Below are 57671 nucleotides of genomic sequence, written 5' to 3' on the forward strand. Positions count from 1 at the left end.
CATGCATACCGGTGTCGACTGGTCGGCGCCCCGCGGCACGCCGATCATCGCCGCCGGCAACGGCACGGTCGAGAAGGCCGGATGGGATTCCGGCGGATACGGCAACCAGACCCTGATCCGCCATGCGAACGGCTACGTTTCCTCCTACAATCACCAGAGCGCCATCGCCAAGGGCATCAAGCCGGGCGCGAAGGTACGTCAGGGCCAGGTGATCGGCTTCGTCGGCACGACCGGCCTTTCGACCGGACCGCACCTGCACTACGAGCTGATCGTCAACGGCAACAAGGTGGATGCGCTGAAAATCCGCCTGCCCGGCGGCAAGTCGCTGGAGGGCAAGGCCCTCGCCCAGTTCGAGATCGAGCGCAAGCGCATCGACGACCTGCTCGGCCGCGGCGACGGTTCGACGGAAGTCGCCGAAACGCACTGAACGAAAAAGCGCGGGCCGAGACCCGCGCTTCGTTTTTCTTTGATCCTGTCCGCCTCAGGCGGCCTTGTTCACCGTCCCGTTGCGCGGCGAGAAGAGCAGCCGGTCGGAACCGGCCGTCACCTTGACGGTCACGCCATCCGGGATATCGCCGGCAAGGATCTTCTCCGCCAACGGGTCCTGAAGGTGCTTCTGGATCGCCCGCTTCAGGGGACGTGCACCATAGACCGGATCGTATCCCTTTTCGGCCAGCCAGTGCACGGCTTCCTCGTCCAGATCGAGAACGATCTTGCGGTCGACCAGCAGCCTGCGCAGACGCTCAAGCTGGATATCGACGATCGCGCCCATTTCCGACCGCTTGAGGCGGTGGAACAGGATGATCTCGTCGACGCGGTTCAGGAACTCCGGCCGGAACGCCATCTTGACGACATCCATGACCTGGTCGCGGACCGTATCGCTGTCCTCGTTCTCGCCGAGAGCCGTCAGGTATTCGGCCCCGAGATTAGAGGTCATGATGATCATCGTGTTGCGGAAGTCCACGGTGCGGCCCTGGCCATCGGTCAGGCGGCCATCGTCGAGGACCTGCAAGAGCACGTTGAAGACATCCGGATGCGCCTTCTCGATCTCGTCGAACAGCACGACCTGGTAGGGCCGGCGGCGGACGGATTCGGTGAGCGCACCGCCCTCCTCATAGCCGACATAGCCGGGAGGGGCGCCGATCAGCCGGGCCACGGAGTGCTTCTCCATGTATTCCGACATGTCCATGCGCTGGATCGCCGTCTCGTCGTCGAACAGGAAGCGGGCGAGCGCCTTGGTCAGTTCCGTCTTGCCGACGCCGGTGGGCCCGAGGAAGATGAACGAGCCGATCGGCCGGTTCGGATCCTGAAGGCCGGCGCGGGCGCGGCGGACGGCGCGGGAAACAGCCTGAACGGCATCCCCCTGACCGACGACCCATTTGCCAAGCTCGTCTTCCATGCGCAGCAACTTGTCGCGTTCGCCTTCCAGCATCTTGTCCACGGGAATGCCCGTCCAGCGGGAGACCACATGGGCGATGTTGTCAGGGGTGACGACTTCCTGCACCATCGGATCGACGTCGCCGATATCGCGGCCTTCAGCCTCCTCGAGTTCCTTCTCGAGCTTCGGGATGATGCCGTAGGCAAGCTCGCCGGCGCGCTGGAACTCACCCTTGCGCTGGGCAATGGCCAGTTCGTTGCGCAACTCGTCGAGCTGGCGCTTGAGGTCGGCGGCGCGGCCGAGCTTGGACTTTTCCGCCTGCCAGCGCGCGGTGAGCGCGGCGGCTTCCTCTTCCAGCGCGGCAAGGTCGATCTCGAGCTTTTCCAGCCGGTCCTGCGATGAGCGGTCGGTTTCCTTCTTCAGGGCCTCGCGCTCGATCTTCAGCTGGATGATGCGGCGGTCGAGTTCGTCGAGCTCTTCCGGCTTGGAATCGACCTGCATGCGCAGCCGAGAGGCGGCTTCGTCCATCAGGTCGATCGCCTTGTCCGGCAGGAAGCGGTCCGTGATGTAGCGGTTGGAGAGCGTCGCGGCGGCAACGAGGGCCGAATCGGAAATCCGGACCTTGTGGTGCTGCTCGTATTTCTCCTTCAGGCCGCGCAGGATCGAGATCGTGTCCTCGACGGTCGGCTCGTCCACCATGACGGGCTGGAACCGGCGCGCGAGGGCAGCGTCCTTCTCGACATGCTTGCGGTATTCGTCGAGCGTGGTGGCGCCGACGCAATGCAGTTCGCCGCGGGCAAGCGCAGGCTTCAGGAGGTTGGAGGCGTCCATCGCCCCATCCGCCTTGCCGGCGCCGACCAGCGTGTGCATCTCGTCGATGAACAGGATGATCTCGCCGTCTTCGGCCTGCACCTCTGCAAGCACGGCCTTCAGGCGCTCCTCGAACTCGCCGCGATATTTCGCACCGGCGATCAGCGCGCCCATGTCGAGCGCCATCAGCTTCTTGTCCTTTAGGCTCTCCGGCACGTCGCCATTGACGATACGCAACGCAAGGCCTTCGGCGATCGCCGTCTTGCCGACGCCGGGCTCGCCGATGAGGACCGGGTTGTTCTTCGTGCGGCGCGACAGGACCTGGATCGTCCGGCGGATTTCGTCGTCGCGGCCGATCACCGGATCGAGCCGGCCTTCGCGCGCATCGGCCGTGAGATCGCGGGCGAACTTCTTTAACGAATCGAAGCCCTGTTCCGCACTTGCCGTATCGGCGGTGCGGCCCTTGCGGATGTCGTTGATCGCCTGGTTGAGCGAGGCAGGCGTGACGCCGGCCTTGGCCAGGATGTCTGCGGTCGCGGCGGATTTTTCGATTGTCAGCGCCAACAGCAGACGCTCGACGGTCACGAAGCTGTCGCCGGCCTTCTTGGCGGCTTCCTCTGCGGTGGAGAAGACCTTCGCCAGCGGCTGGGAAAGATACACCTGCCCGTTGCCGCCAGAAACCTTCGGCAGCTTGGCGAGGGCGGCATCGTTGGCGATCCGCGCATCACGCGCATTGCCGCCGGCACGCTCGATCAGCGATGCGGCCATGCCCTGCTCGTCATCCAGCAGCACCTTCAGAACGTGCTCCGGCGTGAACTGAGGATTGCCGTCCGCAAGCGCCTTCGTCTGGGCGGATTGCAGGAACCCGCGAACGCGTTCGGAGTATTTTTCGATATTCATCATCTGCCTCCATAACTCGGCCGGCCCTTCGAGGCACCGGTCGACGATTCAGGATAAGGCTCCCGTCAAGGCAAGCCTTTCATGCTCGCGGTCCATCGGCCTTGCGACCGGTCAACCGCCTGAAGCGAATATGGTGGAGGCATTTCCGAAATTAAAGGGAACCAAGGGGGCGATGCAGGACATTTTTCCGGCGCTCCAAACGCAAGAACCCGGCACGAGGGCCGGGTTCTTCGAGATATGGCAGGCGCCGTTATTCCGATGCTTCAAGCGCCGGGGCGTCGCCACCGGCCGGCTGGGCTTCCTCGCCGGCAGCCTGGCCTTCGCCACGACGCGGACGGCGCGGACGGGCAGCAGCGCGGCGGCGCGGCTGGCCGCGGCCAGCGGTCGGAGCGGCAGCTTCCTCTTCGAGCGCGACCTCGGCAGGCGTGCCTTCGATCACCGGCTGAGGGCCGGAACCATCGACGATGGGCTGCTCGACGGCGACCGGAGCCGGCGTGGGTGCCTGAGCGGCAACGGGTGCCGGCTCGTCGACGGGCGTCGAATCGATTTCGTCGTTGTCCCGGTCGAAACCGTCGCGGTCGTTGTAGTCGTTGCGGTCGCTATTGTCGGAGCGTTCCTCACGCGGCATGCGATCCTGCATCTGCGCCTGTGCGGCGGCAATGATGCGGTTGTAGTGCTCGGCGTGCTGGAGATAGTTTTCCGCCATGACGCGGTCGCCGGCGCTCTGGGCGTCACGGGCAAGCGCTGAATACTTCTCGGCAATGTGCTGGGCCGTGCCCCTGATCTTCACGTCCGGACCCGAGCTGTCGTAGGTCCGCGTCAGGGGATTGCCACCCTTGCGGTGGTTATTGTTGTTGTTATTGTTATTATTATTGTTGTTGTTATTACGCCCGCGGCCGCGCTTGTTTTGCTGTCCTGGCCTCATATGTCACTCACCTAACGTATCGTGGTATGATGATTCATGTGTCTGCACGCCTGATCGGGACACGCCAGATCAGGCATTCCTTACCCGCGGGAAACCACGCCGGTCGGTGGTCCTGTCGCCGTAAGACGTCAAATTAACAGGTACCCGCACAGGGCAGTCTTCAACCCTAGCAACTCTTCGGAGAGAGCAATCCTCGCGATCGGGTCAGACAGGAGCAAAGCCTTATGTCATGACCTCTTGCCCAGTGCGTGGCTGCAAACTATCCCGCTTCCTTCACAATTCCAAGCCTTTTCTTTGCGGCTGCGGAATTTGCTGCGCTCGTGCAGCAAAATCTAGATCGCCATTGCTTTGGAAAAGACGAGAACACGGTCATTGCCGCCGAGGTCCCGGGCCGCCTCGACACAGGCAAAACCGTTTTCGCGCATGATCGCGGTGACCTGATCCTTCTGGTCGTAACCGATCTCGTAAGCCACTAGGCCGTTTTCCCTGATATGAGCGCCCGCCCCTGCCGCGATGGCCCGATAGGCATCGAGCCCGTCGTCCCCGCCATCCAGCGCAAGAATCGGATCGTGGAGCCGGACGTCCTCGTCCAGCGTTCCGACCACGGAGCGGACGATATAGGGCGGATTTGACACGATGATGTCGAACACGCCGGTCACGGCTGAAAACCAGTCGCTTTCGACCGCCTCGAAGCGGTCGGCGACGCCGTTTAGCTGGGCATTGCGCTTTGCCGTTTCAAGGGCGCCGGCCGAAAGATCGGCGCCGACGCCCGTCGTGCCGGGCACGAGATCGAGAAGGGCGAGACAGATCGCTCCCGTTCCCGTACCGAGGTCGAGGATGCGGCAGGCACCACGTTCCGCGACGATCGTCCTGGCGTGGGGCACGAGCGTATCGACAAGGATTTCCGTATCCGGCCGGGGCTCCAGCGTGTCGGGAGAAAGTATAAGGTCTAGCCGCGAGAAGGCCCGTCGCCCGAGGATGCGGTGCACCGGTTCGCGGGCGGCGCGGCGCGCAAGCGCCTTGTCGATCGACGCCAGCTGCGCGTCATCCAACGGGCGCCCGCCGTCCGTGACGAAAGCGGTCGAGGGCAGGTCGAGAATACCCGCAATCAGCATCCGCGCATCCTGCGCGGCGTCCGCGATGCCCGCCTCGGAAAGACGGCGGCGCGCGCCGGCCAGCACCTCGGCGAGCGTCGTGCCGGCGCTCATCGGCCCTGTTCGCCGAGCTGCGCCAGAAGACCCGCCTGATAATCGGCCAGCAACGCATCGACCACTTCATCGATCTCGCCGACCATCATGCGGTCGAGCTTATAGAGCGTCAGGTTGATGCGGTGGTCCGTGACGCGGCCCTGCGGGAAATTGTAGGTGCGGATGCGCTCGGAGCGGTCGCCCGAGCCGACCTGGCTCTTGCGGTCGGCAGAACGCTCGCTGTCCGCGCGCTGGCGTTCCATGTCGTAGAGGCGCGAGCGCAGAATCTGCATCGCCTTCGCACGGTTCTGGTGCTGCGACTTTTCCGAGCTGGTCACGACGATGCCGGTCGGCAGGTGGGTGATGCGCACGGCCGAGTCGGTCGTGTTGACGTGCTGGCCACCCGCGCCCGACGAACGCATCGTGTCGATGCGGATATCCTCGGCGCGAACCTCGATGTCGATCTCCTCGGCCTCCGGCAGCACGGCAACGGTCGCCGCCGACGTGTGGATGCGCCCGCTCGCCTCCGTTTCCGGCACGCGCTGGACGCGGTGCACGCCCGATTCGAACTTCAGCTTGGCGAAGACGCCGCGGCCGGTGATCGTCGCGATGATTTCCTTGAAGCCGCCGGCCTCCCCCTCGCTGGATGAGATGATCTCCACCTTCCAGCCGTGGGCGGCCGCATAGCGCTCATACATGCGGAAAAGATCGCCCGCGAAGAGCGCGGCTTCAGAGCCGCCCGTGCCGGCGCGGATTTCGAGGATCGCGCTCTTCTCGTCGGCGGCATCCTTCGGGAGAAGCAGGATCTGCATCTCCTTTTCCAGCCCCTCCAGCCGCTCCTTCAGCTCCGGAAGCTCCATTTCCGCAAGGTCGCGCATCTCGCGATCCGTCGCCTTGTCGGCAAGCAGGGCTTCGAGGTCGGCGATCTCGCCGGTGACCTTCTCGTATTCGCGAACCTTGGTCACGACCGGCTGCAACTCGGAATATTCCGAGGCGAGGCGCACATAGGTCTCCGAATCCGGCCCCGCCGACATGCGCGCCTCGATCTCGCCGAAACGGCGTTCGAGTTCGCGCATCTTTTCAACGGGAAGCTTCGCCACCGTTCAAACTCCAGTCTGGTCTTTAAAGCGGAACGCCGGTCTCGGCCGCAAAATCGGTGAGAAGCTGGCGGATCGAAACGGTCGGCTTCGTGTCGTCCAGCGCCGGCATCAAGATGGCTTCCAGCTTTGCGGCATCGAGCGACAACAGCATGGACTTCACCGGGCCGATCGCCGCCGGCGACATGGAGACGGAGCGGAAACCGATGCCGAGTAGGGCCATGGCGGAAATCGGCTTGCTCGCCATCTCGCCGCAGAGCGTCACGGACGTCTCGTTGCGCTCCCCGGCGCGCACGATATCGCGCAGGATGCGCAGGAACGGACGGCCGAGCGTGTCGAAGCGGTCGGAAACGCGGGCATTGCCGCGGTCGACGGCCATCGCGAACTGGAAGAGATCGTTCGAGCCGACGGAAACGAAATCCACCTCGGCCATCAGCTCGTCGAGCTGCCAGAGCAGCGCCGGCACTTCCAGCATCGCGCCGAATTGCAGCTTCTTCGGCAATTGCTCCCCGAGTTTCGACTGGCGCTGGATTTCCTTCTGGAGGAGGTCGCGGACCTCCCTCAGCTCCGAAACCTCCGTCACCATCGGCAGCATCAGCCGGAGATCGGCCCCGGCCGCGGCGCGCAGCATGGCGCGGAGCTGGGTGCGCAGAAGGCCCGGTCGGTCGAGCGACAAGCGGATGGCGCGCCAACCGAGGGCCGGGTTCTCTTCCTCGGCCGCGCGGAAATAGGGCACCACCTTGTCGCCGCCGATATCGAGCGTGCGGAAGGTCACCGGCCGGCCGCCGGCATGTTTCAGCACGTTGCGGTAAAAGGCTTCCTGCTCCTCCGCCTTCGGCATGGTCGAGGCGATCATGAACTGGAGTTCGGTTCGGAACAGGCCGATGCCGGATGCGCCTGATTCGTTGAGATGCGGCAGATCGACGAGAAGGCCGGCATTCATCTGCAAATTGATCTCGCGGCCGTCCCTGGTCAAAGGCTCGACGGCCCGCAGCGCCCTGTACTGCTCCTGCCGGCGCGCGCGGAAGCGCACCTTTTCCTCATAGGAGCGCTGGAGATCCGGCAGCGGCCTCAGATGCACGCGCGCATCGTCGCCGTCGACGATGATCGGATCGCCGTTTTCGGCAAGCGCCACCGCGCCCGCCGCCTGGCCGACCACGGAAATGCCCATGGCGCGGGCGACGATCACCACATGGCTCGTGACGGCGCCCTCTTCCAGCACGAGGCCGCGCACGTTCTGGCGCGGATAGTCGAGCAGCTCGGCCGCACCCATGGCACGCGCCACAATGATCGCATCGTTCGGGAAGCTGCTGGCCGACAGCTTCGCGCCATAGCCGGTAAGCTGGCGCAGGAGCCGGTTCGCGAGATCGTCGAAATCGTGCATGCGCTCGCGCAGATACGGATCCGTCATGCGGATCATGCGCGCCTTGGTCTCGCTCTGCACCCGCTCGACGGCCGCTTCCGCCGTCAGGCCGTTGCGGATCGCTTCCTCGAGCTTCCTCACCCAGCCGCGGTCATGCGCGAACATGCGGTAGGTTTCCAGCACCTCGCGATGCTCGCCCTCCATCGACACCTCGCGGCGCGACAGCATGTCGTCGATCGAGATGCGCAGGGAGCCAAGCGCTTCGGCAAGCCGGCCGAGCTCGTGTTCCGAATCCTCGTTGAGGAGATTGGTAACGACGATGCGCGGCTCGTGCAGCACGACATAGCCGAGGCCGATGCCCTCGCCGAAGCTCGCCCCCTCGATCGCGACGGGGCGGGAAAGGTCGAGCTCGAGGCCCGGCTTGGTGAGCTTCTTCAGCTCGCCCGTCGCCACCATTTCCGCAATCACCATCGCCGTCGTTTCGAGCGCCTCCACCTCGTCTTCGCGGTAGGTGCGGCTCGCCTTGTTCTGCACGACAAGCACGCCGAGCGCCCTGCCGGTGCGCAGGATAGGAACGCCGAGGAAGGAGTGGTAGATCTCCTCACCCGTTTCCGGCAGATAGGTGAAGGCGGGGTGCGACTGGGCGTCGGAGAGATTCAGCGGCCGGGCGGAGGCCGCGATGGTGCCGACGAGGCCCTGGCCCATCTTGAGCTGGGCAAGGTGAACGGCGCCGGGATTGAGACCTTCGGTCGCGTAGAGTTCGAGAACGCCGTCGGAGCGCAGCACGTAGACGGAACACACCTCCGCGACCATGTTCTGCGCGATCTGGCGCACGATCTGGTCTAGGCGCTCCTGCGGCTCGAGCGGCTCCGCCATGAGTTCGCGCAGCCGCTTGAGAAGAACGCGCGGACCCGCGGAGAGATCTCTCATCGCGTGGCGTCTCCCGAAAATGACGTTACTCCGCCGGCTCACCCGAACCGGCGATCATGAGATCGGCGCCGAGTCGGCCGGTCCTTACTTCTTATCGAGACCGTAGACGGAATGCAAAGTCCGAACGGCGAGTTCGGCATAGGGGCCGTCGATCAGGATGGAAATCTTGATCTCGGAAGTGGTGATGGCCTTGATGTTGATGCCCTTCTCGGCGAGCGCGCGGAAGGCCGAGGCGGCGACGCCCGCATGGCTGCGCATGCCGATGCCGATGACCGAGACCTTCACGAGGCCCGTCTCGTGCTGGATCACGTCGAAGCCGACCTGTTCCTTGGCGCCTTCGAGCACCTTGATCGCCTTCTCCATGTCGCCGGAGGGCACGGTGAAGGTCATGTCGGTCTTCGAGCCGTCCTCGGAAATGTTCTGGACGATCATGTCGACATTGATATGGGCCTCGGCCAGCGGGCCGAAGATCGCGGCCGAAACGCCCGGCCGGTCTGCGACGCGGCGGAGCGAGATCTGCGCTTCATCCTTGGCATAGGCAATGCCGGTTACGACTTCCTGTTCCACGATCTCATCCTCATCACAAATCAGCGTACCGGGCGGGTTCAGAAGATCGCCCATGCCCGGCGCATCGGGATCCTCGAAAGACGACCGCACGAAGGTGCGCACCTTGTGCACCATGGCAAGCTCCACCGAGCGCACCTGCAGCACCTTGGCGCCGAGCGAGGCCATTTCGAGCATTTCCTCGAAGGCGATCTTCTTCAGGCGGCGGGCCTTCGGCTCGATGCGCGGGTCGGTCGTGTAGACGCCGTCGACGTCCGTGTAGATGTCGCAGCGGTCGGCCTTGACGGCGGCGGCGATGGCGACGGCGGACGTGTCGGAACCGCCGCGGCCGAGCGTCGCGACGCGGTTGTCCGGGCCGAGGCCCTGGAAGCCGGCGACGACGGCGACCTGGCCCTCGCCCATGCGGCGGATGATATCAGAGCCCTCGATCTCGAGGATGCGGGCAGCGCCGTGCGCGTTGTCGGTCTTGATCGGGATCTGCCAGCCCTGCCAGGAGCGGGCATCGACGCCCATCGACTGGAGCGCGATGGCTAGAAGGCCGGCCGTCACGAGTTCGCCCGAGGCGACGATGGCGTCATATTCGCGCGCATCGTAGAAAGGCGAGTTGGCGCCCGTCACCTTCGGCATGTTCTGCACCCAGGCGACGAGTTCGTTCGTCTTGCCGGACATGGCCGAGACGACGACGGCGACCTCGTGGCCGTTGTCGACCTCGCGTTTCACATGACGGGCCACATTGTGGATACGGTCGAGGTCAGCGACGGACGTTCCGCCGAATTTCATCACGATGCGTGCCATGAGTGTGTACCGCTATTCCAGATATTCGCGCGAGCGCGCGGGAGAAACCGCGGGGTCTCTTAGCGGAAGACCCCGCACTGTGCAATGCATGGAATCCGGCAAACGGTACGCGGGGCGCCTGCTGAGACAAAAGGCCCGCGCACCTTCCGGTACGCGGGCAAAGGGGATCGGATGATGTGACCGCGGGCGAAAACCGCCCGCGGTCCTGCCGGATTACTTCTGCCAGCTCTTGACCAGCTCGTCATAGTTGACGGTAAGCGGCTTTTCCTTCTCGTTCTCGATCTTGAGCTGCGGAGCGAGGTTGCCCTTCTCGACGGCATCCTTGTTCCAGTATTCAAGATCGTGCTCTTCGGCGAGCTTCGGCCCCATGTCGCCCATGACGCCGGCGCGTTCCAGGCGTTCCAGAACCTTTTCCTGCTCGGCGCAGAGCGAGTCCATGGCTTCCTGCGCGGACTTGGCGCCCGACGAGGCATCGCCGATGGCCTGCCACCAGAGCTGAGCCAGCTTCGGATAGTCCGGGATGTTCGTACCGGTCGGCGACCACTGGACGCGGGCCGGCGAACGGTAGAACTCGATGAGGCCGCCAAGCTTCGGAGCGCGCTCCGTGAAGGACTGGTGGGCGATCGAGGACTCGCGGATGAGCGTCAGGCCGACATGGCTCTTCTTGACGTCGACCGTCTTGGAGACGACGAACTGCGCGTAGAGCCATGCGGCCTTGGCGCGATCGTCAGGCGTGGACTTCAAGAGCGTCCAGGAACCCACGTCCTGGTAGCCGAGCTTCATGCCGTCCTTCCAGTAGACGCCATGCGGCGACGGCGCGAAACGCCATTTCGGCGTGCCGTCCTCGTTGACGACAGGCAGGCCGGGCTTCACGAAGTCGGCGGTGAACGCCGTATAGGTGAACATCTGCTGGGCGACTTCGCCCTGCGAGGGAACCGGGCCGGATTCGGAGAAGGTCATGCCCTGGGCGGCGGCCGGCGCGTAGGCCTTCAGCCACTGCAGGTACTTCTCGATCGAGTAGACCGCAGCCGGGCCGTTCGTGTCGCCGCCGCGGGCGACGCACGAGCCGACCGGACGGGAATTCTCGTCGACCTTGATGCCCCATTCGTCAACCGGCTTGCCGTTCGGAATGCCCTTGTCGCCGTTGCCTGCCATCGAGAGCCAGGCGTCGGTGAAGCGCCAGCCGAGCGACGGGTCCTTCTTGCCGTAGTCCATGTGGCCATAGACCTTCTTGCCGTCGATCTCGCGGCCGGTGAAGAATTCGGCAATATCCTCGTAAGCGGACCAGTTGACGGGAACGCCGAGGTCGTAGCCGTACTTCGCCTTGAAGTCCGCCTTGTTCTTCTCGTCGTTGAACCAGTCGTAGCGGAACCAGTAGAGGTTCGCGAACTGCTGGTCGGGCAGCTGGTAGAGCTTGCCGTCCGGCGCGGTCGTGAAGGACTTGCCGATGAAGTCGTCGAGGTCGAGACCCGGATTGGTGACGTCCTTGCCTTCATTGGCCATGAAGTCGGTCAGCGAGCGGGCCTGCTGGTAGCGCCAGTGCGTGCCGATGAGGTCCGAGTCGTTGACATAGGCGTCATAGATGTTCTCGCCCGACTGCATCTGCGTCTGGAGCTTCTCGATGACGTCGCCTTCGCCGATCAGGTCATGCGTGATCTTGATGCCGGTGATGGCGGTGAAAGCCGGTGCCAGAACCTTGGATTCGTATTCATGCGTGGTGATCGTTTCGGAGACGACCTTGATTTCCATGCCGGCGAACGGCTTGGCGGCATCGATGAACCACTGCATTTCCGCTTCCTGTCCGGCGCGGTCGAGCGTGGACATGTCGCCGATTTCCGCATCCAGGAACTTCTTGGCAGCATCCATGTCCGCAAATGCGGAACCGGTAAACGCCAGCAGCATGGCCGCCGTCGTCGTCAGAAGTTGCTTTCGCATTTTGATCCTCCCTTGGGGTTTTGCGATTGCAAGTGAGAAGGCCCCTGTTCTCCCCGGAGCCCCCATTCGATTGCCTAGACGAAGCGGAAAACGCCAACGGCGTAGACCACGGACAAGGCAAGAGCCCACCACAGGTTGGGGCCGACGAGCCCCAGCCATGCGAGATGAATGAACGCCGAGCCGAGCAGCGACACGAACAGCCGGTCGCCGCGGGTCGTCTCGAAGCGCAGGATGCCGACGCGCGGGGAACCGCCCGGACGGGCATATTCCCAGACCGCCATCAGCGCGATCAGGAAAAAGATCGTCAGGAAGAACATGGCCGTCGGGAACGACCAGGCCATCCAGCCGCCCGGAACGAGCGGGGCGAACCAATCGCGCGCGCCGTCCTTGAGCGGAAGCGCCATGACGATCAGCCCGGCGGCGACGGCATAGACGACGACCACGCCGGCAAGCGCCACGGGCCAGCTTTTGTTTCGGTTGGCGACGGCAGCCATCAGACCCTCCCCAGGGCAAAGCCCTTGGCGATGTAGTTACGGACGAAGTAGATCACGAGCGCGCCGGGAATGATGGTCAGCACCCCGGCGGCGGCAAGCACGCCCCAGTCCATGCCCGATGCGGAAACCGTGCGCGTCATCGTGGCGGCGATCGGCTTGGCGTCCGTCGTCGTCAGCGTGCGGGCGATCAGCAGTTCGACCCAGGAGAACATGAAGCAGAAGAAGGCGGCGACACCGATGCCCGAGGCGATCAGCGGCACGAAGATCTTGGCGAAGAATTTCGGGAACGAGTAGCCGTCGATATAGGCGGTCTCGTCGATCTCCTTCGGCACGCCCGACATGAAGCCTTCGAGGATCCAGACGGCGAGCGGCACGTTGAACAGGCAGTGGGCGATCGCCACCGCAATATGCGTGTCGATCAGGCCGAAGGCCGAATAGAGCTGGAAGAACGGCAGCGCGAAAACGGCCGGCGGCGCCATGCGGTTGGTGAGCAGCCAGAAGAACAGGTGCTTGTCGCCGAGGAAGCGGTAGCGCGAGAAGGCGTAGGCCGCCGGCAGCGCCACGGAAACCGAGAGCAGCGTGTTCAGCACCACGTAGATGATCGAGTTGATGTAACCGCGATACCACGCCGGATCGGTGAAGATCACCGTGTAGTTGCGCAGCGTCGGCGATTGCGGCCACAGCGAAAAGGCGCCGGTGATTTCCGCGTTCGTCTTGAAGCTCATGTTGACGAGCCAGTAGATCGGCAGCATCAGGAAGAGGATGTAGAGCGCGGGCACGAGCCAGGAGAGGCTGCGTTTGCTGCCGGCCCCGGCTTTCGTGCCGGCATGGCTCGAAACGGCTGCCGAAACCGGATTTGCGGTGCTTGCGTGCGAAGTCATGGTTTCCTCCCTCACGCCTGTTCGTCGCTGCTGGTCATGACCGTATAGAAGATCCACGACAGCAGAAGGATGATCAGGAAGTAGATGATGGACATGGCCGCGGCCGGGCCGAGGTCGAACTGGCCGATCGCCATCTTGACGAGGTCGATCGACAGGAATGTCGTCGAGTTGCCGGGGCCGCCGCCGGTGACGACGAAGGGCTCGGTGTAGATCATGAAGCTGTCCATGAAGCGCAGCAGGAAGGCGATGAGCAGCACGCGCTTCATCTTCGGAAGCTGGATGTAGCGGAACACGGCCCAGCGAGACGCGCCGTCGATCTTGGCCGCCTGGTAATAGGCCTCCGGGATCGAGACGAGGCCGGCATAGCAGAGCAGCACGACAAGGCTCGTCCAGTGCCAGACATCCATGATGATGAGCGTCATCCAGGCGTCGAAGACGTTGTTGACGTAGTTGTAGCTGATGCCGAGCGCATCGAGCGTGCGGCCGAGCAGGCCGATATCGACACGGCCGAAGACCTGCCAGATCGTGCCGACGACGTTCCACGGAATGAGCAGCGGCAGCGCCATCAGGACGAGGCAGACCGGCACGCCGAGACCCTTCTTCGGCATGTTGAGCGCGATCAGGATGCCGAGCGGTATCTCGATGGCGAGGATGATGCCGGAAAAGAGCAGGTTGCGCCCGAGCGCCTGCCAGAAGCGGTCGGATTCAAGGACGTCGGAGAACCAGCCGACGCCATTCCAGAAGAACTGGTTGTTGCCGAACGTATCCTGCACCGAATAGTTCACCACCGTCATCAGCGGGATCACCGCCGAGAAGGCGACGAGCAGCAGGACGGGCAGGACCATGAACCAGGCCTTGTTGTTCCAGGTCTTGTTCATCGTCAGCCCTCCCTGCCGACACGCCAGCTGTCGGCGTAGATGTTGATGGCGGTGGGATCGAAGGTCACGCGCGCATCGGCCGGGATCTCCCCGTCCTCCGGCACGACGATGGCGATCGGCTTGCCGGCGAATTCGGCGCGCACGATCTTCTGCCGGCCGATATCCTCGACCTTGCTGATCGAGACGGGCATGCCCTCGCGCGACAGCGTGATGAATTCCGGGCGGATGCCGAGCTCGGTTCTGGCGCCGATGGCGATCTGAGGCTTGTAGTCGAGCGTCAGCGTCTCTTCGCCGACCTTGATGCTGCTGCCATCGATGGCGGCGGGCAGCACGTTCATGCCGGGCGAGCCGATGAAATAGCCGACGAAGGTGTGGCTCGGCTTCTCGAAGAGTTCGGCCGGCGTGCCGATCTGCACGATCTGGCCGTCATACATGACGACGACCTTGTCGGCAAAGGTCAGCGCCTCGGTCTGGTCGTGCGTGACATAGACCATGGTGAAGCCGAACTGGCGGTGCAGCTTCTTGAGCTGCGAGCGCAGCACCCATTTCATGTGCGGGTCGATGACGGTCAGCGGCTCGTCGAAGAGGATCGCGTTGACGTCGTTGCGCACGAGGCCGCGGCCGAGCGAGATCTTCTGCTTCTGGTCGGCGGTGAGGCCGCGCGCGGTCTTCTTCGCCCAGTCCGAAAGGTCGATCATCTCGAGGATATCACGCACGCGCCGGTCGACTTCGGGCTCGGCGACGCTACGGTTGCGCAGCGGGAAGGCGAGATTGTCGTAGACCGTCATCGTGTCGTAGATGACCGGGAACTGGAAGACCTGCGCGATGTTGCGCTGCTGCGTCGGCAGGTTCGTCACGTCGTTGCCGTCGAACAGGATGCGGCCTTCGGACGGCTGCAGCAGGCCCGAGATGATGTTGAGCAGCGTGGTCTTGCCGCAGCCCGAGGGGCCGAGCAGCGCATAGGCGCCGCCGTCGTTCCACTCGTGGTGGACTTCCTTCAGGGAATAGTCCGCTTCCGATTTCGGCTTTTCGCCGTAGGCGTGGCGGATGTGGTCGAGGGTGATGCGTGCCATGGTCTCCTCCTCAGGCCGCCGCGGCGGCCGGCGCGGCGATCGCCTTGCCATCCGTGCCGAACGCCATCAGGTGGCGTATGTCGACATGGACGGGGATGACCGCGTCCGGCTCGATGTCGTGGATGCCCGGCGAGAGCATGACCCAGCGGGCGCCCTCGAATTCGATGTGGATGAAGCTTTCCGAACCGGCGATTTCCGAAATCGCCGTGCGCGCCTCAAGGCTCGCCGAGGCCGCGGTCTGGCTGGCGAGGGAAAGATGATGCGGGTGGAAGGCGATGGTGCAGGGACCGTCCGGCACGCCGGCAAGATGCGCCGGCACCGGCAGCAAGGGCTTGCCGCCGATCTCGAACCGGCCACCCGTCTTGGCGACCTGCATCGTGTTCAGCGGCGGGTCGGCGAAGGTGCGCGCCGTCAGAAGGTCGTTCGGGCGGCGGTAGACGTCGATCGTGCGGCCGAACTGGGTGATACGGCCCTGCGACAGCGTCGCCGTATTGCCGCCCAGAAGCAGCGCCTCGGAGGGTTCCGTCGTCGCGTAGACGAAGATTGCGCCTGAGGCGGCGAATATCTTCGGCAGTTCGAGGCGCAGCTCCTCGCGCAGCTTGTAGTCGAGATTGGCGAGCGGCTCGTCGAGCAGCACGAGGCTGGCATTCTTCACGATGGCGCGGGCAAGCGCCGTGCGCTGCTGCTGGCCGCCGGAAAGGTTGAGCGGCGTGCGGTCGAGATAGGGCGTCAGCTTCAGGAGGTCGGCCGCCTTGCGCACTTCGCGGTCGATGGTCGCGCTGTCGGCGCCCTTGATGCGCATCGGCGAGGCGATGTTCTCGTAAACCGTCAGCGCCGGATAGTTGATGAACTGCTGGTAGACCATGGCGACGCCGCGATCCTGCACGCGAACGCCCGTCACGTCCTTGCCGTCGAACCAGACGGAGCCCGAAGTCGGCTTGTCGAGGCCGGCCATCAGCCGCATCAGCGAGGTCTTGCCCGACAGCGTCGGGCCGAGCAGCACGTTGAGCGAGCCGCGCTCGAGCACGAGGTTGGTCGGGTGGATATGCGTTTCCGCCCCCGCCGCCTTCGCGATGTTTCTGAGTTCAAGCATTCCTATCTCCGTCGTTCCTCCCAGCCACCGGATCAGGTGTGCTAGTGGGGCGCCGCCTTTGCTGCCGCCATGTAGTCTTCCAGCGCGGCCGCTTCAGCCGCCGTCAGGTGCAATCCTCGTTTGGTCCGCCGCCACAGCACGTCCTCGGCATGCCGGGCCCATTCTTCCTTCATCAGCCAGCGCACTTCGCGCTCGTAGAGATCGCTGCCGAAATGCCGGCCGAGATCGGCGACCGTCTTCGCCCCCTCCAACATCGCCGCCGCCCGCGTGCCGTAGAGCCGAACGAGCCGGCGGGCGTGGGCGGGCGTCAGGAACGCAAAGCGCAGGGCCAGTCCCTTCACCTCGGCGTCGAAGCCGTCCACCTTGAAATCGCCGCCCGGCAGACGCGAGCCGGCCGTCCAGCGGTCGCCCTTTGCGCCGATCGTTTCGCCGATCTTCTCCAGCGCCGATTCGGCAAGACGCCGGTAGGTGGTGAGCTTGCCGCCGAAGATGTTGAGCAGCGGCGCCTGGCCATTGCCGCCCTCGACCTTCAGCACGTAGTCGCGTGTCGCTTCCTGCGCCTTGCTGGCGCCGTCGTCGAAGAGCGGGCGCACGCCGGAATAGGTCCAGACAATGTCCTCGCGCGTCACCGGCTCGGCAAAATATTCGCTGGCCGAGGCGCAGAGATAATCGATTTCCGCGTCGCCGATGCGGGCGTCGCGGGGGTCGCCCTGATAGTCGCGGTCGGTCGTGCCGATCAGCGTGAATTCTTCCTGGTACGGAATGGCGAACATGATACGCCCGTCCGGGTTCTGGAAGAAGTAGGCGCGCGGATCGGAGAACTTCTTCTTCACGACGATATGGCTGCCCTGCACGAGGCGGACATTGTGCACGTCGTTGCGGCCGAAAGCCGTGGAAAGAACCTTGTCCACCCAGGGGCCGGCCGCGTTCACCAGCATGCGGGCGCGAACCGTCTCGCGGGCCCCCGTATCAACATTCTCCGTCTCGACGTTCCAGTGGCCGTTCTCGCGCCGCGCGGTGACGACCCGGGTAGCCGTGCGGATATCCGCGCCGCGGTCGGCGGCATCGCGGGCGTTGAGCACGACAAGGCGCGCATCGTCCACCCAGCCGTCGGAATATTCGAAAGCCTTGCGGAAGAGCTTCTTCAGTGGCCGGCCGGCGGGATCCTTCGCAAGGTCGAGCGTCGCGGTCGCCGGCAGCAGCTTGCGGCCGCCGATATAGTCATAGAGGAAAAGGCCGAGGCGGATGAGCCAGGCCGGACGCGGACCACCCTTCTGGAAGGGCAGGACGAAGCGCATCGGCCAGATGACGTGCGGCGCCATCGCCCAGAGCACTTCGCGCTCCATCAGCGCCTCACGCACCAGACGGAATTCGTAGTGCTCCAGATAGCGCAGGCCACCATGGATGAGCTTGGTAGAGGCCGAGGACGTGCCCGATGCGAAATCCTTCATCTCGGCCAGCACGACCGAATAGCCGCGGCCGGCCGCATCGCGCGCGATGCCGCAGCCGTTGATGCCGCCACCGATGACGAAAATATCGCGGATCACGTCGCCGTCCAAGTTCCCCTCCCCATTTCGCATCGCACAAATTTGCGCAGTTGCGAAAGCAGTGGGAGTTAAAACGAAAAGATTCCGAATGTCAAACGAATGTCGATAGAAATCCCGTTTCCGGTATCAGGCTTGCGGATTGGTCTCGATGAGCCGTACGTCATGCTCCTGGCAAATGGCGCGAATCCCCTCGAAAGGACAGTTGTCGGTGATGAACGTATGGACCTGCGAAAGGTGACCGATGCGCACCGGCGCCGTCCTTTCGAATTTCGTCGAATCCGAAACCAGAATGACATGTCGCGCATTCGCGATGATCGCCTGCGCCACCTTCACTTCGCGATAGTCAAAGTCGAGCAGCGCGCCGTCCTCGTCGATGGCCGAAACGCCGATCACCGCATAATCCACCTTGAACTGGCGGATGAAATCGACCGCCGCTTCCCCGACGATGCCGCCGTCCGCCCCGCGCACGACCCCGCCGGCGATCACCACCTCGATCGAGGGATAGACGCGCAAACGGTTGGCGACATTGATGTTATTGGTGATGACCATCAGCTCTTTATGCTCGAGCAGCGCCTCGCCGACGGCTTCCGTCGTCGTGCCGATATTGATGAAGAGCGAGGAATTGTCGGGGATCATGCTCGCCGCGGCACGCCCGATCGCCTGCTTTTCCGGCGCGGCGATGGAGCGGCGCGCCTCATACTTCACATTCTCGTTGCCGCTCGGAAACAGCGCGCCGCCATGGATGCGCGTCAGCGCCTTGCTGTCGCAGAGATCGTTGAGGTCCTTGCGGATGGTTTGCGGCGTCACGGAGAAGCGCGCCGCAAGGTCTTCCACGAGCACACGGCCCTCGGTTTTGGCGAGATCCATGATCTCCGCCTGGCGACCCGTCAGAAACATGTGCTCCTCCACTGCTTTCGTTTTCTTTCATCATATGCAAAAACGAAAGCACATCAATTGATCCGTCCTTCCTTCTTGGAGTGCGCCCCACTTTTTGTGATACTGGGCCGACGGCACATGACCGGGGAGGACAGCAGATGTTTCATCCAGCCTTGTTCAAGGGCGCCAATGTCGTCGTGACCGGCGCGGGGCGCGGCATCGGGCTGGAGATCGCCCGGCAGTTCCTCGATTGCGGCGCGCATGTGCTGCTGCACGGCGGCCGCTCCGCGTCCGGCCCTCTGCCCGATTTCCTGGAAAACGCCGTGGCCGACGCCCGCGCCCATATCGTCTATTCGGATTTCCTCGTCGAGGGCGGCATCGGCACGCTGCTGCAGCGGGTGGACAGCCTCTTCCCGCATATCGACGTGCTGATCAACAATGCCGGCACCATGGTCGGCCGCTTCCCGGCCGCCGATCTCACCGACGAGCAATACGAGACCATCGTGCGCCTCAACCAGACCTCCGTCGTCGAGGTGACGCGCGCGCTGCTGCGCTCGCTCCGCCGCGCGCAGCATGCGGCGATCGTCAACACGGTCTCGATCTCGGCGCTGACCGGCGGCAGCCCCGGCTCTGCGGTCTATTCGGCTACCAAGGCCTTCGTCTCGACCTATTCCAAGGGGCTTGCCCGCGAGCTTGCGCCGGAGGGCATTCGCGTCAACTGCGTGTCGCCGGGCACGATCACCACGGATTTCCATTCGCGCTACTCGACCGCCGACAAGCTGGAAGCGACGCGCAAGACCATTCCGATGCAGCGCCTCGGCACGGCGGAGGACTGCGCCCCCGCCTATCTCTTCCTCGCCTCGAACACACTCTCCGGCTACATTACCGGCCAGGTGCTGGAGGTGAACGGCGGCCAGCTCATCTGCTGACCGCCTCTTCGTCTCACGCGTTGAGATCGACGACCACGCGTCCCTTCACCTTGCCGTCAAGGATCAGGTTCGCCAGTTCCGGCAGATCGGACAGCCGGTGCTCGACCACCATCGCCTCCAGCTTGTCCATGGGCAGGTCGGATGCGATGCGGTTCCAGGCATCGACACGCTGGTCGTAGGGCCGCATGACGGAATCGATACCGAGCAGGCTGACGCCGCGCAGCAGGAAGGGAATGACCGTGAAGGACGGCACCGCCGCGCCGGCCGCAAGCCCCACGGAGGCGACCGCACCGTCATACTTCATCTGCTTGAGCACCCGCGCCAGCATGTCGCCGCCCACCGCATCGATGGCGCCGGCCCAGCGCTCGGATTCGAGCGGCTTGCTGTTCGCCTCCGCCAGTTCTGCGCGGTCGATGATCGTCTCGGCGCCGAGGTCCTTCAGGTAGTCCGCCGTCTCCGGCCGTCCCGTGACGGCGGCAACGGAATAGCCGAGCCGCGCCAGCAGCGCGACGCCGACAGAACCGACGCCGCCGGCCGCGCCCGTCACCAGAACTTCGCCCTTCAGCGGCGAGAGCCCGGCATTTTCCAGTGCGATGACCGAGAGCATGGAGGTGAGCCCGGCAGTGCCAATCGCCATGGCCTGCCGGGTCGAGATCGTCTCCGGCAGCGGCACCAGCCAGTCGGCCTTCACCCTGGCGCGCGTCGCATAACCGCCCCACCAGACCTCGCCGACCCTCCAGCCGGTGAGCACCACCCGGTCGCCCGGCCGGTAGCGCGGATCGTCGGAGGCCTCGACCGTGCCGGCGAAATCGACGCCCGGCACATGCGGGAACGTCCGCACCAGCCCGCCCTTGCCGTTGATACAGAGCCCATCCTTGTAGTTCAGCGTGGAATATTCGACCGCTACGGTGACGTCGCCTTCGGGAAGCCTGGTATCGTCGAGATCCTGGATCGCAGCGGAAACCGCACCGTCCGCCCCCTTTTCGACCAGCAATGCCTGAAACGTCATGGCGTCCTCCTCGTATATCCCTTGGGTGGCACAGATATAGGGCGCGGGGCATTGGTGCCGCCACTGTTCTTTTGTATCAAGGGCATGGAGGCACCCGCATGATCGACAAGCTGGAATATTTTATCGCCCTCGCCCGCGAAAGGCATTTCGCCCGGGCGGCGGAAGAGCTCGGCATTTCGCAGCCGACGCTTTCGGCGGCGATCCGCCAGCTCGAGGACCAGCTCGGCGTGATGCTCGTCGTGCGTGGCTCGCGCTTTCAGGGCCTGACGCCGGAAGGCCAGCGCGTGCTGGAATGGGCGCGCCGCATCGTCGGCGACACGCGCACCATGCGCGAGGAGATGCGCGCCGCGCGCAAGGGCCTTTCCGGCCATATCAGGCTGGCCGCCATTCCGACGACGCTCGCCATGGTGCCGCGCATCACCGCGCCCTTTCAGGAAAAGCACCCGGACGTCACCTTCTCGATCGTCTCCACGACCTCGATCAAGATCCTGGGCCTGCTGGAAAACCTCGAGATCGATGCCGGCCTCACCTATCTCGAAAACGAGCCGCTGGGCCGCGTGACGAGCGTGCCGCTGCTGCACGAGCATTACTGCCTCATCAGCGCCAAGGGCGGCCCGTTTTCCGATCGCGAAACCGTGACTTGGCAGGAAGCCGGCAGCGTTAGGCTTTGTCTATTGACCGCCGATATGCAGAACCGCCGCATCATCAACCGGCATTTCACCGATGCGGGCATTTCGATCCATCCCTCGCTCGAATCGAACTCGATGATCGTGCTGCTCTCCCATGTGCGCACCGGCCGCTGGAGCAGCATCATGCCGAAGAATGTCGCCAAATCCTTCGGATTTCATGAGGAATTGAGTATAGTTTCGCTGGTCGAGCCCAATCCTGAGCACACCGTCGGCCTCGTCGCCACACACCGCGAACCCTTCACGCCGCTCGTCTCCGCCCTGCTGCACGAAGCGCGCATCCTCGCCGAGAAGGGGCTGGATTGATAGAAAAATCCTATTGCCCGACGAGACAGCTTTATTGACCCGTCGTCTCCCGGCTGAGAAGCTGTTAGAATAGTCGGAGGAGATCGACAGGGTTCCGCTCTTCGCCGAAAGGATTTGAACGGCACCGGCACGTGGAACCTGCGAAATCCCCGCGGTTCATTCGTGTCGGTTGGGAGGCCTGACCATGAATGTGCACGTCGCCGGCAGCGATGTCGGAACAAGAACGCTGGCGATCGTCGGCGCGCTGAAGGGCCTCGAAGGGCCGCTTCTCCCCATCCTGCACGAAATCCAGGCGGAGTTCGGCTATGTGCCGCAGGAATGCCTGCCGGTCATCGCGCGCGAGCTGAACCTGTCGCGCGCCGAAGTGCATGGCGTCGTCTCCTTCTATCACGATTACCGCGACCACCCGACCGGGCGGCATGTGCTGAAGCTCTGTCGCGCCGAGGCCTGCCAGTCGATGGGCGGCGATGCGGTCGCCGAGCGCGTGAAAGCGCTGCTCGGCATCGATTTCCACCAGACGACGCTTGACGGCACCGTCACGCTCGAACCCGTCTACTGTCTCGGGCTCTGTTCCTGCGCACCCGCCGCCATGCTCGACGGCGAGGTGCACGGAAGGATCGATGCGGAACTCGCCGGGGAACTGATCGCGGAGGCACGCCGATGACCGTTCGCATCTACATTCCCCGCGATGCCGCAGCGCTGGCGCTCGGCGCCGACCGCGTCGCCAAGGCGCTGGCCACCGAAGCCCAATCCCGCACGCTCGACATCGCGATCGTGCGCAACGGTTCGCGCGGCATGCACTGGCTGGAACCGCTGGTCGAGGTCGAAACGGCCGGTGGCCGCATCGCCTATGGTCCAGTCAAGGCCGCCGATGTCGCCGGTCTGCTCGATGCCGGCCTGCTGGAGGGGCGCGACCACCCGCTCTGTCTCGGGCCGACGAAGGAAATCCCCTTCCTGAAGAACCAGACCCGCCTCACCTTTGCCCGCTGCGGCGTCATCGACCCTGTTTCGCTCGACGATTACAAGGCCCATGACGGCCTGAAGGGTCTCGAAACGGCCATCGCCATGGCCCCGGCCGATGTGGTGAAGCAGGTCACCGACAGCGGCCTGCGCGGCCGCGGCGGCGCGGGCTTCCCGACTGGCATCAAGTGGAAGACCGTTCTCGACGCGCCGGGCCCACAGAAATACATCGTCTGCAACGCCGACGAGGGCGACAGCGGCACCTTCGCCGACCGCATGATCATGGAAGGCGACCCCTTCGTGCTGATCGAGGGCATGGCGATCGCGGGCCTGGCGACCGGCGCCACCAAGGGCTACGTCTACACCCGCTCCGAATATCCCCACGCCATCGCCGTCATGAACGAGGCCGTCCTTGCCGCCCGCGCCGCGGGTGTCCTTGGCCCCTCCGTGCTCGGCTCGGGAAAAGCCTTCGACATGGAAATCCGCGTCGGCGCGGGCGCCTATGTCTGCGGCGAGGAAACGGCGCTGCTCAACAGCCTGGAAGGCAAGCGCGGCGTTGTGCGCGCCAAGCCGCCGCTGCCGGCCCTGCAAGGTTTCCTCGGCCGCCCGACCGTGGTCAACAACGTCATCTCCCTCGCCTCCGTCCCCGTCATCATGGACAAGGGCGCGGCCTATTATCGCGATTTCGGCATGGGCCGCTCGCGCGGCACGATCCCGCTTCAGATCGCCGGCAACGTCAAGCATGGCGGCCTCTACGAGACCGCCTTCGGCCTGACGCTCGGCGAGATCGTCGACGGCATCGGCGGCGGCACCGCCTCCGGCCGTCCTGTCCGCGCCGTGCAGGTCGGCGGCCCGCTCGGCGCGTATTTCCCGCGCGCCCTGTTCGACACGCCCTTCGACTACGAGGCGTTCGCGGCCAAGGACGGCCTCATCGGCCATGCCGGCATCACCGTCTTCGACGACACGGTCGACATGCTGAAGCAGGCGCGCTTCGCCATGGAATTCTGCGCCGTCGAGAGCTGCGGCAAGTGCACGCCCTGCCGCATCGGCTCGACACGCGGCGTCGAGACCGCCGACAAGATCGCGCAGGGCATCGAGCCCGAGAAGAACCGCGAGCTTTTGACCGATCTCTGCAACACGATGAAGTTCGGCTCGCTCTGCGCGCTCGGCGGCTTCACGCCCTATCCGGTCCTCAGCGCCATGACCCATTTCCCGGAAGACTTTTCACCGGCACCGATGGTGGAGGCTGCGGAATGAGCGAGACGCAAACGATCAAGGGCCCGGCCTCCTACTTCCCCTCCATCGAGAAGAAGTACGGCCAGCCGATCGAACACTGGAAGGCCATCGTCCGCGCGCAGGACGGCAAGGCGCACATGCAGATCGTGGCGTTCCTGAAGGAAACGCATGGTCTCGGCCATGGCCATGCCAATGCGCTCGTCGCCGCCACCCTAGCCGAGACGACGAAACCGTAGAATTGAACCCAAGTCGCCCGGGCACGCCCGCGGCGCAAGACGTAATCCGGAGGTTCCCATGTCCCTCGTTCCTGAAATCGACTTCGGCACGCCCGCCTCCCGTTCGGAAAAGATGGTGACGCTCACCATCGACGGGAACGAGATCACCGTTCCCGAGGGCACCTCCATCATGCGTGCCTCGATGGAGGCCGGCATAAAGGTTCCCAAACTCTGCGCAACGGACATGGTGGACGCCTTCGGCTCCTGCCGCCTCTGTCTCGTTGAGGTCGAGGGGCGCAACGGCACGCCTGCCTCCTGCACCACGCCGGTGGCGCCGGGCATTGTCGTGCACACCCAGACCAGCCGCCTCAAGCAGATCCGCAAGGGCGTGATGGAGCTCTACATCTCCGACCATCCGCTCGACTGCCTCACCTGCGCGGCCAATGGCGACTGCGAACTGCAGGACATGGCGGGCGCCGTGGGCCTGCGCGACGTGCGCTACGGCTACGAGGGTGACAACCACGTCAAGGCCCGCAACAACGGCGAGGCGAATGCCCGCTGGATGCCGAAGGACGAATCGAACCCCTATTTCACCTATGACCCGTCGAAGTGCATCGTCTGCTCGCGCTGCGTGCGGGCCTGCGAGGAGGTGCAGGGCACCTTCGCGCTGACGATCGAAGGCCGCGGCTTTGAAAGCCGCGTCTCGCCCGGCATGCACGAGCACTTCCTCGATTCAGAATGCGTCTCCTGCGGCGCCTGCGTGCAGGCATGCCCGACCGCGACGCTCACGGAAAAATCGGTCATCGAGATCGGCCAGCCGGAACATTCCGTCGTCACCACCTGCGCCTATTGCGGCGTCGGCTGCTCCTTCAAGGCGGAAATGCGCGGCGAGGAACTGGTGCGCATGGTGCCGTGGAAGGACGGGCAGGCCAATCGCGGCCATTCCTGCGTGAAGGGCCGCTTCGCCTACGGCTACTCGACCCACCGCGACCGCATCCTCAATCCGATGATCCGCGAAAAAATCTCCGATCCGTGGCGGGAAGTGACTTGGGAAGAGGCCTATGCCCATGTGGCGTCGGAATTCCGCCGCATCCAGTACCAGTACGGCCGCGATTCCATCGGCGGCATCACCTCCTCGCGCTGCACGAACGAGGAAACCTTCCTCGTCCAGAAGCTGATCCGCGCCGGCTTCGGCAACAACAATGTCGATACCTGCGCGCGCGTGTGCCATTCGCCGACCGGCTACGGCCTCGGCCAGGCCTTCGGCACCTCCGCCGGCACGCAGGATTTCGACAGCGTCGAGCACACCGATGTCGTCATTATCATCGGGGCCAACCCGACGGACGGCCACCCGGTCTTCGCCTCGCGCCTCAAGAAGCGCCTGCGCCAGGGCGCCAAGCTCATCGTGATCGACCCGCGCCGTATCGATCTCGTCTCCTCGCCGCACATCAAGGCCTCCTATCACCTGCCGCTCAGGCCCGGCACGAACGTCGCCGTCGTCACCGCGCTTGCCCACGTCATCGTGACGGAAGGCCTCTACGATGAAAGGTTCATCCGCGAGCGCTGCGACTGGTCGGAATTCGAGGACTGGGCCGCCTTCGTCGCCGAGCCGCGCCACAGCCCGGAAGAGACCGAGGCGCTGACCGGCGTGCCGGCGGAAGCGCTGCGCGGCGCCGCCCGGCTCTTTGCCAACGGCGGCAACGGCTCGATCTATTATGGCCTCGGCGTCACCGAGCACAGCCAGGGCTCGACCACCGTCATGGCGATCGCCAACCTTGCCATGGCGACCGGCAATATCGGCCGGGAAGGCGTCGGCGTGAACCCGCTGCGCGGCCAGAACAATGTGCAGGGCTCCTGCGACATGGGCTCCTTCCCGCATGAATTGCCGGGCTACCGCCACATCTCCGACGATGCGACCCGCGAGATCTTCGAGAAGATGTGGGGCGTCACGCTCAACAACGAGCCGGGCCTGCGCATCAACAACATGCTGGACGCCGCCGTCGAGGGCACGTTCATGGGCCTCTACATCCAGGGCGAGGACATCCTCCAGTCCGACCCGGACACGAAGCACGTCTCCGCCGGCCTTGCCGCCATGGAATGCGTCGTCGTGCAGGATCTCTTCCTGAACGAGACGGCGAACTACGCCCATGTCTTCCTGCCCGGCTCGACCTTCCTGGAAAAGGACGGCACCTTCACCAATGCCGAGCGCCGCATCAACCGCGTGCGCCGCGTGATGACGCCGAAGAACGGCTATGCGGACTGGGAGGTCACGCAAAACCTCGCCAAGGCGATGGGCCTCAACTGGAACTACAGCCATCCCGCCGAGATCATGGACGAGATTGCCGCGACGACGCCGAGCTTCGCCCTCGTCTCCTATGACTACCTGGACAAGGTCGGCTCCGTGCAGTGGCCCTGCAATGAGAAGCACCCGCTCGGCTCGCCGATCATGCATACCGACGGTTTCGTGCGCGGCAGGGGCAAGTTCATCCGGACGGAATATGTCGCGACCGACGAGAAGACCGGTCCGCGCTTCCCGCTGCTGCTCACCACCGGCCGCATCCTCAGCCAGTACAATGTCGGCGCCCAGACGCGGCGCACCGACAACGTCGTCTGGCACGAGGAGGACCGGCTTGAGATTCACCCGCACGACGCGCAGAACCGCGGCATCCGCGATGGCGACTGGGTGCGGCTGGCAAGCCGTGCCGGCGAGACCACCCTGCGCGCCCTCGTCACCGACCGCGTCGCGACGGGCGTCGTCTACACGACCTTCCACCACCCGCTGACCCAGGCAAACGTCATCACCACCGACTTCTCCGACTGGGCGACGAACTGCCCGGAATACAAGGTGACGGCAGTGCAGATCTCGCCGTCGAACGGCCCATCCGACTGGCAAGTCGAATATGACGAGCTGTCGCGCCGGTCGCGTCGCATCGCCGGCAAGCTGGAGGCGGCAGAATAGGATTGCGCGTGCCGGATTTCGCCACCACGATCAAGGTCGCCGAAACCGCCCGCCGCAACGGGCGGCTGACGGGGGGCGAGCGCTTCGTGCCGGAGGAAACCCCGGTTGCCTTTTCCTATGCCGGCTCGACCCATGCGGTGATGATGGCGACACCCGCCGACCTCGAGGATTTCGCGGTCGGCTTCAGCCTGACGGAAGGCATCATAACCGATCCGGCGGAGATCGAAGCCGTCGAAGTGGTGGCAGAAGACAAGGGCATCGACGTGCAGGTCCGCCTCGCGGACGCGCAGAACGACGCCCTGACCGCCCGCCGCCGGCACATGGCCGGCCCCGTGGGCTGCGGCCTCTGCGGCATCGAATCGATCGAGCAGGCCGTGCGGCTGACGCCGTCCGTGCGTTCGTCACCACTGACATTGAGTGAAGAAGAGATCGTCGAGGCGGTGCATCTGCTCAACGGCCAGCAACCGCTGCATATGGCCACCCGCGCCGTGCATGGCGCAGGATTCTTCGTGCCGGGCATTGGCCTTGTCGCCGTGCGCGAGGATGTCGGCCGGCACAATGCGCTCGACAAGCTCGTCGGCGCCGCGCGCCGCGCGGGCCATGCCGGCGAGACGGGCGCGGTTGTCGTGACGAGCCGCGTGTCCGTCGAGATGGTGCAGAAGACGGCTATCGTAGGCAGCCCCTTCATCATCGCCATTTCCGCACCGACGGCGCTTGCCATCCGCACGGCGGAAGAGGCCGGCATGACGCTGATCGCCCTGGTGCGCGGCGAGGAATTCGAGATTTTCACCGGCGCGGAGCGCGTCGTGAGCAACCCGGAACGCCGGATCGGCAACGGTTAGGAGAAAACGATGTCGGAAGGCAACAAGCTCGTCAGGATGGCGAACCAGATCGCCACCTTCTTCCACTCGCAGCCCGCGAGCGAGGGGCCGACCGGCGTGGCGACCCATATCAACAAATTCTGGGAACCGCGCATGCGCCGGCAACTGTTCGACCTCGTCGACAACCACAATGGCGAAGGCCTCGACAGCCTCGTGCTGCAAGCCGTGCCGCTGATCCACCGGCCGGCGCCGGCAGAAGTGCCCGAGGCGGCCCGAGGCAAGGCGCCCACCGCCCACTGAACCCCGTTCCCGAAACGGAAACGGCCGGCATCTCTGCCAGCCGTTTTCATGCCGAGGTGGGCGTTCAAAACTCTTCCCAGCTCTCCGCCGCCTGCGCCGTGGCGCCGCGCGGCGCCCGCATGGTGCGCGCCACGGCGTGAAGTTGTGCAACGGGCGCCGGGGACGGCGTGCGTTGAGCTGACTGCGTGCTGCCCGCGAGGCGGAAGCGGCGGATCAGGGCATGCAGCGCATCGGCCTCCCGCGCCATGGCGTGGCTTGCCGCGGTGCTCTCTTCCACCATCGCCGCGTTCTGCTGCGTTGCCTGGTCCATCGCGTTGACAGACTGGTTGATCTCGCGAAGCCCCGTCGATTGTTCGCGCGAAGCTTCGACGATCGCGGCGACATTGGTGTGCACCGCCTGCACCTGTGTCAGGATTTCCTGCAGGGCCCGTCCCGTCTCGTCGACCAGCGCCACCCCGCTCTTGACCTGCTCGCCCGAGGTCGTGATCAGCGCCTTGATGTCCTTGGCGGCGCTCGCCGAGCGCTGTGCGAGTTCACGCACCTCCTGCGCGACGACCGCAAAGCCCTTGCCGGCCTCCCCTGCCCGCGCCGCCTCGACGCCGGCATTGAGCGCCAGCAGGTTGGTCTGGAAGGCGATATCGTCGATGACGCCGATGATGTTGGAGATTTCGCGCGAGGACTGCTCGATCTGCCCCATCGCGTCGATCGCCTTCTTGACGACTTCGCCGGACTTTTCCGCACCCGCCCGCGTCTTGGCCACCAGCGTGCCGGCCTCGTCCGCGCGACGGCTCGAATCGCCGACCGTCGTGGTGATCTCGTCGAGCGCCGCCGCGGTTTCCTCGACGGAGGCCGCCTGCTGCTCCGTGCGCTTGGCGAGATCGTCCGCCGCCGAGCGGATTTCCTGCGCCCCGGAGGCGATGGCATTGGCATTGGTCTCCACCGTGCGCATCGCCTCGTGCAGGCCGGCGACGGCCTCGTTAAAGTCCTTACGCACCATCTCCATGGAGGGCACGAAGGCGGTGGCAAGGTTTTGCGTAAGGTCACCTGCCGCCAGCGCCTTCAGCCCGCCGCCGAGCGCATTGATCGCCGACATGCGCTCCGTCACGTCGGTCGCGAACTTGACCACCTTGTAGACCTGGCCATTGAGATTGCGGATCGGGTTGTAGGCCGCCTGGATCCAGATCTCGCGCCCACCCTTGCCGTAGCGCACGAATTCGTTGGAAATGAAGCGGCCTTCCGCCAGCCCCTTCCAGAAATCGGCATAGGCCGGCGTCTGCACATAGGCGGGATCGCAGAACATGCGGTGATGCTTGCCGCGGATTTCGGAGAGATCGTAGCCGAGCGCCGCGCAGAAATTCTCGTTCGCATACAGGATATCGCCGGTCGGCGTGAACTCGATCACCGCCTGCGAGCGGGAGATCGCGTCGAGCTTGCTTGCATCCTCGCTCGCCTGCATCTTCGCCTGGGTGATGTCGCTGGCGAACTTGACGACCTTGTAGGGCTTGCCTCCGCGGAAGACGGGATTGTACGAAGCCTGGATCCAGATCTCGGCGCCATCCTTGCGCAGGCGCTTGTAGCTCGACGAATCATAGTCTCCGCGCCCGAGCCGCGCCCAGAACTGCCGGTAGTCCTCGCTCGCCGTGTAGCTCGCTTCGCAGAAGATGCGGTGATGCTTGCCGACGATTTCCTTCAGCTCGTAGCCGAGCGCCCGGCAGAAGTTCTCGTTGGCGGTCAGAATATTGCCGGTGAGATCGAACTGGATCACGGCCTGCGAGCGCGACAGCGCCGCGATGATATGGCCTGCATCCATGGACTTCGCAAATGAAAGCATGACCTGTCCTTTTGTGCGACGGCCACGCCTTCCTGGATTGCGCGCGGCGATCGTCGGGTGTTGCGTTCGGGCATGGGCCGCGATGCGCGGCCATGGATAAGTTTTCCTGAATTCAATTAGAGCGTGCCATGCCACATCGGTTTCAAGGTACGCGTCTACAATCCAAGATAGGGATAACAGGCTTAAGAATTGATGAAAATCAGAGGGTTATATTTTAGATGTATTTGATAACAAGCGCTTAGCAGTACATCGGCCTTACGTAACGGAAGGAACATATCGAAGCATTGCACGCACAGTACCGCAATGGTTGCATTTGCCGACAGGCAACAAAAAACCGCCGTGCTTTCGCACGGCGGTTGGCGTTTCGCTCCAGCTGTCGCTGGGTCAGGCGGCGATGTCTTCCATGTCGCGCTCCTTGAACATGCGCGCGAGGTTGAGGAAGCAGATCATACCGTTCTCGTGGGCGATGATGCCCTCGGCATAGGCCTTGTCGAAGGAGGTCGTCACTTCCGGCACCGGCTGGATCTGCTCGCTGCGGATCGTGAGGATATCGGACACACGGTCGACAACGAGACCGACGACCATGCTGTGCACTTCGGCCACCACGATGGCGCTGCGCTCATTGGCTTCCGTGCTCTTCATGCCGAGTTTGTGGGCAAGGTCGATGATCGGGATCACCGTGCCGCGCAGGTTCATCACGCCGATGACATCGGGCGGCGAATGTGGGATAGGCGTGGACGGGGCCCAGCCGCGGATTTCGCGGATCGTGGTCGTCTTCACGCAGAATTCCTGTTCGTGCAGGCGAAATGCGATGATTTCGAGCGTATCGCCGGCAAAGCCGGCCGTCTTGATGGAGGTCATCGAGGTGTTCCCAGTTGGTCTGCGTATCAAGGCGATCCTATGCATACCCTGGTTAAAATCTTTCAAACGCCGGCCGGCTGCCGCCGGAAAACGGAAAAGGCTCCGCGCTGCCGCGAAGCCCTCGGTTCATGCACCGGGTTGAGCCAACCTCAATATTCCTTCTCGTAGAAGATGCCGGCACCGGCACTGCCGCCGCTGCCCGCCTCGCCGCGCAGCTTGAGGCCGCGCCCGACATCAAGGTTGATCACCGCCTTGGCGCCGTTGGTTTCCGGGTCCTGTTTCAGCTCGATATAGGTCCGCTCGTTCAGGTATTTGCCGGCGGAGACCGCCGCCCGCCCTTCCGCATCCGTGGTGATGTCGAGGTCGTCGACGCCGAGCTTGCTGCGCAGGCTGTCGAGCAGGCCCGTCGAGCTGCCGCCGGCAAGCTGGCTGGCCGCTGAGGCGAGCTGGGCGATCTGCACAGCCGACAGGTTCGACATCGAGCGGTTGAAGATGAGCTGGGCGAGGATTTCATCCTGCGGCAGCGAGGGCGAGGACGCGAAGGTGACGGTCGGGTTGCTGGCGACGCCCGCCACCGTCACGGTGATTTCCGTCGTGCCCGCCGAGCTGCCCGCAACCAGGTTGACGGTCGGCACGAGGCCGCCGGCAAAGCCGATATGGGCGCTGGTGAAATCGAGACGGCGCGTCAGGATCTCCATGCGCCCGCGCTCCAGCTCGAAGCCGCCGGAGACGACGGGCGACGACGAGGTGCCGGTGATTTTCAGGCTGCCGCCCATTTCCGCATTGATGCCACGTCCGCGCACGAAGAGCTGGCCGGGCGATTCGATGGTGAGGTCGAGCGCAATGCCGCGCGAGGCGCCGCTGCCGCCCTGCTCGCGCTGCACATCGGCCGTCATGCGCTTGACGTCATCAGGCGCATTGCGGTGCTTGATATCGATTTCCGAAAGGGACGCCGGCAGCTTCTGCGGAATGGTGATGTTCGCCTTGTTGATGACTACCTTGCCGGCGAGCGCGAGGCCCGCGACGGGACCCTTCAGCGTCATGTCGCCCGTCACGTTCGCCGTCACCAGCGTTCCGTCGATATAGGTGATATCGCCGAGCTTGACCGCGACATCGACGGGAAAGCCGCTGGCGGGGTCGATGCCGACGGTGCCGCTCGCCGAAAGCTGCCCGCCGCTCGCCAGCTTGCCGGACACGGTCTCGATCACCGCCTGCTTCCCGCTCATGGTGACGCGGATGGTGAGGTTCTCCACCGCGAGATTGCGGCGCACGTCGACGAGGCTCGCGCCGCCCGCCGTGATGCTGCCGGTCACCGACGGCGCCGCCGCCGTGCCGCCGATGGAGACGTCGACATCGGCATTGCCGGTCAAAACGAAACCCTGCGCCGATAGCTGGCCTTGCAGCACGCCGAACGGCACCTTGCCGTTGAACTTCAGCCCGAGCGGCGTCGCCCCGCCGATCCCGACCGTGCCGCCGCCGCGGAAGGACAGGCCGCCCGCCCCCGAAAGGACCGTGTCGAGCCGCACCTGGTTATTGGCGAATTCACCCTTGGCGTTGATATCGAGCGCACCGATGCCGGCACCGCGGGTCTGGCTCGTGACGGCGCCGTTCCAGTCGAGCGCATAGTTGACCACGGGCGCCGCCGCCTTGCCCTTGACCGTCACCGTGCCGCCGATCGTGCCGTCGGCATCGAGCCCGGCCGCGAAATTGTTGACGAGGGCGGCCGGCACCGCGTTGAGGCGCAGCGAAAGGTCGAGCGCCTCGCCGGCCTTGCCGGAAATGGCGACGGAACCGCGCCCGGTCTGGATCGTCAGGCCATCCAGTGTCGCAACGCCGTTGGCGACGCCGATCGTCGTCGGCTTGGCCAGCTTCAGCGCAATGCGCCGTGGCGCGGCCTCGACGGTTTGCAGGGCGACATCCAGCCCGCCATCGCGCTGCAGCACCTTGCCCTTCGTTACCAGCGGCGCGCCATCGAGGCGGCCGGTGAGATCGAAACTGGTCGCCTGGCCTTCGCGGGAAAAGTCGAGCTTCAGCGCATCCACCCGGTTCTCGCCCGCGGCCACGCGCTCGGCGCGCACCGTGCCGGTGATCGCGGCCGTCGCAAGGTCGGCTATGCTCAGATCGACGGCCGGCTTGGTGATGCTTACCGTATCGCGGCGGATAGCCGAGCCCGACGCCTGCACCGTCGCGGAGGTCTTGCCGCCGGTCGTCGCGATTTCGAGCTGGCCGGAGAGATTGCCGGCCGCCTGCTGGCCCGCCATCGCGGCGAGAAGGCCGAGGTCGGGGAAATTGAAGCGGATCGTGCCGTCGGGCATGAAGTTGGACGCGAGGGCGAGCGAGCCCTTCAGCGTGTTGGGGCCGATTTCCGCCTCCAGCACAGGCACCGAGATGCGCCCGCCTTCCGAGGTGATGCTGGAGCGCACATTGATCGCCTGCCCGTCGAGGGCGCCGGTCGCCGTCAGCTCACCGGACGGGCTGTCGGCCACCGCCTTGCCCTTGAGCGACACGACGAGATCGCTCAGCGTCCTGCCCGACAGCGTCGCCCCGCTCGACGTGACCTTGGCGGAAACATCCAGCCCTTCGACAGGGCCGCTGGCGGACAGGTCGAATTCGGCTTCACCTGCGGCATCGGCGAGCACCTTGCCGAGGTTCAGCACCTTGCCGGTGAGCGCGGCGTCCAGATTGCCCTTGCCGAGCGAGACGGTGCCCGCCGTCTCCAGCGTGCCGGACTTCACCTGAAGGCCGGAGACCTGCAGCCCGCCGTCGCCGGCAAGCTGAACCCGGCCTTCCATGGCGATCGTCGTATCGAACTTGCCGGACAGCGCCGGCGGCAGGACGGCCGGCAGCGCGAACAGGCGGAAATTGACGTCGGCCTCGCGGCTTTCCAATCCGTAGCGGCCCGACAGCGTGCCGCCGATGCTTGCGCTTTCGAGGGTCGCCGGTTCGAAGGCGATCTCCTGCGGCGAGACGTCCAGCGTCGCGACGAGCTTTGCCGGCCCCTTCACCGCGCGGTCGATATCCGGATTGGCGAAAGCGGTGAGGCCCGTTTCTAGCGTGGCCTCGATGCGGCCGGACTGGCTCGCCACATTGAAGGCGTCGCTCGTCGCCGTCAGGCGGATGTTCTCGATACGGCCGGCGGGCAACGCGGCGGAGGCGACCGTCGCATGGGCTTCGAGCGCCGCCACGCTCGCCTCGCCGGTCAGCGAGATGTCGGCGCCTTCGATCAGCACGCGCGCATCGCCCTCGGCGAGCGGCCAGCGGAAATCGATCGGGCCATCCTTGCCGGCAAGCTTGACGTCGAGATCGTTGGCGCCCTTGGCACTGACCGTGCCCGAAGCGGCAAGCGTCATCGCGCCCGTCGCGATCGACCCCTTTTCGATCCGCAGCATGTCCGAACCGTCGAAGGCGGCGACCACGTCGATGCCGGTCTCGCCGGCGAAGAGCGGGCGAAACTGCGGCGGCATCAGCGCATCGAACGTGCCGCCGCCCTTCAGCGCGATGGTGTGGAGGCCGCTTGCCGCAAGGTCATGGCGGCCGTCGACGCGCAGCATTTCCGTACCGTCGAGCGCAGCGGAAAGCCGGCCCTTCCATTGCGACAGCGGCCCGTCGCCCGTAAGTCGGATCCCGACGGCGGGATCGTTGGGCAGCTTGAGCAGCCCTGCCAGGATGCCGCCCTTGGGCTCGGCGACATCGGCCTCGAGCCGAAGCACGTTCTCGGCGGGATTGAAGACGATGTCGGCGGCGACGCGGGCGTCCGGCCGCGCCTTTTCGGAAGCCGAGAGCTTTACCGCCACGCTTTCGGCCGTGGCATCGCCCCGGCCGGAGACGACGAGGCGCTGGTCGCGCCCCGCCACGGTGCCGGACACGAAAAGCTCGGGGATCGCCAGCGAGCCGACATGCACCTCGACGGGCAGCGTGAACGGCGTATCCGACTTTTCCGCATCCGCCTTGGATTCCGGCAGGCGCAGCAGCGAGACGGAAGATGCGGAAACGCGCGACGCGTCGAAGCTGAAGAACAGAAGCTGAAGCGGCGACCAGTCGACCGCGAGGTCGCGGATTTCCGCATAGGTGCCCTTCTCATCGCCCAGCGTGATGGTGCCGGCGCGCAGCTTGCCGTTAAGCAGGCCCGAGGGCTCGCTGATGGAGACCACCTGCCCGCTCGCCGCCGCGATCTTCTGCGCATAGGAAACCGCCATCCGCGCGCCCGTATCGGTGAAGCCAACAAAGCCCAGCAGCGCGACGAAAAGCACGAGCAGGACGGCAAGGCCGTAGCCGAGGTAGCGGAGCGTGGCGCGGAGAATTCGGGAAAGCCTGTTCATGCTTCATCCATTTCGCGTGCGGGAGCGCGGAATCGCTCCCCAACGTCTAGAATCCCAATCGCGCAGCCGATCAAGAGCCTAGATGAAAATTGGGGCGACAGTCAGAAGGACTGGCCGATGCCGGCATAGACCCCGAAGGAGGTTCCGCCGGGATATTTCTTCAGCGGCACAGCGACGTCCAGCCGGAGCGGGCCGAACGGCGTCGCATAGCGCACGCCGAGGCCGGCGCCCGCCCGGATATCCTCGAAATCCGGCACCTCGTCCGTTGAGACCGTGCCGACATCGATGAAGGGCACGAGGCCGATCGTCTCGGTGATGCCGATGCGCACCTCACCGGAGGCCGCCACGTAGGAGCGTCCGCCGAGAAGCTGGTTGTCGCCGTTGCGCGGCGAGATTTCCTGATAGCCGTAGCCGCGCACCGTACCGCCGCCGCCAAGGAAAAAGCGGCGCGTCGCCGGGATATCGGAAAGCTCGTCGCCACCGATGATCGAGCCTGCGGCGAGCTTGCCGGCAAGCACGAAGCGATCCTCGGCGCCGAGCGCCTGATAGCCGGTGATCGCGCCTTCAAAGCTCGAGAAGAAGGTGCCGCGATAATTCTCGTAGCTCGGCTTCGCATTGATGAGGAAGCGGTAGCCTTCGGTCGGGTTCAGCTTGTCGTCGCGAGTATCGCGCACATATTCGATCGGGATGCTGGCGGTCAGGTACTTGTTCTTGCCGAAGGCGTCCTCGACGTCGCTCCACATGACCTCGCCGCCGGCGCTCACCGTATCCTGGTCGGAAAGCTCGACGCTGACGCCGGCCGCGCCGGTGATCGTGAACGCCTTGTAGGCGTCCGGATCGACGATCGACGCCTTCACACTAGCATTGAAGGTGGTTGCCGGGCCGAAGGCGCCGGGCTTGGAAAACAGGATGGCGCTCGAATAGTCGAGTTCGCCGAGGTCATCAGCCTCACCGATGCGGTTGACCGCGCCTTCGACACGAAGCGATTCGGCCTGGCCGAACAGGTTGCGGTGACCCCAATAGCCCTGAAGGCCGAAGCCGTCCGTGTTCGAATATTGCGCGCCGACGCCGAAATAACGATGCTTGCCTTCCGAGACCTCGATGGTCATCGGCAGCGAGCCATCGGGCGCCAGCTTGTCGGCCTCGCGGATCGTCACGCTGGAGAAGACGCCGAGCGTGCGCAGCCGCTCCGCCGCCTTGTTGAGCGCCTCGGGCGAATAGGGCTGGCCGGCATTGATGCGCGAATAGCGCTGCACGAAAACCGGATCGACCGTCTTGGTGCCGGTGACGCCGACATCGCCGACGGGGGCGACCGGTCCGCCTTCGGCGGCGATCACCACGTCGACGGTCTGCGTCTCGTGATCCGCCGTGGCATTGCGCTCGACAAGCTTGGCGAGCGGGCGTCCTTCCGCCTTGAGGTCCACGACAACCTTTTCCCCCGCCTTCAGGATGATGGTGGAATCGGCCCGCGCACCGGGCACCAGCCCGTAGTCTGCCGGGTTTCGCCCCTCCGCATCGCCGGAAAAGGCGACGTCGCCGAAGGTGAAGACCGGGCCGGGCTCCACGCTGATCGTCACCGGTATCGCGCCGCTCGCGTTGAATTCGGGGTTCGGCGGCAGCGAATCGAGGTCCTGTCCGTTGATCGTGACGCTCACCACGCCGCCGTAGCGCGCATTCTCGTAAAGAGCGGCCAGGATGCGGTCGCGGTCGTCGCGGGCCTTGATGACGAGGCCGAGATCGCCGGAGACGGGCTTGCCCTCGTCCTGCTTGAGGCGCGCGGTATTCTCGATCGCTTCCTTCAGGTCGTCGTCGTCCGTGCCCGGATTGAGCGTCAGCGTGTAATTGACGGGATCGATGACGGCTGTGGTTTCTTCCTCGTCCTCGAAGAACTTCATGCCGAAGATCTCGAAGGCCGATGCGGGACCGGCGAACAGCGGGCCGCACGCCAGCGCGGCAGCGACCGCGAGGGCGGTGCCAGCTTTCAGAAACGCAAAACTCTTTTCCGGCCGGTTCACTTTATCCCGCATCCGCAGCTATCCGTCGCCTTTCTCCTTCAGGTGCGGCGCACACGGCAGACCGACAGCTTCCGACACTAACTTCAGGCGCTCCGATCCATCCGGAGCTTTCAGGCAGGAAAAGACCCTAACGTGTTAGGTTTTCCGTAATGTTAACGGCGGTTTTACACGCGGTCGCGCGAAATTTGAAGCCCAAGCGGGATTTTGTCTCAAGGACATCAAAGCAAAAGCCCCGGAGAAAACCCCGGGGCTTCGCATAGGTTGCAGGTGTCGGCTATCAGTAACCCGACGGGCAACGGTCGATATAGCGACGGCCGTAGCGGTCGCGGTAGTAGCACTGACCGGGCTGCTCGGAGACGCTGCCGATGACCGCGCCGGAGACGCCGCCGATAGCCGCGCCAACGGCCGCACCACGAACGTTACCGGTGACCGCGCCACCGATGATCGCGCCGGAGACGGCGCCGATGCCCGCACCCTTTTCCGTCTGCGTGCAGCTGGCGACGGCCAGGCCGACCAGGACGAGCGCAATGACTTTCTTCATGAAGATGTTCTCCAAAGTTGAGCGACGGCCGCGTTTTCCCGGTCCGCCCTATCCCCTTCTACTCAGCAACATACCGGGGCCGCCAGCGACGGTCAGGTCTGTCCGAGACTGAAAATATCGTCCGTAATGGGGAAGTCCATGGCAATAAACTATTTTTTTTGCGCCTCGAATAAATTTCGTTTCCGTTTCGTTTGATTGGCTCCGCACACTCCCCTTCACGAGAAATTTCGCGGTTGCCTGAAAGTACCGGTTGATCGCCGCCCTAAAAAGTCAAATGATATGACTGTTGGGGCTGCGCTGGCGCGGGAGGAATTGCCGTCGCGGCTTCATTGTCGAAAGAAAATGCAAGCGTATTGAGAATGCTGGTGTCTTTTGATCCCCAGCCCGCGTCGTGAGGACGCCCGCTGCATGTAACGTCGGATCGATCGGCCCCAGCGGACGCAACCGCCAGGGAGGAACGAATGGCGAAAGTGGCAATGACCGTCAACGGCAGGAAGGTGAGCCGCGAGTGCGAGGACCGCACGCTGCTCGTGCATTTCCTGCGCGACCAGATCAGCCTCACCGGAACCCATGTCGGCTGCGACACGTCCCAGTGCGGGGCCTGCGTCGTGCATATGGACGGGAAGGCGGTAAAGAGCTGTTCCATCCTTGCGGCCCAGGCCGCCGGCTCGGACATCCTGACCATCGAGGGCCTCGCCGCCAATGGCGAGCTGCATCCGGTACAGGTCGCGTTCAAGGCCAATCACGGCCTGCAATGCGGCTTCTGCACGCCCGGCATGGTGATGACCGCCGTCGACATGATCAACCGCTACGGCGCCAGGCTCGACGAGAAGACCGTCCGGGAAAACCTCGAAGGCAATATCTGTCGATGCACCGGCTACCATAACATCGTGAAAGCCATCCTGGCCGCCGCCGAAGAAATGGGCGCGGCAGGCAAGCAGGCTGCGGAATAGGCGTTGGGCAATAGGCAGTAGCCAATAGGGCCCGGCCGTTGCATATGCGATGCAGCCCTGACGCCTATTGGCCAATGCCTGCTGCCTCCATTCTCTGGAGGAGATGAAGATGGGTGTCGAAGGCATCGGCGCGCGTGTCGCGCGAAAGGAAGACAAGCGGTTTCTCATGGGCCAGGGCCGCTACACGGACGACATGTCCGTGCCCGGCATGCGCTATGCCGCGTTCGTGCGTTCGCCGCACGCCCATGCGAAGATCAAGAGCATCGACACGTCCGCGGCTGAGGACATGCCCGGCGTCATCGCCGTCCTGAACGGCAAGCAGATGCTGGACGACGGCATCGGCAACCTGATCTGCGGCTGGATGATCCATTCCAAGGACGGCTCCCCCATGAAGATGGGCGCCTGGCGGCCGCTCGCGCACGAGACGGTACGCTATGTCGGCGACGCAGTCGCCGTGGTGGTCGCCGACACGATGGGTGAAGCGCGCGACGCGGCAGAAGCCGTCGCCGTCGATTACGAGGTGCTGCCCGCCGTCACCGATGCCGTGAAGGCGCTAGAAACCGGGCAGCCGCAACTGCATCCCGAAGCCCCCGGCAATCTCATCTACGACTGGGAGATCGGCGACAGCGCCGCCACGGACGCCGCCATCGCCGCGGCTGCCCATGTCACGGAGATGAAGATCGTCAACAACCGGCTCGCGCCGAACGCGATGGAACCGCGCGCTGCGCTCGGCATCTACGATTCGGCCGAGGATCATTACACCTGCTACACGACGAGCCAGAATCCGCATGTGGCGCGTCTCGTCATGAGCGCCTTCTACAATGTGGCGCCGGAAAACAAGCTGCGCGTCATCGCGCCCGATGTCGGCGGCGGCTTCGGCTCGAAGATCTTCATCTATCCGGAGGAGATCGTCTGTCTCTGGGCCTCCAAGCGCTCCGGCGTACCGGTGAAGTGGACCAGCGACCGCACCGAGGCGTTCCTCACCGACGCGCACGGCCGCGACCACGTCTCGACCGTCAAGATGGCCTTCGACGAGAACAATCGCGTCACGGCCCTCAAGGTCGACACGATCGCCAATTTCGGCGCCTACATGTCGCTCTTCTCTTCCTCGGTGCCGACCTATCTCTATGCGACGCTGCTCTCCGGCCAGTACAATTTCCCGGCCATCCACGCCAATGTGCGGGCCGTCTACACCAACACGGCGGCCGTCGACGCCTATCGCGGCGCCGGCCGGCCGGAGGCGACCTACCTGCTCGAGCGCACGATGGAGACGGCGGCGCGCGAACTCGGCGTCTCGCCGGCAGAACTTCGCCGCATCAACTTCATCCGCTCCTTCCCCCATCAGACGCCCGTGATCATGAATTATGACGCCGGCGACTACGAAGCCTCGCTGGAAGCCGCCATGCAGGCGGCCGACTGGAACGGCTTTGCCGCCCGCAAGGCGGAAGCCGCAAGCCGCGGCATGAAGCGCGGCATCGGCATGAGCTGCTATATCGAGGCCTGCGGCATCGCGCCGTCCGCCGCGGTCGGCTCGCTCGGCGCCGGCGTTGGCCTCTGGGAATCGGCGGAGGTACGCGTCAATGCCGTCGGCACGATCGAGGTGCTGACGGGGTCGCACAGCCACGGCCAGGGCCACGAGACCACTTTCGCCCAGCTCGTCGCCGACCGTTTCGGCGTGCCGATCGACAGCGTCTCCATCGTGCATGGCGACACCGACAAGGTGCAGATGGGTATGGGCACCTACGGCTCGCGCTCCGGTGCCGTCGGCATGTCGGCCGTCGTCAAGGCGCTCGACAAGGTGGAGGCCAAGGCGAGGAAGATCGCGGCCCACCTGATGGAGGCCGACGAGAGCGACATCGTCATCGAGAACGGCGCGCTGAAGGTCGCCGGCACCGACAAGTCCGTGCCCTGGTTCCAGATGGCGCTTGCCGCCTATACCGCGCACAATCTGCCGTCCGGCATGGAGCCGGGCCTCAAGGAAGGGGCCTTCTACGACCCGGCCAACTTCACCTTCCCGGCCGGCTGCTACATCTGCGAGGTCGAGGTCGATCCGGAAACCGGCAAGACCACCATTATCCAGTTCGTCGCCGCCGACGATTTCGGCAACATCATCAACCCGATGATCGTCGAAGGCCAGGTGCATGGCGGCATCGCGCAGGGCATCGGCCAGGCGCTGCTGGAAGGCGTGCATTACGATCCGGAAACGGGCCAGCTCCTGACGGCCAGCTACATGGACTACACCATGCCGCGCGCCGACGACCTGCCCTCCTTCCAGGTCTCTCACCAGCTCACCCCTTGCCCGAACAATCCGCTCGGCATCAAGGGCTGCGGCGAGGCGGGCGCCATCGGCTCGCCGCCGGCGCTGATCAACGCCATCACCGATGCCATCGGCAACAACGAGCTCACCATGCCGGCCACGCCCCAGAAGGTCTGGGCCGCGGCGCGGCAAGCAGCGAATTGACGGGAGGAAGCCATGTACGCAACGAATTATCATCGCGCATCCTCGCTCGCCGATGCTGTCAGGCTGCAATCGTCTTCCGACGAGGCGAAATACGTCTCCGGCGGCATGACGCTGATCCCGACCATGAAGCAGCGGCTCGCCGCTCCGTCCGACCTCGTCGATCTGCGCCACGTCGCCGAGCTCAAGGGCATTTCCGTCAACGGGAACCGGGTGCGCATCGGCGCCGGCACGACGCATTACGAGGTCTCGGCCTCGCCGGACCTGAAGGCCGTGTGCCCGGCGATCTGCCACCTCGCCGAACATATCGGCGATCCGCATGTGCGCCACATGGGCACGATCGGCGGCTCCATCGCCAACAACGACCCCGCCGCCGACTACCCTTCCGCCATGCTGGCGCTGGGTGCGACGATCGTCACCAACACCCGCGAGATCGCAGCCGACGACTTCTTCACCGGTCTCTTCGAGACGGCACTGGAGGATGGCGAGATCGTCGTCGCGGTCACGTTCGATGCCCCTGCCAAGGCCGCCTATTCGAAATTCCCGAACCCGGCATCGCGCTATGCGATGGCCGGCGTCTTCGTCGCGAAGACGGGGGATGGCGGCGTGCGCGTGGCGGTGACGGGCGCGGGCTCCAATGGCGTCTTCCGCCATGCCGGAATGGAGCAGGCCCTGTCCGGCAACTGGTCACTGGATGCCGTTGCCGGCGTCGAGGTGGACGCGTCGGACCTGCTGTCGGATCTCCACGGCAGCGCCGAATACCGCGCCAATCTCGTGAAGGTCATGGCCAAGCGCGCGGTCGCCGCCGCCTGACCCCTCGAAAAAATTGAAACTGTTCGATTAAAAGGGCGATTGAGGCCGTCCTTTTTTCGTGCAGACTTGACATGCATCAATAGGAAATGGCCATGTGCGGGCTAACATACCTTGGAATGGTTCAAAGGTGGCGCCGATTTGCCGCAGCGTGTCCCGTTGCAGCCAAAACGGCGCATGATATAGCCCATTGAACGACCGCCAACATGACGATGACGTCCGGACTGTCCCGGACCGGAGACTCTGGATGGACTTCGAGACCTACTTCAAGAACGAGCTGGACGGCCTGCATCAGGAAGGCCGCTACCGCGTTTTCGCCGATCTGGAGCGCCAGAAGGGCAACTTCCCGAAAGCGACCCGCCACACGGCGAACGGTATCCAGGACGTCACGGTCTGGTGCTCGAACGACTATCTCGGCATGGGCCAGAACCCGATCGTCACCGAGGCGATGAAACTGGCCATCGACCAGTGTGGCGCCGGTGCCGGCGGCACCCGCAACATCTCCGGCACCAATCACCACCACGTCCTTCTGGAGCGCGAACTGGCCGACCTGCACGGCAAGGAATCGGCCCTGCTCTTCACCTCGGGCTACGTGTCCAACTGGGCCGCGCTCGGCACGCTCTGTTCGAAGATCCCCGGCATCATCTGTTTTTCCGATGCCGGGAACCACGCTTCGATGATCGAGGGCATCCGCCACTCGAAGTGCGAGCGCGTGATCTGGAAGCACAACGACCTCAAGGATCTCGAAGCCAAGCTGGCCGCCGCCGACCCAAGGGCGCCGAAGCTGATCGCCTTCGAATCGGTCTATTCGATGGACGGCGACATCGCCCCCATCAAGGAAATCTGCGACCTTGCCGACAAGTACGGCGCGATGACCTATCTCGATGAAGTCCACGCCGTCGGCATGTACGGCCCGCGCGGCGGCGGCATTGCCGAGCGCGAAGGCCTGATGCATCGCCTCACCCTCATCGAGGGCACGCTCGGCAAGGCCTTTGGCGTCATGGGCGGCTATATTGCCGGCTCGGCCGCGCTCTGCGACTTCGTGCGCTCCTTCGCCTCCGGCTTCATCTTCACGACCTCCCTGCCGCCGGCGATCGCCGCTGGCGCCTGCGCCGCGATCCGTCACCTCAAGGGAAGCCAGATCGAGCGTTTCGCGCACCAGGAGCGCGTCCGTCGCCTGCGTTCGGCGCTGGACCGCAACGGCATCCCGCATATGCCCAATCCGAGCCATATCGTGCCGGTGATGGTGGGCGACGCTGCCAAGTGCAAGTGGATCTCGGACCTGCTGCTCGACAATTTCGGCATCTATGTCCAGCCGATCAACTATCCGACCGTGCCGAAGAAGACCGAGCGCCTGCGCATCACGCCGACGCCGCTGCACACGGATGCCGACATCGATCATCTCGTCGGTGCGCTGCACTCCCTCTGGTCGCGCTGTGCGCTGGCCCGCGCCGTGGCCTGATCAAAACGGCAAGGACTTAAACTACCCGATCAGCCCGGCGGCAACCCGCCGGGCTTCTTCGTCCGCGGCGAAGACATCGTCCATGGAGGCTGCCGCCGGCAGGTGGGTAAGCCTGTCCATCACCTGCTCGGCAATGTCGGCCATGGCGAGGAAACCGATGCGTCCGCCGACGAAGGCGTTGAACGCAACTTCCTCCGCCGCATTCATCACCGCACCCTGAAGGCCGCCGCGCTCCAGCGCGGTACGGGCAAGCCGCAGCGCCGGGAATCGCACCTCGTCCGGCGCCTCGAAATCCAGCCGCGACAGTTTCGCGAAATCCAGCCGCTCGACATTGAGCGGCGAACGCTCGGGATAGGTCAGCGCATAGCCGATCGCCGTGCGCATGTCCGGCGCGCCGAGCTGCGCGAGCACCGAACCGTCGACATAGCCGACCATAGAATGGATGATCGATTGCGGATGCACCACCACCTCGATCTGGTCCGGCCGCACGTCGAAGAGATGTTTCGCCTCGATCATCTCCAGCGCCTTGTTGAACATGGAGGCGCTGCCGATCGATATCTTCAGGCCCATCGACCAGTTGGGATGCGCCCTTGCGATATCCGCGGTGACGCCGGCCATCTGCTCGCGGCTCCAGGTGCGGAAAGGCCCGCCGGAGGCCGTCAGCACGATGCGCTCGACGGCGTGGCGCTGGTCGTCCTCCAGCGCCTGGAAGATCGCGCTGTGCTCGCTGTCGACCGGGATGAGCCGTCCGCCGCCCCGCGCCACCGCGTCGACGAAAAGGTCGCCGGCCGAAACGAGGCATTCCTTGTTGGCGAGCGCGATGTCCGCGCCCTTCCTTGCCGCCGCCAGTGTCGGCGCAAGGCCGGCCGTCCCGACGATCGCCGCCATCACCCAGTCCGCCTCGCCCGAGGCCGCTTCCATGAGCGCGTCGCGCCCCGCCGCCGCCGCAATGCCGCTGCCGGCGAGCGCGTCCTTGAGTGCACCGTAGCGTCCCTCGTCCGCCGTCACCGCCATCCGCGCGCCGCAGTCCCTCGCCTGCGCGGCGAGCAGATCCACATTGCCGTTGCCGGTCAGCGCCAGCACCTCGTAGCGCTCGCGCCCGCCGAGCTGGCGCACGACGTCGAGCGTGCTGGTGCCGATCGAGCCTGTCGAGCCGAGAATGGTGATGCGGCGCTTGTGCCGCGCGTCGGGAGCCATGGTGATTTCCGCGATTTTCTTGTTATCCGTCCAAGGCTCTACAGGCGAAAGACGCCTGCAACAAGTCATCGAAATGCTGTAAAGCGAAGGCTTGACCAGTCTTCTGGAACCCTTGGCTTGACCTTTTCGCCCGGACGGCCATAACGTCCCCGCAAAGCGGTCTCTTCCGCCCGACGCGATTGGAGAAATCTGTGTACCGACGCCTGAGAGTATGGACCCTCGCCTGCCTCGCCCTCTGGGCAGCGGCTCCGGCCTATGCCGACGAGCCGGTTCCGGGCGGCCTCGGCGGCACGTGGCTCGCCGAGGATATCGGCGGCAACGGTGTCATCGACGATCTGCAGACGACGCTCGAGATCAAGCCAGACGGGTCCTACGGCGGCAATGGCGGCTGCAACACCTATCGCGGCAAGCTGAAGGTCCAGAACGGCAACATCGCCTTCGCCCCGGCGGCGGCGACGCGCAAGATGTGCGCCCCGGCGATCATGGACCAGGAGCAGAAGTTCTTCGACGCGCTCGGCACCGTGACATCCTGGAAGCTCGAGAACGGCATCCTGCACCTGACCGGCAAGGAAGGCGCGCAGGCGATCCGCCTTGCCGCACTGAAGAACAACACGGACGTCGTCATCCGCCTGCCCGGACCCGAGCAGAGCGTGGTGCGCGAGACGCTGAACTACCAGTGCGACCCCGAGCAGCGCGTCGTCGTCGAATATATCAATGTCGGCGCCAATTCGCTGGCCGTGCTGCGCATCGGCGAGGAGACGGTCATTGCCGCCAATGTCCTTTCGGGCTCCGGCGCCAAATATGCCGGCGGCCACTACGAATGGTGGACCAAGGGCGACGAGGCGACGCTCTACGACCTGATGAAGGGCGAGAACGCGCCCGGCGCCAACTGCCGCAAGACCGGCTGACGGCCGATCCGCAAGGGAGAGGGAGAACGGCATGCCCACGTTCCACGTCGGCCAGAAAGTCGTCTGCATCAACGACCGCTTCAAGAACGTCTCCATCGACCAGGGCATCCGCAAGGGGCAGATCTACACGGTCCGCTGGAGCGGCCACTACCGGCATTATGTCGATGGCGATTTCTACGGCATCAAGCTGATGGAACTCTATCGCGGCAAGGATGACGGCCCGGAAGGCTACGGCGCCGTGGACATGCCCTTCCGCGCGAGCCGCTTCCGTCCGCTGGTTTCCGACCGCATCCGCAGCATGCTGGGCCTCAAGGCCCCGGTGCCGAAGAAGACCGTGGTGGCAAAACCCTCGATCGTCCCGTCCGTGCGCACCAAGCCGCGCGTCGTCACACCCGAGCGCGAGACCGAAGACGTCTGACATTTGCAGAAGGAATGGTGATCCCGCCGCGATTCGAACGCGGGACCCCCAGATTAGGAATCTGGTGCTCTATCCTGCTGAGCTACGGGACCACTGACTGCACCCATACAAAAGCCGCGGCCCTAAGCCAAGCGATTTTCGGCGGCGTGTTGCCGAGTTCCGTACGGAACAGCTCAAGGCCCCTGGACATGAGACATTCGGTTCATGGGATGGAGACGGCTCCATCCGAGAGAACCGAGAGGAAAATGTCCATGCGCAAGATCATGCTTTCCGCTGTCGTCGCGACCGTCGCAGCGCTTTCCTTTGCCGCGCCCTCCCAGGCCGGCGGCTTTTCCATCGGCTTCGGCCATGGCCATGGCGGTTGGGATCATGGCGGCTGGGGCCATGGCCACGGCCATGGGGCCCACGTCACGGTCTATGACGATTACGGCTACGATTGCTTCTGGAAGAAGGTGAAGCGCTACGACAAGTGGGGCAACCTCGTCATCAAGAAGATCCGCATCTGCGACTGACCGTCCCCTTCATTCGATCCTCCCCGACTTGCCCGGCTGTCAGTCCCTGCAGCCGGGCTTTTTTGTCAGGCCGTAAGCCTGCTTTCAGCGAGCTTCACCCAATAGGTCACGCCATGGGGGATGGCGTCGTCGTTGAAGTCGTAGGCCGGGTGGTGCAGGCCGGCGGTATCGCCGTTGCCGAGGAAGATGAAGGCGCCGGGCCGGGCTTCCAGCATGTAGGAAAAGTCCTCGCCGCCCATCATCGGATCGAGCGACGGCTCGACGGCGGCCTCGCCGGCAATCTCGCGCGCCACCGACACGGCATGGCCGGTCTCGTCCGCATGGTTCACCGTCACCGGGTAGTTGCGGTGATAGCTGACCGTGATCTCCGCGCCATGGGCGGCGGCAAGGCCGCCGCAGATCTGGCGGATGCGGGCCTCGGCCTCCTCCCGCATGTCCGGGCTCAGCGTGCGCACCGTGCCGGCAAGCTTCGCCTCCTCGGGAATGACATTGTGGGCGAAGCCCGCATTGAACTTGGTGACGGAGACGACAAGCGAGGCGATCGGATCGGCGACGCGCGAGACGATGGTCTGGAGCGCGCCCACCAACTGTGCGCCGATGACGATGGGATCGACCGTCTTGTGCGGCAGCGCCGCATGGCCGCCGCGTCCCTTGACGGTGATGTTGAATTCGTCGGTCGCGGCCATGATCGGGCCGGAACGGGTGCCGAAGGCGCCGACGGGCATGCCCGGCAGGTTGTGCATGCCATAGACCTCGGCAATGCCGAAGCGCTCCATCATGCCGTCCTTCACCATCTCGTTGCCGCCGCCGCCGCCCTCTTCGGCCGGCTGGAAGATGACCGCGACATTGCCCGAGAAGTTACGCGTCTCGGCGAGGTACTTCGCCGCGCCGAGCAGCATGGCGGTGTGGCCGTCATGCCCGCAGGCGTGCATCTTGCCCTTGGTCGTCGATGCCCAGGGCTTGCCGCTCGCCTCGTCGATCGGCAAGGCGTCCATGTCGGCGCGAAGGCCGATCGTGCGTCCTGCGCCCTTGCCGCGGATGATCCCGACGACGCCGGTGCGCCCGATGCCAGTCACGATTTCATCCACGCCGAACTCCAGCAGCTTCTCCGCCACGAAGGCGGCGGTCTTCTCCACGGCGAAGAGAAGTTCCGGCTCGCGGTGGATCTGTCTGCGCCATCCGGCGATTTCGTCCTGCAGTTCTGCGGCGCGGTTCAGAATGGGCATGCAACACGTCCTGTCATTTCGGCCATCAATTTGGCCATCGTCGTTCGATGGCTTTGCCATCACGGTGCCATATAGGTTAAATAGGGCGACGGTTCGAGACAACTCCCGATTTCGAGGACAGACCCTTGCAGATGAACGGACGAACGACGCGCCGGAGCGCACGGATTTTGGGCTCCGCCCTGTTGCTCACAGCTTCCCTCACCGCAACCACGGCCGCAGCCAACCCGCGCATGCTGGTGGATGTGAACACGCTGCAGGTCATCGAGCATGAGGATGCGTTCCAGCGCTGGTATCCGGCCTCGCTCACCAAGCTGATGACGGCCTATACGGTGTTCCGCGCCGTCAAGGCCGGCGAGCTGACGCTGGAAAGCCCCGTCGTCATGACCAAGAACGCGGCCGCCGAACCGCCGAGCAAGATGTATTTCAAGCCCGGCCAGAAGATGACGCTCGATAGCGCGCTGAAGATCATCCTCGTCAAGTCCGCCAACGACGTCGCGGTGGCCATCGGCGAATCGGTCGCCGGCTCCGAGCAGGGCTTCGTCGACCGCATGAACGCGGAAGCCGCCCGCATCGGCATGAGCTCCTCGCATTTCATCAACCCGCACGGCCTGCCCGGCAAGGGCCAGTACACGACCGCGCGCGACCTTGCGGTGCTCGCCGTGACGCTGAAGCGCGAATTCCCGCAATACGCCTCCTATTTCGCGCTCGAAGGCTTCACCACCGGCAAGAAGCAGTACCCGAACTTCAACATGCTGATCGGCCGCTTCAACGGCGCGGACGGCATGAAAACGGGCTTCATCTGCGCATCCGGCTTCAACCAGGTCTCCTCCGCCACCCGCAATGGCCGCAGCGTCGTCTCCGTCGTGCTCGGCTCCGACAGCCTCGGCGCCCGTGCCGACATTTCCGCCGGCATGCTGGAGAAGGGCCTGACGATGCGCTCGGGCAAAGGAGTGACGCTCGGCCAGCTCCGCCCCTATGGCGAGACCCGCAACGTGGTCACCGACATTTCCGCGGAAATCTGCTCGAAGCATGCCGCCAAGGTGCGCAGCGAAGGCCGCGACGAGGCAGGCCGCCAGAAGCTGGTCTCGCCCTATATCCACGAGCTGGACCGGCCGTTGAGGTTCGTCTTCGCCGGGCTGCTCGGCGGCGATGCCGCCAAGACTGCCGGCAACGACAAGGTGGCGATTGCCGGCGACATGGGCGACGTCGCCAATGTGCCGATCCCGATCCCGCGCCCGACCTACTGACAGGCCCTACTGACAGGAATGACCATGACCATCGCTGAGCGGCGCGTGCCGGTTTCCGTGCTGACCGGATTCCTGGGTGCGGGCAAGACGACCCTGCTCAACCGGCTGCTGAAGGACCCGACGCTGACGGACACGGCCGTCATCATCAACGAGTTCGGCGAGGTGGGTATCGACCACCTGCTTGTCGAGCAGTCGGGCGACGGCATCATCGAGCTTTCCGACGGGTGCCTGTGCTGCACGATCCGCGGCGAACTGGTCGATACGCTGGCCGACCTGATGGACCGCATGCAGACCGGCAAGATCCAGCCGCTGAAGCGCGTGGTAATCGAGACGACCGGCCTTGCCGACCCCGCGCCCGTCCTCCAGGCGATCATGGGCAACCCGGTGCTCGCCCATTCCTTCAGCCTCGACGGCGTCATCACCGTGGTCGATGCCGTCAACGGCCTGTCGACGCTCGCCAACCATCCGGAAGCGGTAAAACAGGTCGCCGTCGCCGATCGCGTGCTGATCAGCAAAGCCTCGCTCACCGAGGTCTCAACGCTGGAGGCCGTGGAGCGCGAGATCGCCGCACTCAACCCGCGCGCTACCGTCTCGAACGTCGATGCGCCGGGCCTAGCCGGCCCCGATCTTCTTGCGAACGGCCTCTATGACCCCGGCAGCAAGATCCCGGATGTCCGCCGCTGGCTGCATGAGGAGGCGCACGATCATCACCATGATCACCACCACCCTCATGGGCACGATCATCACCACGGTCACCACGACGGCCACGGCCATCAGCACGCCCATGACGTGACACGCCACGACGCCACGATCCGCTCGTTCAGCATCGTACACGATCGCCCGGTCGATCCGATGGCGCTGGACATGTTCGTCGATCTTCTGCGTTCCGCCCATGGCGAAAAGCTGCTGCGGATGAAGGGCATCGTGCTGATGTCGAACAATCCGGAGCGCCCGCTGGTGCTGCAGGGCGTGCAGAGCGTCTTCCACCCGCCGGAGCGCCTCGCGGCCTGGCCGGATCCCGCCGACCGACGCACGCGCTTGGTGCTGATCACCAGGGACCTGCCGGAAGCCTTCGTGCGCGACCTCTTCGATGCCTTTACCGGCACGCCGAAGATCGACCGCCCGGATCGTGCGGCGCTCTCCGACAACCCGCTCGCCATACCGGGCCTCAAGCTCTGAAAGTCAGGCTTTCTTGCGGATCAGGAAACGGTGTCCCGCCTCGACGCGCTCGCTCGCTTCGAGCGCGTGGCCGTCCTCTTGGCAGAAGTGGGGGATGTCGATGACGGCGAGCGGATCGGTGGTCTCGACCCAGAGGCTGGCGCCTGCCGCCATCGCCGAAAGCCGCTTGCGCGCTTTCATGACCGGCAGCGGGCATTTCAGCCCGCGCAGGTCGTAGACCTCGGCTTCGGAATGCGCCGCTGCGGCCGTCATTTCTGCCAGAACTTCCAGAAGGGTTTCTTCTGGGTCTGCTCGACGACCTGGACATCGGGATTTTCTTCCGGCACCGGCAGCGTGCCTGCCCCCTCGACTGGCTTTTCCACCTTCTGCGCCGAGGCATCGACAGTCGGCGTTCTCGCTTCCTTGTGCGTCGTCTGCTGGCCGGCATCGAGCGTTGCCTGCTCGGCAGACTGCGTCACGCTTTCGGCGGGCTCGACCTTGCGCGGTTCCTCGTCCTTGGTCCAGAGCTTCCAGAAGGGCTTCTTTTCCTTCTTCTCGATGACCGCGACGCCCGGATTTTCCTCCGGCACCGGCAGGGCGCCTTCGCCGCGCGCCTGCTTTTCCGCCTTCACGGCGGCAACGTCGGCGGCAAGTGCCTCGGCTTCCTTGATTTTCTGCTGCTCGGCGTCGAGCTTGGCCTGCTCGGCTTGCTGCTTCGCACGCTCGATGGCGGCGAGCTTGCGCTGCTCGGCCTCTTCCGCCTTGCGCTTCTGCGCCTCGATCTCGCGCTCCGTCATCAGCTTGCCGGCATCGAGCGAATTGCCCGTCGGCGCATAGGCGAGCTCCCGCCCCTTGCGCTGGTCGGCGACGATCGCCTTGCGCTGGGCCTCCGACGGCTCGATCCAGACGGTGCCCTGATACTTGCCCATAGCCTTGGCATAGGAGGCGGCATAGGTCTTGTTGTAGCTCTTCAGCGCCACTTCCAGCGCGGCCGGCGTCGTCATCGCCGGGCAGGCGCCAGCCGGCGAGAAGGGCTTGTCGGCCTGCTGGTTGAAGACATACTTCTTCTCGCAGACATTGACCTCCGGCGGACGCTTCGTGACCTCGAAGTGGTCGTAGCCGACCTTCAGCATCTTCCAGAATTCGATGTTCGGATTGTCGCGGTGGCGCGCCATGTTTTCCGCGGTCATGCGGAAGGGGAAGGCCTGAAGCTGGATTGTCTGCTGTCCGCCGTCGAAGGCGTCGCGCGCGAAGGCGAAGATTTCCACCATCTGCTCGTCGGTCATCGAATAGCAGCCGGACGACGAACAGGCGCCATGGATCATCAGATGGGTGCCGCTCGCCTTGTTGGCGCGGTCGTAATTATTCGGGAAACCCGTATTGATCGCGAGGTAATAGCTCGAATTCGGGTTCATGTTCGCCCTGGAGAGCGGGTAGAACCCTTCCGGCGCCTGGCGGTCGCCTTCCCTCGTCTTCGGGCCGAGCTTGCCCGACCAGGCGCAGATCTTGTAGTTGCGCACCAGCTTGAAGCGGTTCGAGCGGTCGGACTTCCAGAGCTCCAGCCGCCCCTCTTCCTTGAAGATGCGCAGCATCATCGGCGAGGACCGGTCGATGTTCATCGAGGAGAGCTTACTGAGCACCGCCGGCGAAAGCTGGTAGCCGGTCTTGCTGGAAACCCGGGCAAGGTCGACGTCGACCTTGTCGAACGAGTCGAGCGTCTCGTTGGTGCAGCCCGCGGCGGCCACGGCGAGAAGCGATACGGCGGCAAGAACAGTCAGGCGCATTCGAAAGGTCCGTCAACAATCGTCAGATCGCAAGCGGTCGCGCCGGCGAGGCGGGACGCGCAGTCGTAACCGGCTTATACTTCATAAATTCTTAACCGGAAATTCTTTCGCGAGGCTGCCGGAGAACCGCATCCGTTTCAGAACACAAGGATTGTGGCCGAGATTTGGCATTGGCAGCACAGCACGCCGCCAATGGCGCTAAATCAGAGCTGGCGACCGATATTGAGGTAGCGCTGGCGGCGATCCTTGCGCAACTGGTCGCCCGGCTTGGCGGTGAGATCCTTCAGGGCGGAGGCGATGACATCGCCCGTGCGGCCGATCACCGCCGCCGGATCGCGGTGCGCGCCGCCGACCGGCTCCTGGATGATGCCGTCGATGATGCCGAAGGTCTTGAGGTCTTCCGCCGTGATCTTCATGTTGCTCGCCGCTTCCTTGGCGCGCGTCGAATCGCGCCAGAGGATCGAGGCGGCGCCTTCCGGCGAGATCACGCTGTAGATCGCATGTTCCAGCATGTAGACGCGGTCGCCGGTCGCAATGGCGATCGCGCCGCCCGAGCCGCCCTCGCCGAGCACGACCGAGACGATCGGCACGCGGACGTTGAGGCACATTTCCGTGGAGCGGGCGATGGCTTCCGCCTGACCGCGCTCTTCCGCGCCGATGCCCGGATAGGCGCCGGCCGTGTCAATCAGCGTGATGACGGGCAGGCCGAAGCGGTCGGCCATTTCCATGACGCGGATCGCTTTGCGGTAGCCTTCCGGCCGGGCGCTGCCGAAATTGTGCTTGAGGCGCGACTTGGTGTCGTTGCCCTTTTCCTGACCGATGATCGCGACCGCCTCGCCGCGGAAGCGGCCGAGACCCGCCTGGATCGCCTCGTCCTCGGCGAACTTGCGGTCGCCGGCAAGCGGGGTGAACTCCTCGAAGAGCTGCTTTGCGTAGTCCACGAAGTGCGGCCGCTGCGGATGGCGCGCGACCTGCGTCTTCTGCCAGGGCGTCAGCTTGGCGTAGATGTCGGCCATCGCCTCGCGGGCGCGGACTTCCAGCCGGCCGACCTCGTCCGTCGTGTCGATGCTCTCATCTTCTTCGGCGAGTTTCCTCAGCTCGTGGATCTTGCCTTCGAGATCCGAGATGGGCTTTTCGAAATCGAGGTAGTTGTGCATGAGATGCGTTTCCGATCGTTTGCTCAAACCGCGCCAGACTATCGTCGGCCAAGAGGCCGGCCGCAAGCGGCGGGGGTCCTAATCCGGTTTTTTTGCCTGTTTGGCAAGAGGGTGATGGGTTTGAACGAGCTCGTGGAGCCGTTCTTCCAGCACATGTGTATAGATTTGTGTCGTGGAAATGTCCTGATGACCAAGCAGTTCCTGCACCGCGCGCAAGTCCGCGCCGTTCTGCAGGAGATGGCTGGCGAAAGCATGGCGCAGGACATGCGGCGAGAGCGTGGCGGCCCGGATTCCGGCCCGTGCCGCAAGCGCCTTCAGGTCGCGCGCAAAAACCTGGCGCGGCAGATAACCCTCCTTGCTCTGGGCGGGGAAGAGAAAGGCGCCCGCCGCCGGATCGTCGCCGATTTCCGCCGCCAGCGCCTCACCATAGGTCTCGAGCGCCGCAACGGCGGCGCGCGACAGCGGCACCATCCGCTCCTTGTTGCCCTTGCCCTTCACCACGAGGAAGCGTCCGGTCTGCGCTAGCACGCTGGCCGGCAGCGAGACGAGCTCGCTGACGCGCATGCCGGTCGCATAGAGCAATTCGACAAGTAGATGCATGCGGCGCTTGAGGAGCAAGTTGCCGCCCGGCTCCGCCGCTTCCGCCTCCGCCCGCGCTATGAGGCGGCTGACATCCTCGACACTCAGCGTCTTCGGCAGTGAACGGCCCTTCTTCGGCGCGTCGAGAATACCGGTCGGATCGTCGCCGCGCAGGCCCTCGCCATAGAGGAATTTGAAGAACTGCCGCAGGGCCGAGAGCCGCCGCGCCTGCGAGGAGGCGGCAAAACCCTGCCTGGCGAGATGGCCGAGATAGGCGCGCAGATCGTCCGGCGTCGCCTCTGTCAGCCGCACGCTCCGCTCGTTGAGAAAGGAGCGGGCGTCCTCAAGGTCCCGTTCGTAGGATTGCAGCGTGTTCGTCGCCGCACCGCGCTCGGCGCTCATCATTTCCAGGAAGGACTCGACCTGTAGCGCAGACGGATCCCTCATGGCTGCGGATTTACCCGTTCGGAAGGAATGCGGATCGTCACCTCGCGCTCGGTCGGTTCGACAAAGGTCACCAGCGCGACCATCGTGCCGTAAATCGACCCGGCGATCACGGCACAGAAGAACAGGAATCGGAACAGGGTCGGCATCGCGCACTCCGGCAAGTCGCTCCCTATATCGCCCCGCCCCACGCCGAGCGCAAGGCCGGCACAATGGGATGACGCCTCGGGCAGGCTTGACGCTTCCGGCGCTTTTGTCGATACGGAAGGAAGCGAAACCCCGGAAAACGCCATGACCGAGCTGATCGACCCGGCCCCTCCCACGCTCGCCGAGCAGGCCCGTGCAGCGCTCGGCAAGCGTAACCTCGTCCTGATCGGCCTGATGGGCGCCGGAAAATCGGCGATCGGCCGCATGACGGCTCAGACGCTCGGCATCCCCTTCATCGATTCCGACCACGAGATCGAGCGCGTCTCGCGCATGTCGATATCGGATCTCTTCGCCGCCTATGGTGAGGCAGAGTTCCGGGCGCTCGAAACCCGCGTCATCAAGCGCCTGCTGCGCTCCGGCCCGCGCGTCGTATCTACCGGCGGCGGGGCCTATATCAACGAGAACACGCGCCGGCACATCAGGCGCGGCGGGCTCACCGTCTGGCTGAAGGCCGATCTCGACGTGCTCTGGGAACGCGTCAACAAGCGCGACACCCGCCCGCTGCTGAAGACCGAAAACCCGCGCCAGACGCTCGAAAACCTCATGAACGCCCGCTATCCTGTCTATGCGGAAGCGGACCTCACGGTGCTCTCGCGTGACGTGAAAAAGGAAACCATGGTGGAGGAGGTGCTCGCCGCGATCACCGCCGCCGGCCGCAGAACCTGACGAGATGACCATGACCGCCACTGCCACCGCCCGCCGCACCGTGCGGGTCGACCTCGGCGACCGCTCCTACGACATCCTGATCGGCCCCGGCCTGATCTCCGCCGCCGGCCGCGAGATCGCCAGCCGCCTCAAGGGGCGCAAGATCGCCGTCATCACCGACGCGCATGTCGCCCCGCTCTATCTCGGCGGCTTCATGGGCGCGCTTCAGGCAGAAGGCATCGATGCCGTCTCGCTCGTGCTGCCGGCCGGTGAGAAGACCAAGAGCTTCGAGCACCTGATCAGCGTCTGCGACAGCGTGCTCGCCGCCCGTATCGAGCGCAACGACGCCGTGGTGGCGCTCGGCGGCGGCGTCATCGGCGATCTCACCGGCTTTGCCGCCGGCATCGTGCGCCGCGGCTCGCGCTTCATCCAGGTGCCGACATCGCTGCTGGCACAGGTCGATTCCTCCGTCGGCGGCAAGACGGGCATCAATTCCCCGCACGGCAAGAACCTCATCGGCGTCTTCCACCAGCCCGACCTCGTACTCGCCGATACCGACGTGCTCGACACGCTCTCACCGCGCGAATTCCGCGCCGGCTACGCGGAAGTGGCCAAATACGGCCTGATCGACAAGCCGGACTTCTTCGCCTGGCTGGAAAAAAGCTGGCGAGACGTCTTTGCCGGCGGCGAAGCCCGCATCGAGGCGATCGCCACGAGCTGCCAGGCGAAGGCAGACGTCGTCGCCGCCGACGAGCGGGAGAACGGCCAGCGCGCCCTCCTCAATCTCGGCCATACCTTCGGCCATGCGCTCGAAGCCGCCACTGAATATGACAGCGCGCGCCTCGTCCATGGCGAAGGCGTTTCCATCGGCATGGTGCTCGCCCACCAGTTCTCCGCAAGGATGAACCTCGCCAGCCCCGACGACGCCAGGCGCGTCGAGGCGCATCTTGGCGAAGTCGGCCTTCCCACCAAAATGGACCAGATCCCGGGCGGCCTGCCGCCGGCCGAAAAATTGATGGATGCGATCGCGCAGGACAAGAAAGTCAAGGCCGGCAAGCTGACCTTCATCCTGACGCGCGGCATCGGCCAATCCTTCGTCGCCGACGACGTGCCACAGTCCGAAGTCATCGCTTTCCTCAAGGAAAAGCTGCCGAAATGAACAGCGACACGTCCGCTGCGCTTGGCTCTCCTGTCTGGCTGTGGATCGTCCTCGGCCTGATCGTCGTCGCCGTCGTCCTATTCCTTCGGCGCTCGTCGATCGCGGCATTGTGGCATTCGCATCAGGAGACGCGCGAGACCGAGGCAGAGCGCCGGCCCGGCCAATCCTCCCGGGACGGCACGCCGGCAAGGTCCGACCGCGACAGGATGCCCAACGCCCTCGATCTGGATGCGCTGGAAGTCTCCGACATCATGATCCACCGGACCACCATGCGAGCGCTCAATGCCGGCGATCCGCCGGAGGAGATCGTCAGGGCCGTGCTGGAAAGCCCCTATACGCGCATGCCGCTCTGGTTGGGTTCCGTGGACAACATCGTCGGCGTTGTCCACGCCAAGGATCTTCTGCGCGCCCTCACCGAACCGGGCGTCGAGCCGAAGAGCCTCGACATCACCCGGGTCGCGCAGAAACCGTGGTTCGTGCCGGACACGACGACCCTGAAGGAGCAGCTCGCCGCCTTCCTGCGCCGCAAGGAACACTTCGCGACGGTCGTGGACGAATATGGCGAGGTGCAGGGCCTCGTCACGCTCCAGGACATCCTCAAGGAGATCGTCGGCGATATCTCGGACGAGAAGGATGTCGACATGCAGGGGGTGCGGCAGGAGGCCGACGGCTCGCTCGTGGTCGACGGGGGCGTCGCGATCCGCGACCTCAACCGCGCCTTCGACTGGAGTCTGCCCGACGAGGAGGCGACGACCATCGCGGGCCTCGTCATCCACGAATCGAAATCCATTCCCGAAGAACGGCAGGCCTTCACCTTCTACGGCAAGCGCTTCACCGTCATGAAGCGGGTGAAGAACCGTATCACCAAGCTGCGCATCCGCCCGGTCTAACCGGCTACCAGCGCGTCGCCTCGCCGGGCGCCGCCGCCTCGACGGCGAGCGCATGCAGCCCGGCATCGAACTCCGCCTTCACCAGATCGTTGATCGCCCGGTGCCGCGCCACGCGGTTCATGCCCGCAAAGGCGGAGGAGACGATGCGGATGCGCATATGCGTCTCGCCCTCGCCGTCATATCCCGGCTGGTGGCCGGCATGCAGGTGGCTTTCGTTGATGACCTCGAGGCGCTCGGGCGAAAAGGCGGCATCGAGCTTCGCGGTTATACTGGATCTGATGGACATGGGTCACTTTCGAAGGCGTGCTTCGCCGACGGGAAAACGCACGGCGCAACGCAGGAAAATGGTCCCACAAAGCCAGCAACAATCCGCTTTGTCAATTCTTGTGGCAGGCCTTCCGCAGCCCCATAATTAGCGCCATGAAACTCGATTCCAAATACTTCGACCGCATCCGCACGAAGCGGCGCGTGGAACAGCGTCCCGAACGCTCCGCGCCGACCTGTCAGTGGGACGGCTGCGAGGAAAATGCCGTGCATCGCGCGCCTGTCGGCCGCAATGCCGAAGGGCAGTATTTCATGTTCTGCTTCGAGCACGTCAAGGAATACAACAAGGGCTACAACTACTTCTCCGGCCTCTCGGACGGCGAGATCGCGCGCTACCAGAAGGAGGCGATCACCGGCCACCGCCCCACCTGGACGATCGGCGTCAACAAGGCCGCCAAGAACGGCCCGGCGCAGGGCAC

General features: G+C 64.7%; 49 protein-coding genes, 1 tRNA gene and 1 pseudogene (2 of these 51 running past the window's edge). 22 read left to right on the forward strand and 29 right to left on the reverse strand.

Translation table 11 applies throughout. The features are described from left to right. Positions 1-427, forward strand: the 3' end of a protein-coding gene (locus Q9316_RS16535; protein WP_306032659.1) for a M23 family metallopeptidase. Its footprint begins 1529 nt before the window's first position; only the last 427 of its 1956 coding nucleotides appear in the window; its start codon lies off the left edge, out of view; it ends in the stop codon at positions 425-427. Between the two features lie 54 nt (positions 428-481). Here the strand turns inward: Q9316_RS16535 and clpB are convergent, their stop codons facing one another. From clpB to Q9316_RS16605, 14 genes and pseudogenes are all read right to left on the reverse strand, one after another. After that, the gene (clpB, locus tag Q9316_RS16540) at positions 482-3088 is read right to left on the reverse strand and encodes an ATP-dependent chaperone ClpB (protein WP_306035339.1); all 2607 of its coding nucleotides are present in this window, start codon (positions 3086-3088) and stop codon (positions 482-484) included. Positions 3089-3338: 250 nt separating this feature from the next. Then, positions 3339-4013, reverse strand: coding sequence for a DUF4167 domain-containing protein (locus Q9316_RS16545; protein WP_306032660.1), 675 nt, complete (start codon positions 4011-4013; stop codon positions 3339-3341). A 332-nt stretch (positions 4014-4345) separates the two neighbouring features. Further along, complete coding sequence (gene prmC, locus Q9316_RS16550; RefSeq protein ID WP_306032661.1) at positions 4346-5221, reverse strand: peptide chain release factor N(5)-glutamine methyltransferase; 876 nt, start codon at positions 5219-5221, stop codon at positions 4346-4348. Then, positions 5218-6300: a peptide chain release factor 1 gene (prfA, locus tag Q9316_RS16555; protein ID WP_306032662.1), complete on the reverse strand. Its 1083-nt coding sequence runs from the start codon at positions 6298-6300 to the stop codon at positions 5218-5220. The genes prmC and prfA overlap by 4 nt, the downstream gene beginning before the upstream one ends. A gap of 22 nt (positions 6301-6322) precedes the next feature. After that, complete coding sequence (ptsP, locus tag Q9316_RS16560; protein ID WP_306032663.1) at positions 6323-8590, reverse strand: phosphoenolpyruvate--protein phosphotransferase; 2268 nt, start codon at positions 8588-8590, stop codon at positions 6323-6325. An 84-nt stretch (positions 8591-8674) separates the two neighbouring features. Then, positions 8675-9949 (reverse strand): aspartate kinase, encoded by a 1275-nt coding sequence (locus Q9316_RS16565; RefSeq protein WP_306032664.1) that lies wholly within the window; start codon positions 9947-9949, stop codon positions 8675-8677. Positions 9950-10162: 213 nt separating this feature from the next. Continuing rightward, on the reverse strand, positions 10163-11884 hold the full coding sequence (locus tag Q9316_RS16570; RefSeq protein ID WP_306032665.1) for an ABC transporter substrate-binding protein: 1722 nt from the start codon (positions 11882-11884) through the stop codon (positions 10163-10165). Between the two features lie 74 nt (positions 11885-11958). Beyond that, positions 11959-12378 carry a DUF2160 domain-containing protein gene (locus Q9316_RS16575; protein ID WP_306032666.1) on the reverse strand — a complete coding sequence of 140 codons (420 nt, stop codon included), beginning with the start codon at positions 12376-12378 and terminating at the stop codon, positions 11959-11961. After that, positions 12378-13163, reverse strand: a pseudogene (locus Q9316_RS16580) (carbohydrate ABC transporter permease); the annotation flags it as partial. The gene Q9316_RS16575 and the pseudogene Q9316_RS16580, both read right to left, overlap by 1 nt. A 107-nt stretch (positions 13164-13270) precedes the next feature. Next, a complete protein-coding gene (locus tag Q9316_RS16585; RefSeq protein WP_306032668.1) occupies positions 13271-14137 on the reverse strand; it encodes a carbohydrate ABC transporter permease in 867 nt (288 codons plus the stop codon). Between the two features lie 2 nt (positions 14138-14139). After that, positions 14140-15210 (reverse strand): ABC transporter ATP-binding protein, encoded by a 1071-nt coding sequence (locus tag Q9316_RS16590; protein WP_306032669.1) that lies wholly within the window; start codon positions 15208-15210, stop codon positions 14140-14142. 10 nt (positions 15211-15220) lie between these two features. Further along, positions 15221-16303, reverse strand: a complete 1083-nt coding sequence (locus tag Q9316_RS16595) for an ABC transporter ATP-binding protein (RefSeq protein WP_306032670.1) — start codon at positions 16301-16303, stop codon at positions 15221-15223. A 41-nt stretch (positions 16304-16344) separates the two neighbouring features. Next, positions 16345-17862: a glycerol-3-phosphate dehydrogenase gene (glpD, locus tag Q9316_RS16600; protein WP_371877929.1), complete on the reverse strand. Its 1518-nt coding sequence runs from the start codon at positions 17860-17862 to the stop codon at positions 16345-16347. A gap of 114 nt (positions 17863-17976) precedes the next feature. Next, a complete protein-coding gene (locus Q9316_RS16605; protein WP_306032672.1) occupies positions 17977-18747 on the reverse strand; it encodes a DeoR/GlpR family DNA-binding transcription regulator in 771 nt (256 codons plus the stop codon). Between the two features lie 137 nt (positions 18748-18884). Between Q9316_RS16605 and Q9316_RS16610 the strand changes: the two genes are divergently transcribed. After that, entirely contained in the window at positions 18885-19655 is a 771-nt protein-coding gene (locus Q9316_RS16610) for an SDR family NAD(P)-dependent oxidoreductase (RefSeq protein WP_306032673.1), read from the forward strand. A 13-nt stretch (positions 19656-19668) separates the two neighbouring features. Here Q9316_RS16610 and acuI read toward each other — a convergent pair whose 3' ends face one another. Beyond that, on the reverse strand, positions 19669-20664 hold the full coding sequence (acuI, locus tag Q9316_RS16615) for an acrylyl-CoA reductase (NADPH) (protein ID WP_306032674.1): 996 nt from the start codon (positions 20662-20664) through the stop codon (positions 19669-19671). A gap of 98 nt (positions 20665-20762) precedes the next feature. On the opposite strand from acuI, the gene Q9316_RS16620 reads away from it, so the two are divergent. The 7 genes from Q9316_RS16620 to Q9316_RS16650 all read left to right on the forward strand — a co-directional run bounded on the left by Q9316_RS16620 (position 20763) and on the right by Q9316_RS16650 (position 28147). Beyond that, entirely contained in the window at positions 20763-21656 is an 894-nt protein-coding gene (locus Q9316_RS16620) for a LysR family transcriptional regulator (RefSeq protein ID WP_306032675.1), read from the forward strand. Between the two features lie 184 nt (positions 21657-21840). After that, a complete protein-coding gene (locus Q9316_RS16625; RefSeq protein WP_306032676.1) occupies positions 21841-22320 on the forward strand; it encodes a formate dehydrogenase subunit gamma in 480 nt (159 codons plus the stop codon). Beyond that, positions 22317-23873, forward strand: coding sequence for a formate dehydrogenase beta subunit (locus tag Q9316_RS16630; RefSeq protein WP_306032677.1), 1557 nt, complete (start codon positions 22317-22319; stop codon positions 23871-23873). Before Q9316_RS16625 ends, Q9316_RS16630 begins: the two co-directional genes overlap by 4 nt. Further along, positions 23870-24088: a DUF4287 domain-containing protein gene (locus Q9316_RS16635; protein WP_306032678.1), complete on the forward strand. Its 219-nt coding sequence runs from the start codon at positions 23870-23872 to the stop codon at positions 24086-24088. Before Q9316_RS16630 ends, Q9316_RS16635 begins: the two co-directional genes overlap by 4 nt. A gap of 58 nt (positions 24089-24146) precedes the next feature. Beyond that, positions 24147-27026 (forward strand): formate dehydrogenase subunit alpha, encoded by a 2880-nt coding sequence (fdhF, locus tag Q9316_RS16640; RefSeq protein ID WP_306032679.1) that lies wholly within the window; start codon positions 24147-24149, stop codon positions 27024-27026. 8 nt (positions 27027-27034) lie between these two features. Then, positions 27035-27868: a formate dehydrogenase accessory sulfurtransferase FdhD gene (fdhD, locus tag Q9316_RS16645; protein WP_306032680.1), complete on the forward strand. Its 834-nt coding sequence runs from the start codon at positions 27035-27037 to the stop codon at positions 27866-27868. A gap of 9 nt (positions 27869-27877) precedes the next feature. Continuing rightward, a complete protein-coding gene (locus Q9316_RS16650) occupies positions 27878-28147 on the forward strand; it encodes a formate dehydrogenase subunit delta (RefSeq protein WP_306032681.1) in 270 nt (89 codons plus the stop codon). Between the two features lie 64 nt (positions 28148-28211). Here Q9316_RS16650 and Q9316_RS16655 read toward each other — a convergent pair whose 3' ends face one another. The 5 genes from Q9316_RS16655 to Q9316_RS16675 all read right to left on the reverse strand — a co-directional run bounded on the left by Q9316_RS16655 (position 28212) and on the right by Q9316_RS16675 (position 37714). Next, positions 28212-29978 (reverse strand): methyl-accepting chemotaxis protein, encoded by a 1767-nt coding sequence (locus tag Q9316_RS16655; protein WP_306032682.1) that lies wholly within the window; start codon positions 29976-29978, stop codon positions 28212-28214. A gap of 384 nt (positions 29979-30362) precedes the next feature. Next, complete coding sequence (locus Q9316_RS16660; protein ID WP_306032683.1) at positions 30363-30839, reverse strand: chemotaxis protein CheW; 477 nt, start codon at positions 30837-30839, stop codon at positions 30363-30365. A gap of 149 nt (positions 30840-30988) precedes the next feature. After that, a complete protein-coding gene (locus Q9316_RS16665; protein WP_306032684.1) occupies positions 30989-35158 on the reverse strand; it encodes a translocation/assembly module TamB domain-containing protein in 4170 nt (1389 codons plus the stop codon). A 101-nt stretch (positions 35159-35259) separates the two neighbouring features. Beyond that, positions 35260-37185 carry an autotransporter assembly complex protein TamA gene (locus Q9316_RS16670; protein WP_306032685.1) on the reverse strand — a complete coding sequence of 642 codons (1926 nt, stop codon included), beginning with the start codon at positions 37183-37185 and terminating at the stop codon, positions 35260-35262. Positions 37186-37450: 265 nt separating this feature from the next. Then, positions 37451-37714 carry a YMGG-like glycine zipper-containing protein gene (locus Q9316_RS16675; RefSeq protein WP_064331830.1) on the reverse strand — a complete coding sequence of 88 codons (264 nt, stop codon included), beginning with the start codon at positions 37712-37714 and terminating at the stop codon, positions 37451-37453. Between the two features lie 461 nt (positions 37715-38175). Here Q9316_RS16675 and Q9316_RS16680 point away from each other — a divergent pair, with 461 nt between their 5' ends. From Q9316_RS16680 to hemA, 4 genes are all read left to right on the forward strand, one after another. Beyond that, positions 38176-38667 (forward strand): (2Fe-2S)-binding protein, encoded by a 492-nt coding sequence (locus tag Q9316_RS16680; RefSeq protein WP_306032686.1) that lies wholly within the window; start codon positions 38176-38178, stop codon positions 38665-38667. Positions 38668-38776: 109 nt separating this feature from the next. Next, positions 38777-41128, forward strand: coding sequence for a xanthine dehydrogenase family protein molybdopterin-binding subunit (locus Q9316_RS16685; RefSeq protein ID WP_306032687.1), 2352 nt, complete (start codon positions 38777-38779; stop codon positions 41126-41128). Positions 41129-41140: 12 nt separating this feature from the next. After that, positions 41141-41938, forward strand: a complete 798-nt coding sequence (locus Q9316_RS16690) for an FAD binding domain-containing protein (RefSeq protein ID WP_306032688.1) — start codon at positions 41141-41143, stop codon at positions 41936-41938. A 244-nt stretch (positions 41939-42182) separates the two neighbouring features. Further along, a complete protein-coding gene (gene hemA, locus Q9316_RS16695) occupies positions 42183-43397 on the forward strand; it encodes a 5-aminolevulinate synthase (protein ID WP_306032689.1) in 1215 nt (404 codons plus the stop codon). Positions 43398-43418: 21 nt separating this feature from the next. On the opposite strand, the gene dxr is transcribed toward hemA, so the two are convergent. Continuing rightward, positions 43419-44594 carry a 1-deoxy-D-xylulose-5-phosphate reductoisomerase gene (dxr, locus tag Q9316_RS16700; RefSeq protein WP_306032690.1) on the reverse strand — a complete coding sequence of 392 codons (1176 nt, stop codon included), beginning with the start codon at positions 44592-44594 and terminating at the stop codon, positions 43419-43421. A gap of 191 nt (positions 44595-44785) precedes the next feature. Between dxr and Q9316_RS16705 the strand changes: the two genes are divergently transcribed. Together Q9316_RS16705 and Q9316_RS16710 are read left to right on the forward strand one after the other, a co-directional pair. Further along, on the forward strand, positions 44786-45502 hold the full coding sequence (locus tag Q9316_RS16705) for an META domain-containing protein (protein ID WP_306032691.1): 717 nt from the start codon (positions 44786-44788) through the stop codon (positions 45500-45502). 31 nt (positions 45503-45533) lie between these two features. After that, positions 45534-45920 (forward strand): CAP-Gly domain protein, encoded by a 387-nt coding sequence (locus Q9316_RS16710; RefSeq protein ID WP_306032692.1) that lies wholly within the window; start codon positions 45534-45536, stop codon positions 45918-45920. A 15-nt stretch (positions 45921-45935) separates the two neighbouring features. Here Q9316_RS16710 and Q9316_RS16715 read toward each other — a convergent pair. Beyond that, positions 45936-46012 (reverse strand) — tRNA-Arg (locus Q9316_RS16715). A gap of 159 nt (positions 46013-46171) precedes the next feature. Here Q9316_RS16715 and Q9316_RS16720 point away from each other — a divergent pair. Then, positions 46172-46432: a hypothetical protein gene (locus Q9316_RS16720; protein ID WP_306032693.1), complete on the forward strand. Its 261-nt coding sequence runs from the start codon at positions 46172-46174 to the stop codon at positions 46430-46432. A 65-nt stretch (positions 46433-46497) separates the two neighbouring features. Here Q9316_RS16720 and Q9316_RS16725 read toward each other — a convergent pair whose 3' ends face one another. Continuing rightward, a complete protein-coding gene (locus Q9316_RS16725) occupies positions 46498-47658 on the reverse strand; it encodes a M20 aminoacylase family protein (protein WP_306032694.1) in 1161 nt (386 codons plus the stop codon). Between the two features lie 131 nt (positions 47659-47789). On the opposite strand from Q9316_RS16725, the gene Q9316_RS16730 reads away from it, so the two are divergent. After that, positions 47790-48905: a D-alanyl-D-alanine carboxypeptidase family protein gene (locus tag Q9316_RS16730; RefSeq protein WP_306032695.1), complete on the forward strand. Its 1116-nt coding sequence runs from the start codon at positions 47790-47792 to the stop codon at positions 48903-48905. Between the two features lie 24 nt (positions 48906-48929). Beyond that, complete coding sequence (locus Q9316_RS16735) at positions 48930-50084, forward strand: CobW family GTP-binding protein (protein ID WP_306032696.1); 1155 nt, start codon at positions 48930-48932, stop codon at positions 50082-50084. A gap of 3 nt (positions 50085-50087) precedes the next feature. Here the strand turns inward: Q9316_RS16735 and Q9316_RS16740 are convergent, their stop codons facing one another. From Q9316_RS16740 to Q9316_RS16760, 5 genes are all read right to left on the reverse strand, one after another. Next, the gene (locus Q9316_RS16740) at positions 50088-50336 is read right to left on the reverse strand and encodes a sulfurtransferase TusA family protein (protein WP_306032697.1); all 249 of its coding nucleotides are present in this window, start codon (positions 50334-50336) and stop codon (positions 50088-50090) included. Next, positions 50333-51847, reverse strand: a complete 1515-nt coding sequence (locus Q9316_RS16745) for a L,D-transpeptidase family protein (RefSeq protein WP_306032698.1) — start codon at positions 51845-51847, stop codon at positions 50333-50335. Before Q9316_RS16745 ends, Q9316_RS16740 begins: the two co-directional genes overlap by 4 nt. Before the next feature lie 203 nt (positions 51848-52050). Continuing rightward, a complete protein-coding gene (locus Q9316_RS16750) occupies positions 52051-53004 on the reverse strand; it encodes an acetyl-CoA carboxylase carboxyltransferase subunit alpha (RefSeq protein ID WP_306032699.1) in 954 nt (317 codons plus the stop codon). Between the two features lie 78 nt (positions 53005-53082). Further along, the gene (gene xerD / locus Q9316_RS16755; protein ID WP_306032700.1) at positions 53083-54030 is read right to left on the reverse strand and encodes a site-specific tyrosine recombinase XerD; all 948 of its coding nucleotides are present in this window, start codon (positions 54028-54030) and stop codon (positions 53083-53085) included. Beyond that, the gene (locus Q9316_RS16760) at positions 54027-54176 is read right to left on the reverse strand and encodes a hypothetical protein (RefSeq protein ID WP_202402872.1); all 150 of its coding nucleotides are present in this window, start codon (positions 54174-54176) and stop codon (positions 54027-54029) included. Before Q9316_RS16760 ends, xerD begins: the two co-directional genes overlap by 4 nt. Positions 54177-54318: 142 nt before the next feature. Here Q9316_RS16760 and Q9316_RS16765 point away from each other — a divergent pair, with 142 nt between their 5' ends. Genes Q9316_RS16765 through Q9316_RS16775 form a run of 3 tightly spaced genes read left to right on the forward strand, consistent with a single transcriptional unit; the run spans position 54319 to position 56928 of the window. Further along, entirely contained in the window at positions 54319-54900 is a 582-nt protein-coding gene (locus tag Q9316_RS16765) for a shikimate kinase (RefSeq protein WP_306032701.1), read from the forward strand. Between the two features lie 10 nt (positions 54901-54910). Beyond that, the gene (gene aroB / locus Q9316_RS16770) at positions 54911-56038 is read left to right on the forward strand and encodes a 3-dehydroquinate synthase (protein WP_306032702.1); all 1128 of its coding nucleotides are present in this window, start codon (positions 54911-54913) and stop codon (positions 56036-56038) included. Beyond that, positions 56035-56928 carry a transporter associated domain-containing protein gene (locus tag Q9316_RS16775; protein ID WP_306032703.1) on the forward strand — a complete coding sequence of 298 codons (894 nt, stop codon included), beginning with the start codon at positions 56035-56037 and terminating at the stop codon, positions 56926-56928. Before aroB ends, Q9316_RS16775 begins: the two co-directional genes overlap by 4 nt. Positions 56929-56932: 4 nt before the next feature. Here Q9316_RS16775 and Q9316_RS16780 read toward each other — a convergent pair whose 3' ends face one another. Beyond that, on the reverse strand, positions 56933-57214 hold the full coding sequence (locus Q9316_RS16780; RefSeq protein ID WP_306032704.1) for a BolA family protein: 282 nt from the start codon (positions 57212-57214) through the stop codon (positions 56933-56935). Between the two features lie 125 nt (positions 57215-57339). On the opposite strand from Q9316_RS16780, the gene Q9316_RS16785 reads away from it, so the two are divergent. Continuing rightward, positions 57340-57671 carry the 5' portion of a J domain-containing protein gene (locus Q9316_RS16785; RefSeq protein ID WP_306035340.1) on the forward strand. The gene runs 304 nt beyond the window's last position, so 332 of the gene's 636 nt are visible here — the first part of the coding sequence; the start codon lies at positions 57340-57342; its stop codon lies beyond the right edge, outside the window.

It is taken from the genome of Shinella zoogloeoides, from assembly GCF_030733845.1.
GTDB lineage: Bacteria > Pseudomonadota > Alphaproteobacteria > Rhizobiales > Rhizobiaceae > Shinella > Shinella zoogloeoides_C.

What these genes read in the sequence shown, in the direction of transcription:
- Q9316_RS16585 (WP_306032668.1), bottom strand. Translation starts at nt 14,137, where the DNA reads ATGAACAAGACCTGGAACAACAAGGCCTGGTTCATGGTCCTGCCCGTC.
- Q9316_RS16605 (WP_306032672.1), bottom strand. Translation starts at nt 18,747, where the DNA reads ATGTTTCTGACGGGTCGCCAGGCGGAGATCATGGATCTCGCCAAAACC.
- Q9316_RS16665 (WP_306032684.1), bottom strand. Translation starts at nt 35,158, where the DNA reads ATGAACAGGCTTTCCCGAATTCTCCGCGCCACGCTCCGCTACCTCGGC.
- dxr (WP_306032690.1), bottom strand. Translation starts at nt 44,594, where the DNA reads ATGGCTCCCGACGCGCGGCACAAGCGCCGCATCACCATTCTCGGCTCG.
- Q9316_RS16725 (WP_306032694.1), bottom strand. Translation starts at nt 47,658, where the DNA reads ATGCCCATTCTGAACCGCGCCGCAGAACTGCAGGACGAAATCGCCGGA.
- Q9316_RS16740 (WP_306032697.1), bottom strand. Translation starts at nt 50,336, where the DNA reads ATGACGGCCGCAGCGGCGCATTCCGAAGCCGAGGTCTACGACCTGCGC.
- acuI (WP_306032674.1), bottom strand. Translation starts at nt 20,664, where the DNA reads ATGACGTTTCAGGCATTGCTGGTCGAAAAGGGGGCGGACGGTGCGGTT.
- Q9316_RS16735 (WP_306032696.1), top strand. Translation starts at nt 48,930, where the DNA reads ATGACCATCGCTGAGCGGCGCGTGCCGGTTTCCGTGCTGACCGGATTC.
- Q9316_RS16625 (WP_306032676.1), top strand. Translation starts at nt 21,841, where the DNA reads ATGAATGTGCACGTCGCCGGCAGCGATGTCGGAACAAGAACGCTGGCG.
- Q9316_RS16570 (WP_306032665.1), bottom strand. Translation starts at nt 11,884, where the DNA reads ATGCGAAAGCAACTTCTGACGACGACGGCGGCCATGCTGCTGGCGTTT.
- prmC (WP_306032661.1), bottom strand. Translation starts at nt 5,221, where the DNA reads ATGAGCGCCGGCACGACGCTCGCCGAGGTGCTGGCCGGCGCGCGCCGC.
- Q9316_RS16730 (WP_306032695.1), top strand. Translation starts at nt 47,790, where the DNA reads ATGAACGGACGAACGACGCGCCGGAGCGCACGGATTTTGGGCTCCGCC.
- Q9316_RS16750 (WP_306032699.1), bottom strand. Translation starts at nt 53,004, where the DNA reads ATGCACAACTACCTCGATTTCGAAAAGCCCATCTCGGATCTCGAAGGC.
- Q9316_RS16590 (WP_306032669.1), bottom strand. Translation starts at nt 15,210, where the DNA reads ATGGCACGCATCACCCTCGACCACATCCGCCACGCCTACGGCGAAAAG.
- Q9316_RS16635 (WP_306032678.1), top strand. Translation starts at nt 23,870, where the DNA reads ATGAGCGAGACGCAAACGATCAAGGGCCCGGCCTCCTACTTCCCCTCC.
- Q9316_RS16650 (WP_306032681.1), top strand. Translation starts at nt 27,878, where the DNA reads ATGTCGGAAGGCAACAAGCTCGTCAGGATGGCGAACCAGATCGCCACC.
- xerD (WP_306032700.1), bottom strand. Translation starts at nt 54,030, where the DNA reads ATGAGGGATCCGTCTGCGCTACAGGTCGAGTCCTTCCTGGAAATGATG.
- Q9316_RS16680 (WP_306032686.1), top strand. Translation starts at nt 38,176, where the DNA reads ATGGCGAAAGTGGCAATGACCGTCAACGGCAGGAAGGTGAGCCGCGAG.
- Q9316_RS16565 (WP_306032664.1), bottom strand. Translation starts at nt 9,949, where the DNA reads ATGGCACGCATCGTGATGAAATTCGGCGGAACGTCCGTCGCTGACCTC.
- Q9316_RS16675 (WP_064331830.1), bottom strand. Translation starts at nt 37,714, where the DNA reads ATGAAGAAAGTCATTGCGCTCGTCCTGGTCGGCCTGGCCGTCGCCAGC.
- Q9316_RS16780 (WP_306032704.1), bottom strand. Translation starts at nt 57,214, where the DNA reads ATGTCCATCAGATCCAGTATAACCGCGAAGCTCGATGCCGCCTTTTCG.
- Q9316_RS16595 (WP_306032670.1), bottom strand. Translation starts at nt 16,303, where the DNA reads ATGCTTGAACTCAGAAACATCGCGAAGGCGGCGGGGGCGGAAACGCAT.
- ptsP (WP_306032663.1), bottom strand. Translation starts at nt 8,590, where the DNA reads ATGAGAGATCTCTCCGCGGGTCCGCGCGTTCTTCTCAAGCGGCTGCGC.
- Q9316_RS16670 (WP_306032685.1), bottom strand. Translation starts at nt 37,185, where the DNA reads ATGCGGGATAAAGTGAACCGGCCGGAAAAGAGTTTTGCGTTTCTGAAA.
- Q9316_RS16575 (WP_306032666.1), bottom strand. Translation starts at nt 12,378, where the DNA reads ATGGCTGCCGTCGCCAACCGAAACAAAAGCTGGCCCGTGGCGCTTGCC.
- Q9316_RS16685 (WP_306032687.1), top strand. Translation starts at nt 38,777, where the DNA reads ATGGGTGTCGAAGGCATCGGCGCGCGTGTCGCGCGAAAGGAAGACAAG.
- Q9316_RS16765 (WP_306032701.1), top strand. Translation starts at nt 54,319, where the DNA reads ATGACCGAGCTGATCGACCCGGCCCCTCCCACGCTCGCCGAGCAGGCC.
- Q9316_RS16630 (WP_306032677.1), top strand. Translation starts at nt 22,317, where the DNA reads ATGACCGTTCGCATCTACATTCCCCGCGATGCCGCAGCGCTGGCGCTC.
- clpB (WP_306035339.1), bottom strand. Translation starts at nt 3,088, where the DNA reads ATGAATATCGAAAAATACTCCGAACGCGTTCGCGGGTTCCTGCAATCC.
- Q9316_RS16610 (WP_306032673.1), top strand. Translation starts at nt 18,885, where the DNA reads ATGTTTCATCCAGCCTTGTTCAAGGGCGCCAATGTCGTCGTGACCGGC.
- Q9316_RS16775 (WP_306032703.1), top strand. Translation starts at nt 56,035, where the DNA reads ATGAACAGCGACACGTCCGCTGCGCTTGGCTCTCCTGTCTGGCTGTGG.
- Q9316_RS16760 (WP_202402872.1), bottom strand. Translation starts at nt 54,176, where the DNA reads ATGCCGACCCTGTTCCGATTCCTGTTCTTCTGTGCCGTGATCGCCGGG.
- aroB (WP_306032702.1), top strand. Translation starts at nt 54,911, where the DNA reads ATGACCGCCACTGCCACCGCCCGCCGCACCGTGCGGGTCGACCTCGGC.
- Q9316_RS16660 (WP_306032683.1), bottom strand. Translation starts at nt 30,839, where the DNA reads ATGACCTCCATCAAGACGGCCGGCTTTGCCGGCGATACGCTCGAAATC.
- Q9316_RS16710 (WP_306032692.1), top strand. Translation starts at nt 45,534, where the DNA reads ATGCCCACGTTCCACGTCGGCCAGAAAGTCGTCTGCATCAACGACCGC.
- fdhF (WP_306032679.1), top strand. Translation starts at nt 24,147, where the DNA reads ATGTCCCTCGTTCCTGAAATCGACTTCGGCACGCCCGCCTCCCGTTCG.
- hemA (WP_306032689.1), top strand. Translation starts at nt 42,183, where the DNA reads ATGGACTTCGAGACCTACTTCAAGAACGAGCTGGACGGCCTGCATCAG.
- Q9316_RS16620 (WP_306032675.1), top strand. Translation starts at nt 20,763, where the DNA reads ATGATCGACAAGCTGGAATATTTTATCGCCCTCGCCCGCGAAAGGCAT.
- Q9316_RS16745 (WP_306032698.1), bottom strand. Translation starts at nt 51,847, where the DNA reads ATGCGCCTGACTGTTCTTGCCGCCGTATCGCTTCTCGCCGTGGCCGCC.
- Q9316_RS16720 (WP_306032693.1), top strand. Translation starts at nt 46,172, where the DNA reads ATGCGCAAGATCATGCTTTCCGCTGTCGTCGCGACCGTCGCAGCGCTT.
- Q9316_RS16690 (WP_306032688.1), top strand. Translation starts at nt 41,141, where the DNA reads ATGTACGCAACGAATTATCATCGCGCATCCTCGCTCGCCGATGCTGTC.
- Q9316_RS16655 (WP_306032682.1), bottom strand. Translation starts at nt 29,978, where the DNA reads ATGCTTTCATTTGCGAAGTCCATGGATGCAGGCCATATCATCGCGGCG.
- Q9316_RS16545 (WP_306032660.1), bottom strand. Translation starts at nt 4,013, where the DNA reads ATGAGGCCAGGACAGCAAAACAAGCGCGGCCGCGGGCGTAATAACAAC.